Raw genomic sequence first — 57,671 nt, 5'->3', positions numbered from 1 at the left:
GTGGTATCGTCCAAATTGCACTCCAGCACCAAAACCTCATCCACGGTTTGATCCTCCGCCGACTCGTAAAGCGTTGCGCGCAGCAGGTTGGGCCGGCCATTCAGTTTCCTGTGCCCAAAGCTGTAGGCGATTTTTGCAGCCTTGCTTCCGGAGATAGGAGCCGCCGCCGTCCGCCAGCTGGAGATCAGCGCCGCCCCGGTCGGGGTGACCAGCTCGAACGGTTCATCGACATCCTGCACCGGAAATCCTTCCAGAAGACGCAATGTGGCCGGTGCAGGATTCGGATAGGTTCCATGGGCGCATTCGATCGTTCCGTGCCCCTGCGGCAGGCTTCGGATGGACACTTCATCAACGCCCAACTTATGAAGGGCAAGGCAGCAACCGACAATATCGACAATCGAGTCCATCGCGCCAACCTCATGGAAGTGGATCTTTTCAATATCCACGCCGTGGATCGCCGCCTCGGCCTCGCCGATACGCTGAAACACCTTCGCGGCGTTGGTCTTCACCGGTTCCGGCAACGCGCTATCCCCAATCAGTTTCAGGATCGTACTCAAATGGCGGCCATGATGGTGGTCGTGATCATGCCCATGGTCATGATGGTGATGATGGTGGTGCCCATGGAGCTCCACCTTTGCGCGGATGCCGCTCATTCCCTGCTCGACGATTTCATCCGCCACGATCTCGAACGGATCAACCTTCAGCGACTTCAGCTCATCGTTCAGTTCCCCGACCGGAACGCCCAGTCCAACCAGCGCACCAAGGATCATATCCCCGCTCGCCCCGCCAATGCTTTCAAAATGGAGTGTTTTCATAATGCCCGGGAGCATGGCAGGTTTTGAGTTTATCGCCAAGCCTCTAGCAGACCATCAGCAGGCTTGCACGATCCTCGATGATCCGAACCGGCGGGGTATCGGCCCCCGCCCTACACCCGCTCGTGTAGCCGCGATCCTCGATCGCGGACCATCCGCACCGGCGGGGTCTCGGCCCCCGCCCTACATCGTCCTGTGTAGCCGCGATCCCCGATCGCGGAGCATCCGCACCGGCTGGGTCGCGGCCCCCGCCCTACAGGAATCGTGATCGGTGATCGCGGATTATCCAAACCGAACCAGCCCGGCCTCGCGCAGGCTGAGGAAATCGGTCGAGTTGTGGTATTTGCGGTGGCCGATCACGATGTGGTCGAGCACCTTGATGCCCATCACCTCTCCCGCGCCGATCAATTGCTTGGTGATTTTAATATCCTCGGACGACGGCGCCGGATCCCCGGAGGGATGGTTGTGGGCGAGAATGATCGATACGCAGGAGTGTTCCAACGCTTTCTTAAACAGTTCGCGCGGATGGACGAGGCTGCTCGTCAGGGTGCCTTCACTAATCTTTTGAGGTTCGCCGATGAGCCGGTTCTTGGCATCGAGCATCAGCGCCCAAAAGACTTCCTTTTGTAAAACGCGCGCGCGTTCGCGCAGTACGGCGGCAGCCTGCTCGGGCGTAACCACCATCGGGCTCTCGCCAACACTCTCGCGGGTCAGCCGCTGCGCCAGTTCCATCGCCGCCTTGATCATTTGTGCCTTCACCGGTCCGATGCTGTTGATTGCCTGGATATCCTTCACCGACGCCTTGGCCAGCGCCGTCAGCGAGCCAAAGGCCGAAAGCAACCGCTGGGCAACCTCCACCACGTTCATGCCCCGGGTCCCCGTGCGGAGAATCAACGCCAGCAACACGGCATCGGAAACATTTTCCGCCCCGACACGCTCGAACTCCTCGCGCGGACGCAGTTGCGCCGGCATGTCGCAGACACGAAAGTTATCTTCGATTACGGTGTATTTAAGATGTTCGTTTTTATCAGGCATTGGGTTTTCGTGATGCGTGACGATTGAGCCTTGATTCTTTTCTCACGTCTCAACCGTCACTTTCCTGCCTTATTTCCCGGTGGAACCAAACCCCCCGGCTCCGCGCGTGGTTTCGGAGAGTTCCTCCACCATTTCGTAAAAGATCGGGGTGCAGTCGCAGGCGACGACCTGGAAAAGGCGTTGTCCTTTTTCAGCGGTATAGGTAAAATCCTTGATGTTGTCGCACATGGCCATGAGCTCGCCGCGATAGCCGCCGTCGATCAGGCCGAGGGAGTTGGCCATGCGCAGCGGAGTTTTGGAAATGCTCGAACGAGGCATCAGGAAATAGGCGCGGCCATCCTCTGGCTCGCAGGCGATGCCCAGCTTGATCGGTTTGGTTTCGCCGGGTTCAATGGTGATGTCTTCCAAAACATAGAGGTCGAGTCCGGCATCGCCTTCGTGGAAGTGGCCATGGTCGGAATAGATTTCGCGTGCGGTGTCATTAAGCGGTTTGATTTTCAAATGCATGTATACCCTCTGATTTTCATAGTTAACAAATTCGACGCATATTATCTTTGCTTCCGAATTTCATAAACCACTAATCTCCACTAATTCACACTAATCCCATACACAATTAGTGCAGATTAGTGATAATTAGTGGTTTAAGTTATCTGGAGTTTAGCATGTTGAAATTGGCGATATTCGGATCGGGATCGGGCACCAACTGCCAGGCGATTATTGATGCCATCGAAGCGGGAACGCTGGATGCGGAGATCAAGTGCGTGCTGGCCGACAAGAAGGATGCCTACATTCTCGAACGCGCCCGTAAACACAATATTCCGGCGATCTATTTCGACTGCGCCCCGTTCAAGACCAAGCTCGACGGCGAGGCCGAACAGAACGTGCTGAAGATTCTTGAGGAGCACAATGTCGACTTCATTGCCCTCGCCGGCTTTATGCGGATTGTGAAAGACGGCCTGCTCAACGCATTCGCCGGGCGGATGATCAACATCCACCCCTCCCTGCTACCCAGTTTCCCTGGCCTCGACGGCGGAAAGCAGGCCTTCGACTATGGCGTCAAGTTTACCGGCTGCACCGTCCATTTCGTCGATGCCGGCGTGGACACCGGTGCCGTCATCAACCAAAGGATGATCGCCATCGAAAACGACGACACGCTCGAAACGATGATGGAAAAGCTCCACGCCCAGGAGCACATCGCCTACCCCGAAGCCCTCCAGTGGATCGCCGAGGGGCGGATTCAGTTGGATGGGCGACGGATTACGCTGAAATAATCCTATACAACGCGAGCGAGCTTTGTTGCCAGGCTCCTCCCGGTAGCGGATAAAGCGAAGCGAACAACGCCGTTATCGGGAAACGCTCGATAGTAAGGATGGCTTCTAAAATTGAAGTAACGGCTGACATTATCCTTTTCTGTTTGGAATCGATTCTCTGTAAATACTCGATTTATTCCCTTGGATATCTCTGTGGTTGAATATGCCTCGCGCTCATCAGCCACAAGCTCATCGATCAGAAAGAACAACAGAATACGCCCCTCCAAGTTGTGCTCATACTTGGTTATGAATTTCGCTTTCTCCAGGTCCAATGGGGTTAGGCGCAAAGAAAAAACCGTCTCAAACTGTCTGTAGAATGCCTCGAAACGGCCATTGTTTTCCACACGGTATTGGCTTTCACCCTCGACTACCCCCAGCCCCATGTCTGTCTGCAATCCATCGCGCTTTTCAAATTCACTCAGAGAACGGAGGGCATCCTCACGTCCTCGTTTATCGCTTCGTTCATACCGAATGGCCGTATCTGCCTCAAGAAACACAGTCCGAACATCACCGGCACCGCTATACTGTTCCTTGAAAATCCTGATCTCATCAGGCGAACGTAACCCAGTAATAACAACATCCGGAAGATCTGTTCGGTCAATTTCAGATAAAACACCATCCACCACCGTTTCCGGAAATTGTTCCAGTATTCTACAAGCAAAAAGCTCCAGTGGCACCGATGACGTATACCCATGGCGCTGGTGATATGCATGCCGCATGAAATCACTCGCTTCAATGTGGTGGAATCCCATATTCCGGCTTAAATATTCACCAATGGTGGTTTTCCCTGAACATGGATACCCCGACACCAGAAACAGATGGTTTCGGGCGAACGAAAAAAGTGCTTGTTTGCCCCGCCGCACCTTCCGGGCTTTCTTTTTCTGAACCAAGCCTGTTTCTAACAACCACTCAAACATGTTGCCTATGGATTGCTGACGGAAATCGGCAGTTGTGGCCTCGTCAATTGGAAGCATACTGATTGGAACCTGACTGCCATTGGGAACAAACCACTTATTAAACGTCTTGTTATCGAGCCAAGGGAATATGGGGTTGATTTCAAATTCATATTCCTTATCAACAATGCTTCCCGACGATTCGCCCATGAAACGAATAAAGGATTCCCCAACCCCAACCTTCAAGCCCTCTGGCCGGGGTATATGCAGACAGACATCCGAACGAACGGTAACCCTTCGATCATTACCCGCCTGTTTCAGCAAAGCGTCTAATTGATCGAAAGAGGTTTCCTTCATCCAATATTTAACATCCGTACCGGGGAACTCGTTTTCGGAAGAACTCAAGGCATGGATGATGACCGACGTGTCTTCAATGAAGAACAGTGAGTCGTAATAACTGGCTCCCAGAGGCATTTGATCGAACAAAAATGACTCATCGTCCTTTTGGGAATTCATCGGCACACCGGCCATTCGCCGAATGCCGTCTTTAAGGCTCTGGTCAAGCAGTTCTTCACGCCCGTCAATGCGGGGTTCCGAATAGGCCGCACCGTAATAATCCTGCTTCCTGATGTGGACATCCAGATTACGGGCTATGTGCCGGGCATGACTAAGCTTCACCAGATTGGAGGTCAGAAAATAGATGTCAGCCATCCTCAACCTCCCGGCCTGAGTTCCGCACAGAGGTTGAAAGCCATTCGCAGGTGGGCAGCTGCTTGCGTAATGCTTCTATCTTCGTTGGAACATCATCCCCAAGGAAAAAGAGTCCCGGCCCCAAGCTGCTCATGCCAACAGCCAAAGCACCGGCATCATAAATCGCATCTTCGACCTGCTGCAGCCGCTCGCCATAAAGCGTACGCTCCCCTTTTTTCCATGCCGTGCGCTGTAGGGCACGAACGGCACCGCAAAAGCGGCCAAAGTCCCGTTCTTTTACAGAAGCCGTGATCCCATATACCGAATGATACAGGATTTCATGGATGTCGCAGGCCGGAAGCGGACAATGGCTACGGAAAAAATGCTGTTCTTCCAACTGGGTCTTAAGCGGAATCTGCCTGGGAATACAAACACCGATTTCCCATTGGGGCATTGGCATCTGAATCAATGCAAGTGAGGGATCATGCCCGGTTCTCGAATGCGACGGGGCAAAATCCGACCCTTCCGCCGCATGCCCCACATCAAAAACAAACCCGCCATCAAAGTAAGTATTGATCCCAATACCCGATGTGCCTCCTCGCCCTGATGCCACAACAAGTTCTTCACGCGATGCTTCCAAATTGAACAGATGGGACATTCCCTCAAGACAAGCCAAACGAATCGCCGTACTCGAACCAAACCCTCCGTGTGTCGGGGTGGAACCGCCGACATGAATGCGGACACCTTGCGCAATCTTGTTGTTGCTTATGAAGCCGCCAAGCAAGGCCTGCAGTTGCTGGATCTGTATCGTCTCAAACGGAAACTCGCGAACATCTTGAATATCGATTCCCGGCTCGGAAGAAATGGAGAACTGAATATCCAACGAAGGCGCATTCAACGCAAAACCAATCCCCCCATTCACCCGGTATCCAGCATGGCCCATTCCGATCAGGGAAAGGTGTAGACGGGAAGGACATATCACACTAAATGCTGTTTGCATTACCCCATTCACTCTCGAAATATTCTATATAAGGTTTAGCAAAACTACTTTTCTTAAGAGTATGAACAGCCGGAGAATCTTTGCTTACTACATCGGGGAATACCGGACCCAAAAGACAATCATCATCTGATATGAATATGCTATGTGCAGGTGAATGATTGAAGACGCGCATCTCTATTGTTCCAGTTCTTGTCTCTGCTGCTATTTGGGTTATTCGTTCTATAGATTTTGAAGCTCGTACTTTATCTGCTTCGGATAAATAGTTTTCATGTGGAACCAAAAAGCGCACGTTTACACCGCGTTCAAGAGCTTGCAATAAAGCCTGGGAATCTCCTCTGCGAGGATGAGCAAAATCATCAACAAACCTCGACATCGTTATGCCCGCACAATCAATCGAATGATTTGCCTCAGCCACCAGTGACTCGTAAAAACCCTTTCCCTCACGATAAGGAAGGATTCGCTTAATCCTCAACTGCTTAAGCTTTAACAACTCCTTGCTCTTCCGCAAATCAAAGCACAGTTGTAGCAAAAGAATTACGCACCCCGTGAGAAACCCTGACAGCAATGGAGCAGATGTTTCGTCACTCTGACGGTAAAGAATAAATAATATTAGAGCAGTTACTAACACCACCCCCAGAACGACAGATTCCCAATATATATTCAAGAATCCAGATATTAAACTATACGTTTTCTTAAACACCATCATGCTTCCCCTTCTCCATGCACAAACTTATTCGGCGATAAACAATACTTCCCTATTTTTTGAGGCATTTCCGTTCTGATGATTTAATGCATATTTATAGTGGCATGTTTTCGTACTAACCCTCCGCCCATGCCTTTTCAGTTGCTTGCGCAGGAATTCGACGGATGGTATCCCGCCTTTTTTATACGAGATGGCAATTATGCTATCCCGGAACTTCTCAAAGAGCAAATCATAGGATTCATAGATGCTCTCCTTGTCAATCCATCGATTTTTCTGTTCAGGTGCCATCCGGAAATTAATCGTCTCGCGATCAATCAGTGATTCCCATTCCGAAAACCGCGCCAGCCCCTCTAGAAAATGGTAGCAACGGAGATAGTCTGACGTTTCATTGCCTCTCGTGTTAAACAGGTACGGGGGATCAATATATACGAGATCTACATTCACAGGGGCATCCAGAGCGTCAAAACAAGTTGATCGGCACTTCTCCTTGCCAACAAAAACGGCGCTGTTGATTTCCTTAATGTATCGTGTCATCAACTCCTCGAAGGGCCGCTCCCAAGTGGTCTTGTTTCCGAAATTTCGATCCACCTTGGCCAAGCGGATGCTAAGGTTTGCGCGATGAAAAAGATTGAAAGGTCGCTTAACAAGACACGCCTGGAAAAGAGCATAATAGGCGAGCGCTTGTTTATAAGATCCCGCCCTAAGCTTACGGATATTTCCAGCAACGACCTCTAATTCGCAGTTTTCATCCTCCGTGTAATAGATGCCCTTGAAGTTATTGCGGATGAAATCCGTTTCCGGAACCCCGGTAAAAAGATTGTTGATTTCTGCCTCGGGGAAATGGACGTTGTCATTTTCAATCAGGGCTTTTCCTATCAAATGGTTGAACTGTAAATGGTCATTATAGACCACCCTTTTCCCCATTTGCTTAAACATAAAGCTAACACTTCCCGTACCACCAAACAGATCAAGCACACTGCCATACTCCAACCCTGAAAGATGGTTCTGCATCCAAGGAAGCATTTTCCGCTTGCTCCCACGATAACGAGTCGTTGGGAAATCTTTAAGGTCTATGGTTGGAGCAGCGTTATTCATTCGTAATCCCAAGAAAATTCAGGTTCATGTCCTCAAGCTCTATTGCGAGTTCCGGCCTCAGCAGGTTTCGGATGTCTGCGAGGAAGTCGGGGTGGTTGACCTTCTCCTCGAGATTGAGCTGTAGCTGGCGGTTGGTGACGGGGGTGCCGTCGTTCGTCATGATCGTACGGAATGCATCCATGACACGCGGCCAGTCGATGTCGGCCTTTTGATCTGCGTACCAGAGATCGAACAAGTCGCGCCCCTTTCGGCGCTGGTAGAGCGCGCGAACCTTGGTGGCGAGCAGTTCCTCCAGCTCAAACGTGGTTAGCTCCGCCATCCCGGAAAACCACGGTGAGTCCACGTCATAGTCTTTTTTGATGGATCCAAATACAAAGTCGTGTTCCCGGCAGTTAATCTCGACCTTCAACCGCATTCGGATCACCGGTTCCACCTCGGTTTCAAAACGAAAGATGAGTGTTGTATTTCGATCCTTCTGCTTGATATTAGGAGGTTCTAAATAGTTAAGCACTTCACGTAAGCGGTCTATGACAGCTCCGATGGGTTCGGGACGGATCTGAACCAGATCGATGTCCTCCGAATATCGCGGTGCGGGAGAAAAATAGAGCTTGTGTAGTGCCGTTCCGCCACGAAAGGCCAAGGAGTTTGACAGCAGCTTATCGGAATATATATCAACTAGTGCGCGGGAGATGACGAGATCCTGCTCAACCTGTGCATCGCTGATCCAAGGCGCATGCTGTTTCCAATGGGTTATATAGGCGCGGGGAATCAAAGTTCATCCTCCAGATCGGCATTGACGTTTATCTTCCACTTGGAATCAATCGGGCAATTGCCGTTTTTCACTCCAGGAACGAGGGGAATGTGGAAATAATCCCGTTTTTCCAACACACTCATCACCGCCGCTCCCAATTCACCTTCTCCAAGGACCACATCCAGAATAAAACCCAGACGCTGAACGGGAGCGGTATGGATATCTACCCCGATCATCCTTGCAAGCCGCACCCCGTCCATCAGTTCAATGAGTTCTTCAAGCACAGGAACAACAGCCGCAACTCCGCCGCATTGGCGATAATAGATGAGTAGGTCTATTGCGGTCAGCTCCGGAGAAGAGAGCTCGAAATAGCCCGAGGGCGACTTTCTCTTTTCAATGCCCATTGATGGAAGGACCGACTTAACAGGAAAAACCAGATTGAGTCCCTGAACCTGTATGGAACGGATCGATGGCTTTGAAATGATGGTTGCAAAGCTCTGAGGTTGCTGATGCGCAGCACCGTGCAATGCCGAGGCTGATAGAAGGCCAACATAATATGTGCGACCGATATGACGCATTAAGTCATCAATTATCATCTCAGGCGGCAACATGCCCCGACTTTTGTACTCAGGCGGGACAATGACATAGAAACCACCCCGAAGAGGCTGGATCTTTCCCGCCCGTGCCAAGCGATGAAGGGATTGCCGCAACGCATCGTCGCCAACATCGAAACGGGCACTGATTTCGGAGCGCGAAAAACTGTACCGACCGGTGGATAACAGCTCTTCAACAAAATGGTCTATATACGCCTTCATTAGTTTTCGTTTGCAATATGTATTACTTAACAATCTATTTTGCAAACGAATACTAGCCCTGGATCGCCATGAATCCGGTCAACCGTCCGGGGTGCTCCAAACGAGCGGGATGCTCGTTCTACACCACCAGGTGGTCCTCTTCGGGTTCGTGGGTGCGGGCGCGTTTTTCGCTGCTTCACGAGCGCACGAAAATGAAGGAGATGATGCTTCCGCCAGAAACCCACCGAGGTTCATGACAAGCAAAGCCAGTCCAGCCCATCAGGATGGAGAGTCGATGGTGCCCATCAGATGATGTTCATCCGCCGCAGTCCCCCGACCACCAGGCCGAAGACGTCAAAGAGGACAATAACGGAGACGGGGAGAAGCCTAGACCAACAGGTGGTCTTCCTCGGGCTCGTGCTCGCGGCCGAGTTTGGCGCCGCTCCAAGGATAGCGCATGAGGATGAAGGAAATGATCAGGGCGGCGATCAGCCAGCCCAGGCCGATGACGAGAAGCGCGATGGTGGAATAGCCGCCATAGTTTTCGGAAAATTCGCTGTAGAGCGCAAAGCCGATTACCAAAATCAGAATGGCCGGAGTGACGAACTTGACCAGGATTTCCCAGCCTTTGTTCAATTTGACGCCCCCCGCCTGGTCCACATGTTTCCGTGCGATGGCGGCCTTGAGCACCCATCCGACCAACAGGCATTCGAAGATGCCGCCGGTGACGAGGCCATAGTTGTTGACGAAGTGATCGACGATATCGAGGATCCACAAGCCGGCGCGGGTGGTGAAGACCACGCTGCCGAGGCAACCCAGCACACAAACCCACGTGACGGTCTTTTTGCGGTCAAAATCAAATTTATCAATCAGGGAGCAGCAGAAGGCCTCGACCAACGAAATGGCGGAGGAGAGGCCGGCCATGATCAGCACCAGGAAAAAGAGCATGCCGAAGATGGTTTGCCCGGTGGGCAGCTGGTTGATGGCCTCGGGATAGACCACGAACGCGAGGCCGGGGCCGCTCGTGATGGCCTCGGCGAACGGTACGCCCTTGGAGGCGGCCATGAAGCCGATGGTGCCGAAGACGGCGAAGCCCGTCAGGAAAGAATAGAGGCAGTTGAGCACCGACGTGATCAGGGCGTTGCCGACAATGTCGGTCTTTTTGGGCAGATAGCTGGCGTAGGCAATCATGATGCCGAAACCGAGCGAAAGCGTGAAAAAGATTTGCCCGAACGCCTCCACCCAGACCTTGCTGCCGGAGGCGGTGAATGGATTGATCTTGTCCCACCGGGCGGTGAGATAGTGCTCCTTGATGGCGGGCCAGGCCCCTTCCAAACGCAACGCCCAACCGATGAGCACCAGCGTGAGCACCACCAGCAACGGCATGAAGATCATCGAGGCTTTCTCGATGCCATGGTTCACCTCGCGAAAGCAGATGGCCCAGCTAATGACCCACGTCAGGACGGTGCCGGCCAGGATCGGCCAGCGGATGCCGCCGAGCTCGAACGGCGAATCGGACACCTGCAGGAAGGTGTTCATGAAAAAGTCGCCCGTATCCGCGCCCCACGCCTGGTTCACGGAAAAACAGAAATAGTTCATGCACCAGCCGATGACGGCGGCATAGAAGAGGTTGATGCCGAAGAAGGCGATGGTGGGCATCCACCACCCGATCGTTTCCCAGCGGCGGTCGATGCGGGCGAAGGCCAGGGGCGGTGCCGCCTTTTCGCGGTGCCCCAGGGTGTATTCGAGGATCATCAGCGGAATGCCGGCGAGCAGGAGGGCGACCACGTAGGGAACCAGGAAGGCGCCGCCTCCGTTTTCGTAGGCCATGTAGCCGAAACGCCAGATGTTCCCGAGCCCGACCGCCGATCCAATGGCGGCCAGCAGGAAACCGACCTTGCTTCCCCACAGACTCCGCTGAGACATGATGGAATTCCTCCGCTAGTTGCGGTGGCGGAACGTGATGCGTCCCTTTTCCAAATCGTAGGGGGAAATTTCGACGGTCACGCGGTCGCCGACGGCAATACGGATGAAATGCTTGCGCATTTTCCCGGAAATGTGCGCGAGAATTTCGTGCCCGTTTTCCAATTCGACACGGTACATGGTGGCGGGCAGTACTTTTTTAACCACGCCTTCTGCTTCGATTGCTTCTTCTTTCGCCATAAATGCTCCTTCTGAAAATTGACAGGTGGAGCATGCTACACAGTTAAAACGGCTTTGCAACCTTTACCCTTTGCGCTTTTACGAAATCATAGCCCCTTTCGCTTCTCGATCAAAAGTTCGACGACGGATGGATCGGCCAGCGTCGAGATATCGCCCAGCTCCCCGGTTTCCTGGCTGGCGATCTTGCGCAGAATGCGGCGCATGATTTTGCCGGAACGCGTTTTCGGCAGGCCGGGTGTGATCAGGATCTGGTCGGGAACGGCGATGGGGCCAATGTGGGTCCGCACCTCGTTGCGCAGCTCGCCGATCAGCTCGGCATCGGCATCGAAGCCCTCCTTGAGGATGACGTAGGCAAAAATGCCCTGCCCCTTGATCTCGTGGGGGAAGCCAACCACGGCGGCCTCGGCGCAGCCAGGATGGCTGACGAGCGCGCTTTCAACTTCGGCCGTCCCCATGCGGTGCCCGGACACATTGATGACATCGTCCACGCGGCCGGTAATCCAATAGTAGCCATCCTCATCGCGCCGGCAACCATCGCCGGTCAGATAATAGCCGGGGAATGGATCGAGGTAGGTTTGGGCAAAGCGCCGGTGGTCGCCCTGGATGGTGCGCGCCATGGAGGGCCACGGACTCTTGATGGCCAAGAGGCCGGACACCCCGTTGCCCTCGATCTCGTTGCCTTGGTCGTCCAGCAGCACCGGCACGATGCCGAAGAACGGGAAGGTCGCCGACCCCGGCTTGGTGTGCGTGGCCCCGGGCAAGGGCGTGATCATGATGCCGCCGGTTTCCGTCTGCCACCAGGTATCCACAATATTGCAGCGCCCCTCCCCAACCACGTTGTAATACCAGTTCCAGCTCTCGGGGTTGATCGGCTCGCCCACGCTGCCGAGCACGCGCAGGCTGGAGCGGTCGTACCGTTTCACGAATTCGTCGCCGAGGCGGGCGATGGCGCGGATGGCGGTCGGGGCGGTATAGAACTGGGTAATCCTGTGCCGTTCAACCATGTCCCAGTAGCGGCCGGCATCGGGATAGGTTGGAATCGATTCAAACATGACCGTCGTTGCCCCATTCGCCAACGGGCCGTAGACCACATAGCTGTGCCCGGTGATCCACCCAATGTCGGCCACACAGGCAAAAACATCGTCCTCGCGATAGTCGAAAACATAGCGATGGGTCAGCATGGCATAGAGCAGATATCCCGCGCTCGTATGGGAGATGCCCTTCGGCTTTCCGGTTGATCCGGACGTATAGAGCAGGAAGAGGGTATCCTCCGAATCCATGTGCTCGACCGGGCAATAGGGGCGCTCGTTTTTCATGGCTTCGCCGAGGTCGATATCGCGTGGCTCATAGAACGGAACCTTGCTTTCGGTGTGGCGAACCATGAACACATGCTCGACGGTCGGGCAGGCCATCACCGCTTCGTCCACCGGACGCTTCAGGGGAATGGTCTTTTTGCCGCGCCGCCCTTCGTCGGCCGTGATGACCGCCTTGCAGCGCGCATCCTGGATGCGGTCGCGAAGCGCCTCTGCGCTGAAGCCGGCAAAGACCACGCTATGCACCGCCCCGATCCGGGCGCAGGCCAGCATGGCGAAGGCCGCCTCCGGAATCATCGGCATATAGATCGCCACGCGGTCACCTTTACGGATGCCATTGTGACGCAGCACATTGGCCAGCCGGCAAACCTCCCGGTGCAGCTCGCGATAGGTGATTTTCCGCACGTCGCCGGGTTCGTCGCCTTCCCAAAGAATGGCCACCTTGTCGCCGCGGATGGAAAGGTGCCGATCCACGCAGTTGTGGCAGACGTTGAGCTTTCCACCGAGAAACCAAGCCACCATGCCGCTGGCCAGGTCGCAATCGCTCACCTGCGTGAATTGGTGGAACCAATCAATCTGGACTTCGGCCTGGCTTCCCCAGAACGCTTCCGGGTTTTCCAGGCTCTGGGCATACATTTTTTCGTAGCTGCCGTGGGAGGGATAGAAGGAGCCGTCACTTACCCGGGCCGGCGGAGCAAAGAGTTGCGAAACGCTGGATCGATCTGCCATCAATATACCTCCGTGGTTGGAAACGAAGATACATTATTAACATGATCATATTTAAGGTAAATAAAAAATTCGGCTAATAACCGGCCGGTCTAGGCCGATTCGCCGCGGAGCGGAATCCCGCGCTTGAAGAGGTTCATATAGCGCAGGATACGGGCCGACAAATCCTTTTGCTTATTGGCCTTGGCCACCTTCAACGCCTTTTTCGCCCACTCGCTGGCTTCGCCAAAATGCTGCAACTCGGCATACGACGCCGCAATGAGCATCAGGGTCAAGGCATCGTTCTGCCCGGTGAGGTCGAGCAACTTCTGGGCATATTCCAAGGATTCATGCCCATTGCGTTCGTCCGGATTCTCATCCGTGGCGAGGATCAGGACCAGCTCGCGCAGGGCGGCCGTATCGCGGGGATTGATGTGCAGCTTTTTGCGGGCCTTTTCGCTTTTGGAGACGTTTTCGGACTCTTCCTGATGCATGTCGATATCGTCGAGGGCCGAACGCGACAGATCGAGTGCGATCTTTTCCTCTTGAAACTTTTTCTGGAGGAACGGTTTGTCGATGGCGTTGCTGTAGGCTTCCTCCGGACTGATAATCCCTCGCTTCACGAGACTCAGCAGGTCGTCGGCAAACGTGCACATGCCGACGTTTTTGCCGGTCTGCATAATGGATGGGATCTGGTGGGTCTTTCCTTCGCGGATGTTGGCCGCGACGGCCGGGGTGACCACGAGGATTTCGCAGGAGGCGATCCGCCCCCCGCCAATCCGCTTGCAGAGGGTCTGGGCAATGACCCCCTGGAGGGAATCGGCCAGCATGGTGCGAATCTGGTTTTGGCGGTCGGCGGGAAACTTATCGATGATTCGATCAACCGTTGTTGCGGCGGTGTTGGTATGCAAGGTGCCAAACACCAAGTGTCCGGTTTCGGCGGTTTCGATGGCAATTTCCATGGTTTCGAGGTCGCGCAGCTCCCCCACCAGAACAATGTCGGGGTCTTCGCGGAGCGCGGCACGAAGGGCATTGGAAAAACTCTTCGTATGCACGTGGACTTCGCGTTGGTTGACCAGGCAACCGAGGGAGCGGTGCTTGAATTCCACCGGATCCTCAACGGTGATCAGGTGCATGCGGCGTGTGCGGTTGATCAAATCAACCATGGCCGCGAGCGTAGTGGACTTGCCACTGCCCGTCGGGCCCGTAACGATGACGAGGCCTTTGTTCAGGAAGCAGAAGGAGCGGACGCCTTCTGGAATGTTCAACTCCTCAAACGTGGGAACGCGCGACGGAATCTGGCGCATCACGCTGCCGATCCCTTCGTGATCCATGAAAATATTCACGCGGAAACGGGCGGTTCCGGGGAGCTCGTAGGCAAAGTCGGTATCCCACACCTCCTCCAACTCCTGGATATTGCGCTCGGGTGCAAATTCGTAGAGCAGCTCGCGCAGCTCTTCATCGGTGAACTTTTCGGTTCCGCGCTGGAATTGCATTTCACCATCAATGCGGTAGCAGGGCTGGTGGTTCGTTGAAAGATGGATATCGCTGGCGCCCTTTTCGAGCATTTCTTCAAGATACTGATCGATTCTTTTCATCTGGGACCCCTACTAAACAGATCATATCTTAAGCAACTTCGGTGCCAGAGCCTGAAGTAAACGGGAAAAAGAAGCTATCCTTGCTTGCCGATCTCGCGTTGGATGGTGCGGCTCAGCTCGCGCCAGTCGATGGGCTTGGCCATGTAGGCGGCATGACCGAGGTTCTTGAGGTCTTCGCCATCCACCTTTTCCATGTAGCCACTGCAGAGGATGGCAGGAATGTCCTGCCGAACGTCCAGCACCTTCTTGATCAGCTCATGGCCATTGGCCTCTGGCATGCTGTAGTCGGTTACCAGGGCATCGAACCCATTGGGATTCTGCATGAACGTCTCGAACCCGCGCTTGCCGTTGGTGGCCGTGACGACCGAATAGCCGAAGGATTCGAGAATCTCGCGCCCCATCGAGAGCACGGCTTCGTCGTCGTCGACAAACAAAATGTGGCCATAGCCCTCGGGCGTGGAAAGATCCAAGGCTTGCTTTTCCTGTTCGACCGTTTCCAAAAGCAGCGGGAAGTAAAGCGTGAACGTGGTGCCCACCCCCTCTTCGCTATCGACCGTGATGGTGCCACGGTGCTTCCGGACAATGCCGTGGACGATCGAAAGACCGAACCCCGTCCCCTCACCCTTTTTCTTGGTGGTGAAGTAGGGTTCGAAGATCCGTTCGAGCACCTCGGGGGGCATGCCGCAACCGGTATCCTTCACCATGATGCACGCATAGAACCCAGGATCAAGATCAATGGCCTGGTCGTCGGCCCTGCGGCCATGCAGCTCAACCTGCTTGAGTTTCACGCTCAGGGTACCCTGGCCTTCCTTGCCCAGCGCATGCGCAGCATTGGTGCAGAGGTTGATCATCACCTGTTGCAATTGCGTCGGATCGCCGTGGATGGCGCCGCATTTGGGATCGATATCCAACTTGAGCGCAATGCTCTTCTTCATGGTGGTCTGCACCATGCTGAGCGAATCCTCGATGATCGACTGGAGTTCGAGCGAAGTGAACTCCTGTTCCTCCTGGCGGCTGAAGGTCAGGATCTGGCGCACCAGCTTGGTTGCCCGGTCGCCGGCCTTCACGATTTCCTTGAGATAGCCATAGACCTTGCCGTCTTCCTCGACCGAGTTCATGCAGAGTGCAACATAGCCAAGGATGGCGGTGAGGATATTGTTGAAGTCGTGCGACACACCACCGGCGAGTTCACCGATGGCGTTCATTTTCTGCTGCTGGCGCAGGTGTTTTTCGATTTCGCGCTCCTGGGTGATGTCGCGGCTGATCGCGACATAGTTGACCACTTTCCCTGAATCGTTTCGAATCGGATAGATCACCGCCTCCTCGACATAGAGGTTTCCATCCTTTTTCCTGTTGGTTAGCTCGCCCCCCCAGGTGTTTCCGGAGGAAATGGTTTCCCAAAGCTTCTCGAAAAAGGCGTCGTCGTGCTTTCCGCTTTTCAAGATGTCGAGATGCTGGCCCAAGACTTCGTCAAGACGATAGCCCGTTGTAGTTTCGAACGCCGCATTGGCATAAAGGATGGTGCCGTCAACCCCCGTGATCATGATCGATTCGGTGGACTGCTCGACCGCGACGGCGAGGCGGCGCATCTCCTGCTCCATTTCGATGCGCTTGGTGAGGTCGCGGCAGATTCCGATCATGCCGGTGGATCCGGCGGAGGATTCCAGATAGGGAATCTTGATGGTGCTGTGGTAGACGTCGTGCCCCTCGGCGCTGTTCACCCAACCTTCGGTTTCGAAAATTTCGCCATTGGCCAGGACGCGCAGGTCTTCCATATGCGACTGCTGCGCCTGGGCCGGCGGCAGAACATCGGATGCCGTACGGGCAAAAATATCGTCGAAATCGGTACCGACGAAGCGCGCGTAGGCGGCGTTGCAACCGAGGTAGAGGCCGCGGCTGTCCTTCATGTAGATCGGGTCGGGAATGGAATCAATCAAGCAGTGCATCAAGGCTTGCTGCTCGACCAAGCGGCGCCCAACCTGGATGCGGGCCAGCAATTCGCCACTGTCGAACGGCTTCTTGATGAAATCGTCGGCCCCCGCCGAGAACCCTTCGAGCACGTCCTCCTTGTCGCTCTTGGCGGTGAGCAGAATCACGTAGATGGGAATCGCCGAATCGATTTCGCGGATCTTGCGGCACACCTCGATGCCGCTGAGGCCGGGCATCATCCAGTCGATCAGCGCAAGCTTGGGCGGATCGTCCTGCTGGAGCACCTCCCAGGCCACGTCGCCGTTTTCGGCGGCAATCACATCGTAGCCCGCCTTCGTGAGTGTTTTTTTTAGCAGGGTACGGGAGAACGCGTTGTCTTCGGCAATCAGAATTTTCATCTACAGGTCTCCATGCATGGCCGAACCCCTCTTGAGCAAGGCGTAAATCCAGCTACATGGACGCAGATAGTTGCAAATCGCCGACAGCGGTTCAATTGTTTTCACCTTTTTACATGACCAAAGAAAAACGCACCGGCAAAACGTATTGCCGATGCGCAAAAGTATACAGCCGAATACCGGTCCGACTACATGTGGACGGTATCGTCGATCACTTCCTTCACTTCCGGAACGCGTTCCTTAAGGAGGGTCTCGATTCCGTTCTTCATGGTCATGCGTGCGCCGGGGCACCCTTTGCAACCGCCTTCAAGCTCCACGAACACCACGCCGTTTTCAACCTTGGTTACCAGTGCGCCACCGCCGTGCGATGCAAGGGCAGGTGCAACTTCCTCTGCCATGATGACATTGACTGCGTCCATAATTTCCTGATCTGTCATGATTGATTCCTTTCTTGGATGAAATTGACTTCAAGTTGCTTAATCCCTACTACTTTCCTCCGACTTTAACAAGACAGGGGTTCGACTTTCATGATCGACTACATTTCCAACATGCTCAAGGGCGCGCTGATGGGCGCGGCCAACGTGATTCCGGGCGTCTCCGGCGGTACCATGGCCCTGCTGACCGGTATCTTTGAAAAACTCATAAACACCATTAAATCCTTCGACACGAAAGCCATCAAGCTCGGATGCACCTTCAAGTTCAAGGAGTTGTTCGAGCATATCGACATCAAGTTCCTCTCCGCCATCGGCATCGGTGTGGTGGCCAGCATCCTCAGCGTGGCCAGGCTGCTGGAATACCTGTTTGAAAGCCACGCCCTCTATGTGTGGTCGTTCTTTTTCGGTCTCATCCTCGCCTCCGTCTACTTCGTTGGCCTCAGGATCGGCAAGCGCAGCGGGTCCGTGGTTGCCCTGTTCATTCTCGGCACCGCCGTGGCTGCGGCCCTCGCCTTCCTGGAACCGGCCGAACAGAATGCCTCCATCCCCTACCTGCTCATCTGCGGCGCAGTGGCCATGTGCAGCATGATCCTGCCCGGCCTCTCCGGCTCGTATGTCCTGCTGCTGATGGGCAACTACCAACTGGTGATGATCGACGCGATCAACAATTTCGACTTCAAGGTCCTGATCCCCGTTGGCATTGGCGCCGTCGGCGGTCTCGTCGTCTTCGCCCGCCTGCTCTCCTGGATCTTCAAGAAGTTCCACGACCAAACCATTGCGCTGCTCACCGGCTTCATCTTCGGTTCCCTGGCCATTCTCTGGCCCTGGAAAACACCGGATATCAAAACCTTCCAGGATGGGGATGCCATCAAGGAAAAAGTGGTCGGCTATTTCTATCAGCTTCCCGAACTCAATGCCGAAACCGGCATCGCCATCGCCATCATGCTCGCCGGCATCGTTATCATTGCCCTCGTCGAAACCATGGCCGGCAAGCTCAAGACCACCTAAGCGCCAAGCCAGAATCCAGAAGGAGTAGCGGCACTTTTTGAATGACGACTCAAGACGCTTTGAGTTGCCTCTGCCGCATAGAAACACCCGAAAACAGAAGGAAGACAAGATGAACGTTGTTGGATTCAATGGAAGCCCCCATGAAAACGGGAATACGGCACTCGCAATGAAACTCGTTTTCGGCGAACTGGAAAAAGCCGGCATCGAGACCGAGCTGATCCACGTCGGCAAGGAAAAGCTGCGCGGATGCATGTCCTGCCACGCGTGTTTGAAAAGCCAGGACGGAACCTGTGTTTTCGACGACGACCCGGTGAATGGGTGGATCCAGAAGATGGCCGAAGCCGATGGCATTCTGCTCGGATCCCCGGTTCATTTCTCCGGTGTTGGCGGCACGATGAAATCGTTCCTCGACCGGGCCTTCTATGTTGCGGGTGTTAATGGAAACCTATTCCGCCACAAGGTAGGCGCCTCCGTTGCCGCAGTCCGGCGCTCGGGCGGACTTCCCACGGTTGATGCCATGAATAAATTCATCAACTACGCCGAAATGATCATGCCCGCCTCCAACTACTGGAACGTCGCCCACGGATTGAGGGGCGGAGAAGTCGAACAGGATGAAGAGGGCGTGCAGATCATGGAGGTTCTGGGGAAAAACATGGCTTGGATCATGAAGCTGATGGAATACGGAAAAGAGCACATTCCTGCGCCCGAGCCGGTGGCCAAAGCCTGGACCCATTTTATCCGCTAGGGCTAATCCGGAACAGGAAAGCAATGACCTTCAAACAAACGAAAACCAAAATCGGCATGCTCGCGGCACTCCTGATCAACGTGATGGCGATCGGCGCCGAGACGTCCAACGAGGGATGGATACAGCTATTCAACGGCACGGACATCGATGATTGGATCGTGAAACTGAACCATCACGAGATGGGCGATAATTTTGGGGATACGTTTCGCGTCGAGGACGGCCTTCTCAAGGTGCGATACGACAAATACGAAGAATTTGGCGAGCGCTTCGGGCATCTCTACTACAAGCAGCCATTCTCCAACTACCATCTGGTGGTCGAGTACCGCTTTGTCGGGAAACTGCATGAGGGAGCTCCCCAATATGCCGACCTCAACAGTGGAGTGATGCTGCATGCCCAAAACCCGAAAACAATCCTGAAAGACCAGAACTGGCCCATCGCCGTCGAATTGCAGTTCCTTGCCGGGCAACCGAACAACAAACCGAGGGCAACCGGCAATGTCTGCACACCGGGAACCCATATCGTCTACAAGGGTGCACTGACCGAAAAGCACGTTGTTCAGTCGACGGCCGAAACCTATCCCCCCGGGGAATGGGTACGTGCCGAAGCGATTGTTGACGGTAGCAACCGCATTGTCCACATCATCAACGGGAAGAAGGTGCTCGAGTATTCGCAACCCCAAATCGGCGGAGGCGTCATTGCCGGCTATGATCCGGATCTGTTTGTGCTAGGCAAGCTGTTGACGGAAGGATTCATCGGCCTTCAGGCCGAGGGCCAGCCGATCGACTTCCGCAAGGTGGAACTGAAGTTGCTCCAACCAGACCGGCGGGATAAGCCCTTGCCAACCACTACCGATCAATAAAAGACCCCGAGCCGTCACTACTTCCGTGAGTTGCAAATGGACGTTCTCCACATCGTCCGGACGTGCGATAAAAGTCTAATTAGAATTCACGGCCGTCAATTCTAATTAGACGGTAGCGGGATCGATTCGCTCTTTTATGGAGTAAATCGGGTGTTTTGCGTTTTAATCCGCCAGCGGCCTGACCCAGATGTTCCGATAGCGAACGGGGTTTCCGTGATCCTGCAGCGAAATCGGAAGCGCGTCGGCGTGCGCCTGGTAATCGGAGGCCGAATGCGCCCCTTTCCAGCCCGTGCCGCCCGACAGGAATACATGATCCTGAACCAGCACCCCGTTATGCAAAACGGTAAAGGTCGCTTTCCGGAGCACGTTTCCGGATCCATCGAAGATCGGACGGTGGAAAACAATGTCGTAGGTCTGCCACTCGCCGGGCTTGCGCGAGGCATTCACCAAAGGCTTTTTCCGCCCATACAGCGCCGCCGCCTGCCCATCCGGATAGGTTTTGTTATCGTAGCAATCCAGCACCTGCACCTCGTAGGTTCCCATCAGGAAAACCCCGCTGTTGCCGCGCCCCTGCCCACTGCCCTTGACCGTTGACGGCGAAGCCCATTCGACATGCAGCTGGCAGGAGCCAAATTTTTCCTTGGTTTGGATATACCCGGCTTTTTTCACCGACTCCAAGGCGCCGTCAACGAACACCCATTTGGTCTTGTTCCCCTTGGTGTCCGTCCAATTTTCCAGCGACTCCGGAGTTCCGTCAAATAAAACGATGGCGTCCGACGGCGCCGTGCCGACCTTTTCCCCGCAGCTCGCCGTGCCGGGAACCACAATCGGCGGTTGGGGTTGTTTGGCCTCATCGGTTTCATGCACCATCACACCGTCGATGGTCATGAACTCGACCGTCTTCCCCTTTTCCCCGGGCTCAGTCCATTTCTTGATGACCGGCTCACTGAGTGGCGTCCCCGGTTCGGCAACGCAAACGGCAGACCAAACACATAACGTGATTATAGCGGCGATCTTCCCATGCTTCATTCGGTATTCTCCTGGTTAGAAATTATCCAACCAGCCTATACGACCACCGGGAAAATACAAACATCCATCTATTACTGGACGGACATAAAGTGGATGCCCTTCAGGCTGGAGGTTTTGAAGTCGCCTTCCAGGCAAGAGACGGTAACCTTGTATTTCCCAGGCTTCGGAAAGTTCATCCATCCGATCGGGAATTTCTGGTAGTTGTGCGAAGAATTCTGCTGGTTCTGGATATGCTCGCCCCCCACGACATCCACGCCCCAGACCAGGCGCCCCTCGCCGGCATAGGTCAGGCTAACGTTGTAGTCGCCCGGCTTGAGCACATTGATTTCGAACATCGCCTTTCCATCCGCAGTCCAGTTGTGGGCATGCATCACCGCTTTCCACTCCCCGAATTTTTCCATCCAGCGTTTATGGGAAAGATCAGCGCCCTCCACAGTGCTGAATTCGGCAAGGACTTCCGTTTCCATTTCCGGATCGAGACCGAAGGTCGGATCCACTTCCGGCGCACCGGCCAGATCCACTTCGAGGACCGACACCAGCTTTTCCGGAGCAACCGGCGGAAGTTCGAAAATCGTCCAGCCATTAGCGGATGAAAATTTAACCGTCTCCCCTTCATTGCCCTTCAGTAGCTTGGCGGAAGTGATTGGGGTTTTGAGGCCCGGCAGGTGGAGCTTGCCGGAGGCCGGCCAGTCGAAGACGGAAAGGTAAAGCTTGTTGCCCTTGACGGTGACATCGCCCCACGGAAGCGCGTGCTCCCACGGCGATGCTTCCGTGGCATACACCACCTGCGGGTAGGAACGGATCCATTCGCCGGATTCGCGCAGGGCGCGGGCGGCGCGCTCCGGCACGGAACCGTCGCCCCGGGGGCCGATATTGAGCATGTAGGTTCCGCCGCGGCCGACGCAGGCGATGAGGCGGCGCAGGATTTCCTTGGGGGTTTTCCAATATTCGTCGTACCAGGCATAGGCCCACGAATCGTTGGTGGTGTCGACCGCTTCCCACATGCCCTTCACGTTCTTGTGCGGCACTTCCATGTCGCCGAGCGACTGGTAGTCGCCCAAGCCATGTCCGGCACGGCCGGAAACGAGCGCGTTGGGCTGGTTCTTGCGAACCACATCGACGAGCTGCTGCACATATTCCTTGGGCATCTTGCCGGGCGTATCGAACCAGACCAGCTCGATCGGCCCATAGTTGCTGGTGATCTCCTCGACCTGCGGCAAGCATTTTTTCACGAAGTAGTCATCGAACGTCGCCGATTTCCCATCCGCATCGACCTTCGGGCCACCATTGCCGCCCGGGAAGGTCCAGTCCTGGTTGTGGGAATAGTAGAAGCCGAAGCCGAGGCCTTCCGCCCGGCAGGCGGCGGCGAGTTCGTGCATCGGGTCCTTTGCCCACGGCGTGGTTTTGGTGATGTTGAAATCGCAGGCCTTGGAATCGTACATCGCGAAGCCGTCGTGGTGCTTGCTGGTGATGATGATGTATTTCATCCCGGCATCCTTCGCCAGCTTGGCAATGAACTTGGCATCGAACTGCTGCGGGTTGAAGGTTCCCGCCAGCTTCCTGTATTCGGCCACGGGGATGCCGGCCATACGCGGATTCATGATCCACTCGCCAATGCCGTAGTAGGTTTTATCCCCCACCTGGTTGCCGAGCTGGGAATAGAGGCCCCAATGGATGAACATGGCATAGTTGCCATCGTTGAAAAGCTGCCCCCGTTCGGCATTTTCGGCACGGAGCTTGACGGTGCTTTCTCCCCACATTTCATTCATGCCCTGCTCGGCGGCGATACCTTGCAGCAGCAAGGCTCCCATAATTGCCACGATTACTTTGCTTTTCATATTCAACCTCATCGAGTTACCCATTGTTTCCTAAATCATCCTTTAAAGGCAGTACGCCCGGTCTCATTCAACCTATCATGAGCCAGGCGCCTGCCCATCCCGTATATGGGGGATGCGCCTAACTTTCTTTCTTGTGGTGGATGCTGAAGGTGCGCCAGCCGTAGAGGGCGATCACGACGAAGCAGATCAAAGGCAGCGCGAACGACGCGCGCACGCTGGCGAGCTCCATGAACCCGAGGTCGATCGCCGGCAGGTCGATGATGCGCCCTTGCAGCGGCGTCATGATGCAGCCGCCGCCGATGGCGAGGATCAGCCCGGCGGAGCCGAGCTTGGCGTCGTCGCCGAGGCCGTCGAGCGCGATGCCGTAGATGGTCGGGAACATCAGCGACATGCAGGCGCTGACGCCGATCAGGCAGTAGAGCCCGGCGTAGCCTTCCACGAAGATCGTGCCGGTGGTCAGCAGGATCGCGCCGGAGGCGAGGATGGTGAGCAGCGCGCCGGAGCTGATGTAGTGCATCAGGAAGGTGCAGACGAAGCGGCTGGAGACGAAGATGACCATCGCGAGGATGTTGCAGTTCTGCGCGGTGGCCTTGGAGAGGCCGAGCTCCATCGAGCCGTATTGCACGATGAACGTCCAGCACATGATCTGCGCGCCGACGTAGAAGGTCTGCGCAACGACGCCTTCGATGTAGGTGGCGTTCTTGAAGAGGCGCTTGACGGTGCCGCCGACGTCCATGCCGCCCTGGTCGTCCTCGTGTTCGCCCTGGGTCTTGGCCGGCAGTTTCCAGGCGAAGAGCGCCACGACGAGGATCAGGAAGCCGCCCATCAGCGCATACGGCGTGGAGACGATGCCGAGGTCGGCCTTCTGGATGGTGGAGAGGCCGGTGCCGGCGGCGGCGAAATAGTCCTTGAGCCCGTCGGTCGGGATGCCTTCGAGCGCACCCTGGGCGGCGGCGAGCTCCTGGCGGACCTGGGCGACGAGGGCGGTGGCCTTGGCGGCGTCCACCGTGGCGGCGGGGCCGAACATGGCGGCGAGCCCGGCGGCGGGCGCAACGGCCTCGGCGAAGTGCTGGTCGATGTTTTCCCACTCGCCGGCCTGGGCCAGCAGCGGCTGCTCCCGGTTCAGCGCGAGCGTCAGCTCCAGCCCGCGGTCGCCGACGAATAGATCGTTGCGCTGGGCTTCGGCCGGGGTCGGCTGGGGCTTGCCCTTGATCTGCAGCACGACGGCCACGGCATCGGCGGCGGCCTTGAACTTGTTGCCCTTGGGCTGGGCGGCGAGGGCGGCGGCGACCTCGTCGGCCTGCGCGGCGTTGGCGTTGTCGAGCAGGAAGGTGCCGTCTTTCAACGACGCCGAGAGTTCCCCGGCCTTCTTGTAGAGCTTCTTGCTGTCCTGCCAGTCGGCGGTGGCGACCACCGCGGCCAGGGCGTCGGCGGTGCCGATCTGTCCGGCAAGTTCCTGCAGGTGGACGGGCGTGCCTTCCTTGGCCAGCGTCTCCATCTGGCGGCGGGCGGTCTCGCTGGTGCCGTCGAGGCTGGCGAGGATGAACATGCTGGCCACGAACATGCCGACGATCGAGCCCATCGGGTTGAACGCCTGGGCGAGGTTGAGCCGGCGTGTGGCGGTGGCTTCGTCGCCCATCGAAAGGATGTAGGGGTTGGCGGTGGTTTCCAGGAAGGAGAGGCCGCTGGTCATGATCAGGTAGGAGAGCAGGAACAGCGGGTACGACATCGCCAGGCCGCTGGGAATGAACATCAGGCAGGCGAACGAGTAGAGCGCCAGGCCGAGCACAACGCCCTTCTTATAGGAAAACTTCTTGATGAACAGCGCCGCCGGGATCGCCATGAGCGCATAGCCGCCGTAGAACGCCGCCTGCACCAGCGAGCTCTCGAAGTTGGAGAGCAGCAGGATGTTCTTGAACGCCGCCACCATCGGGTTCGTGATGTCGTTGGCGAACCCCCACAGCGGGAACAGGATCGTTACCAAAACAAACGTCAACAGCAGTTCCGGCGGAACCACCGGTGTTTTCTTCCCTGAATTATCCATCTCTTCTCCTTATGTATCTATCTGATTACTATGCTTCCTAAAACGGCCCATTATGCCCCGTCCGAATAAAAGCGCCATCCCTTAAATATACTATGCCAACAAAAAACTCAGGGGATGGCCTTGAAATCCGAGCTGGCCGTCAGCGGCCCGCTTTTGACGTTGATGAACCATGCCGTTGTTCCGGATGGCAAGGGGGCGGAAGCCATCCACGAATTCCCGGATTGCTTCAGCGTTGCCGGGGATTCCACCCAGTTGCGGGAGCCGGTTACCCCGGCATCGGACGTCGAAACCAACATGGCGCAATCCAAGGCCTTGGTGGAGGCAAACGCAACCATGGCCGAGCCATCCTTGACCCGGGCGTTGGTTGGTCGGCACCACGGAGCCCCCGATTCAACGACGTCCCGGGCAAAGGCATAGCTGTCCGGTGGATTCCATCCGGCGCCATGGCCATGCTTCATGCCCGGAATCAGCGATACCATATAATCTCCGGCCATGGCCTCATAACACGAGGCCTGCTTATCGAGCGGGAAATGCTGATCGCCGGGCCACGAAAACCAAAGGGCGGGCATTGTTGCTTTTTCGAGGCGAAGGATCGGATCCCACACCTGCTTGTAGAGCTCATTGTTTCCCAGCGCCCGACCATACTGGTTTTCAGCCGCCGACAGGTTTCCACACCCATAGGTGGGAATGGCGAAGGCGAAGCGACTGTCGATCCCCATCACCGTACTGGTGATCACCCCGCCCCACGAAATGCCCATCACCCCCACCCGGTCCGGATCCACGTCCGGCAACGAGCGCAGCAGCGAATTGGCGAGGACCGTATCGGCCACGGCGTGATACATCCACTGGTCTTTCAGCGGCTCGGCCGAGTCGCCATAAATACCGGAACGCCGCGGCCCCGGCCAGCGATGCTGTTTCCATGACTTGCCCCGGTCCGTCGCATCCGGATCCTTCACATCGATCTGCCCCTCCACCGCAATCGAGATGGCGGCAAAGCCTTGGTCGTTCCATTTCTTCACCCAATCCTTGAACGCCGTTCCACCGCCGCCGTGCACCAGCACGATTCCCGGAACCTTGCCGTCGCGCTTTTCCGGAAGCCCCAACCAGGCGAAAACCTTGGTGGGTTGCCCCTTCCAATCGAGCGCATCGAAAAAGACCGCCTTCAAGTTTTCCGAAACCTCGAAGCCCTCGGCCGCCTGCATTGCAGGAGCTTTCACAAGTTTTCCCAGCGCCAGCACATCGCCGCATTCTTCTTGGAAATCCCCAGAAGGAGCAGCCTGCGAAATGTTTATGGCCAAAAAAATGCACAAGAGGCAGAAGGCGCCAGGAAGCTTCCATCGTAGTGCATTTTTACGGCGCCCCCCTTCCGCGGATGTATTGCGAATCATTTAGGGTTCCTGAGCCTGGAAACACAGTCGGCTGGCGGTTCGGTGGGCAGCGTCTTTTTCCACGCCTTGATTTGAAGGGTGAGTTTTTCGACGGTTTCCGGATGCTCCTTCGAGACATCGGAGGCTTCCGCCCAATCTTCTTCCAGGTTGTAAAGCTCCGCCTTCCCGAGTTTTTCATTGTAGAGCAGCTTCCACTTGCCCTCGCAGATCCCCTGGTGCGGCCACACTTCGGGATGGTTCCGCGCCGGCGCCCATTCCCAGAAGATCGGCTTGCTACGTTCAAAACCTTTCCCCTTCAGGGCGGAGACCATGCTCTGGCCATCGGGTTCATAGCCGTTGGGCAGCTTCTCCCCGGCCAGCTCCATGAAGGTGGGCAGCAGATCAACGGCGGTAAGCACGGAATCGCGGTCGGTTTTTCCGACCGGCACCACGCCGGGCCAGCGCGCGATGAAGGGCACGCGGATACCACCGGCATAGAGCGACCGCTTTTGTCCCTTCAGTTCGCCTTTTTCGCCAACGGAATAATACGAACCGAGGCCCGGCCCCGTGGAGGTATCGTCGGTCTGCTTTTTCGAGCCCGTCCATTCCGGGCCATTGTCGGAGGAAAAGACGACCAGCGTATTTTCATCCAGCCCGAGCTCCTTCAAGGTGTCGAGCACGAGCCCGACCCCGGCATCGCCCTCGGCCACCACGGCCGCATAGACCTGCTTTTGCTCGTCCAGACTTTCGAACTGGCTCAGGTATTTCTCCAGCGGATAGTGCGGCGTATGGGTTTCGTGCAGCCAGAGGTTGATGAAGAACGGCTGGTCCTTGTGGCGTTTGATGAAGTCGACCGCACGCGGGCAGGTTGCAACGGTCGGCATTTGCTCCGGGGCTTCGTTCGGAAGGTTGAACGCACCAAACTCATCGTAGCCATATTCCGGCGGCATCGGCCCGTCGGGAATATGGTCGTTGCAAAGGTGCCACTTGCCGAAGTGGGCGGTGGCGTAGCCCGCCTCCTTGAGCATACGCGGCAGCATCGGTGCCTTCGGATCCAGCCAGTCGGGCATGCCTGCCCTAACGTGATGCTCCGTGGAGGCAAAATGCTGATGCACCGAATGCCGCGCGGGAAACTGCCCCGTCATCACCGCCGTCCGGCTCGGCGAGCAGACGGGATGATTGACCGTGAAGTTTTGGAAGTCGATGCCTTCGCTGGCCATCCGGTCCAGCCGCGGCGTCTTGCAGAACGTACTGCCATGGATCCCCAGATCGCCATAGCCCCAGTCATCCGCGAAGATAAAGATCAGGTTCGGTTTCTCTGGCTTGGCAACAGCACCGATGGCCACAACCAGACCCAAGAGACACCAGACGTTCGACCTTAGACCGGTGCGAAGCCACATTAATTTTTCAACCATTGGATTTTCCCTTCCCGTGTTTCGAGATCAACCACCACGATGGCATGCTTGAATTCCCGTTTAAACTTCCATCCTTTGCGGATCGCATCCCCCTTCGGAGCACCGAGCTGGCGGCGGTATTCCGGATAGTCAACCAACTGACCATCATCAATGCCGTACCCCCAGCCATAACAAAAATAACTGTTTTCCCGAGCGCCGATCAAGTAGAGAGCCAACGGATATTCCAGCTTCCGCCGGGCAATCGTCTCCTTCTCGTCCGCGCTCTTTTTCATGAACTCCGCATTCAACCAATTGATGTCGTGGTCCGGCCAACCTTTGTAAAGCACGATCTTCCCGGCCTTCGCCGCTTCATCCGCCATCTGCCAGTAGAGCAGGATATCCTCCTTGCTCTTCGAGGAGAGTCCATCGAAGTGCTCGATCTGGGCGCCGTCGCCATAGGGCAAGAACTCCGTACCGGCCGCCGCCCCGCCATCCGCCTTCGCCGCGTGGGCGCGGAAGCCGTTGTAGATAAGCATTTTTCCGGAGCCCATCTTCGCCTTGGTTCGTTTCATCAAATCGATGGCCGCCGCATCCAGCTCGTCCTCCCGACCCATCCCCCACCCCTTGCGGAGCCAAAGCGGACGCTTGGATTGCGAAATGGCATCCATGAAGAGACCGTCGAAACCGAATTCATTCACCGCGCCACTGACGGTGTCCACCCACCAATCGCGCACCTTGGGATTGAGCAGGTTATACTGGGCCACCTGGAAATTGGGTCGATCCACTTTATACAACGGCTCGCCCGTCCCCATATCCCGCAAGATCCAGTCCTGGGGGTGGGTGGAGGCAAAGTCGCGGTTATAGGACGCGAACGGCCAAGCAATCAGCGTGTTCCAATACATCAGCACCTTGGCATCCGGGTTGGCCTTCTTGAGCCGTCGCGCATCCTCTGCGGCAATCCGTTCCGGATGCGCCTGGTCGGTTCGTGTTCCATGCGCCTTTTCCAGGCAGATGAAGTCCGACATGCCCGCCGCCGTTTCAATCTGCCCATCGGTCATGCGGGTGGAGCTTCCGAAATGGAGGTACACCGGCACCGTGTCCCACGAAAAGACCGGGTAGCCCGTGGCCGCAATGCCCGCCTGGCAAATCAGGGAAACCAAAACACATGGATATGCATATTTTTTCATGGAAGCAATCTACATGCATGACGTTGAATTCCCATCGTGCGTTTACAGGATGGTTGCGGTACCTTATGGCTCAATGCTTTCATGGAGGTTCATTATGACGATAAACATCAAGCCGCTACTCTGCCTGGCATGCCTGGCCATCGCGTTCAATGCTGCCGCAAAGGAACGGTGGTTGTTCCTGGGCGACAGCATCACCCAGGGCGGGCACTACACCGACCATATCGAAACCTGGCTCCTGCTCAACCAGGCCGACGCCCCCGAGGTCATCAACCTCGGCCTAAGCAGCGAAACGGTTTCCGGACTCTCGGAACCGGACCATCCCTTCCCCCGCCCCGATCTGCACACCCGGCTCGACCGCGTGCTGGAGCGGACAAACCCCGATGTGGTGATCGCCTGCTACGGCATGAATTGCGCCATCTACCACCCGTTCTCCAACGAGCGCCTTGCGGCCTACCAAACCGGCATCAACAAACTCGTTGCCGATGCGCAGGCGATCGGCGCAAAGGTGATCCTGCTCACCCCGCCGCCCTTTGCCGGACGGATCAAGCCCAAGGCACCGCCCGGCGAAGGCGAAAGCTTTGGCTTCAAACACCCGGCCTCCGACTACAACGAGGTGCTGGCGAAGTATGGCGAATGGATCATGACGCTCAACGGCAAGAACGGCGTCCGCGCCTTCTCCATCCGCCCGCCCATCGAAAAGTTCATGGAAAAGTGCTACCCCAGGGAACCCATCCATCCCAACACCTACGGCCATGAGCTGATGGCCGAGGCCTTCCTGCAAGCGTTGGGCTACCAGACCGGCTCCGACCTGCTCGAGACCGGCTCCAGCCCGCATGCCACCGACCCGCAATGGAACACGGTCATCGGCCTCGTTAAGGAGCAGCGACTCGCCTACGACCGCGCCCTGCTCAACGACATTGGCCATGGCAACCCCGGCGTAATGAAAAAGAAAACCCTCCCCCTTCCCGAAGCCGAAGCGAAGGCGAAGGCCCTGGATGCGGAAATCCAGAAGGCGATTAATGCGGCCATGCGGGAATAGTCCGCCCTCCGCATTGCGAAGGAATCCCGATCCGCCTACCGCCCCTTCCAGTTGTTAATCTTCAGATAGTATCCGGCGGTTGGATCCTTATCGTGGCAGGCCAGGAAGAGATATTCAGGTTGACCATCCTTCCACAGGATACTGGGGCGTTCGCTACGCGCCAGTGGTGCGCCAAAATAGATTTCGTTGGTCAAATAGCCGACCTCCGGGATTCCCCAGTCGATTCCATCCTTGGAGGTATAGATGAGACCGGGGCGTAATCCGCCCGACTTCCTGTGGTTCACCGGCAGCGGATTGCCCTCGAGCATATCCTTCACGCCCCGGCGATCCTCCACGATCATGTAGTACATTCCGTTGTAATAAAACGCGTAGGGATCTTCGATGTCCAGTTGCTGGTCGGCATAGCTGATCACCGGGTTTCCTTCATGGTTCTTGTACGGGCCTTCAAGGGTGTCGCTGACCGCCATCGAGATTTCCCGCAACCGATGCTTGGTCGTCATCGATTTGTAATAGATGCGGAACGTGCCATCGGGTGCCGCAACAAACGTCGGGTTCGAAGCATGGTTGATCGTGGCGCCGTTCATTTCGCCGGAAGCCGGAATGATCGGGTTCAATGGGCTTTCCTTCCAGGGACCATCCAACGATGTGGCCGTGGCAATCCCGACCTCCTGCATGGAACCATTCTCATCGTTATGCTTGTTATACAGGTAAACCAAGACGTAGGTATCGCCCACCTTTGAAATCTGCGGGTTATGGTAACCGATGTCATCGCTCGAAAACAGATCGCCCACCAGCGTATAGGGGCCCTCAACCGAATCGGCGGTCCAATGGACGATCTTGCTGTTTTCCACCCATCGGCCGGAATTGGGAATAACGGAATTAAAGATGTGCAGCTTTCCGGCCTCGTCGTACATCGGCGCCATCCCCCACGTCCAGGACTCCTCGTCCGACGGCAAGATAAACGCGCCCGGCACAAGCGACTTCGAGAACGACGACTCCTCAATGGCCTGCGCCGTTCCAGAGGACAGCCCCACCAGAAGAGCGGGGAACACCATCAACATCAATTTTGTTTTCTTCATAAACCTACCTTTGATTTCCAATACACGCTTGCCCATCCAACCCATACCCTTTCCAGGAAGAACGACTATAAATGATCGACCAAAAAACGGACGGTTCGATCAATGATTTGATTCCGCGAGGGATCGATCTCCGCATCCACCATTCGCCAGTTATGTCCGGCGTTCTTTACGATCAGGATCTCAACGGGCGCCCCCACGGCTTTCGCCTTTTCCTGCATATGGTAGGCGTGCTTGACCGGAATGGTGGTGTCCTTGTCGCCCTGGATCATGAGGAGCGGCGGACTCTCCTTCGTCAAATAGTTGACCGGGCCCATCTCCCGATATAGTGCGAGCTTGTCTTCCGGCTTGGTGTCCGGCTTGAGAATGCGCGGGCCGAAGCGGTCGCGGAAGTTTTCGCGGTCGTCGTGGTTGAACAAGTCGGTCTTCTCGAAATCGCACGGGCCGTACCAGGAGACGCCCGCCACGGTTTTGTAGGGATATTTCGCCAGCTCCGGATCGCCCTTCAGGCTATCGGGCGGCGACAGCAGCACCATTTGCGAAAGGTGCCCTCCGGCGGAGTCGCCAAAGGTGTAGATGCGCATCGGATCGATGCCCAGTTCCTTGCGGTACGCCGAGATGAAGCAAAGCGCGTCCTTGGCATCAATCACGCAGTCGCGCATTGCGGTTTCCCCGTCCTTCTTGACCAGGCGATATCCAACGGAGACCACGCAAAAGCCCTTCTTAAGGAGAGCGCCATGAACCACATTGAACGAAGCGTTCCCGGCCCCGTGCCGACTCCCTGCGGCCCAACCGCCCCCGTGGGTATAGATGACAACCGGCTTGCCGTTGCTTTCATCCACATCCGGATAATAGAAGTCCAGATAGACATCCTCCGTCTCGGTGCGCTTGAAACGGACGTTGCGCAGTTGCTTGCCGGGGCTGTCGACATACGTCAGCCCAAGCCCCGCCAGCTCCTCCCTGTCCAGTTTCCCGTCCTTGTTTTTGTCGAGCTTTCCGTTGCGACTCCAGGTCTTCCCGTCCTCCGCTTTCTCGAACGTGCCGTTGCCGTCCTTGTCGTATCTCGACAGGAAGCGGTTGATGGCATCCTTCTGGTTCCCCTCGTTCGATTCCTTCAGCGGTTCGAGGCCATGGGCCCTTCCGCACCAGCCCAGCGACGCGGCGGCGACCAACAGGATTAGGTTTAACTTTTTCATATCCCTCATGACACACATTCCTATTTACGTTCCTTCAAGGCATTGCCCTTGCTATTTTTTCTTTTTCGGTGCCTTCGGAAAGTCAGCGGCGGCAATGGAGGACATTGGATCGTCCTGGGCATCCATCTCCTTTTCCAGTTCGATGGATAGCTGTTTCAGCTTGGTGGCATATTCGGGACTGGCGGCCAGGTCATTCATTTCCTGCGGATCCTTATCCAGATGATAGAGGCGCTTGATTCCAATATTGGGGTAGGCAATCAGTTTCCAGCCCTCCTTGATGACCATGCGCTGGTTTCCCATGTATGCCCCGTAGATGGCATCATAGTGTTTCGAGGTTTTCCCCTTCACCAGCGGAAGCAGGCTTTGGAAGTCGATGCCCTCCGTTCCGGCATCCGCCAGGTCGAGCGCGGTGGGCATGACGTCCTGCAGGTAGATCGGCGCATCGATTCGCGAACCCGCCTTCACCCCCGGCCCCACCATCAGGAACGGCGGGCGCATGCTGTGCTCATACATGTTTTGCTTGCCGATGAAACCATGGTGCCCAACGGCCAGGCCGTGATCGGCCGAGAAGAAAATGTAGGTATTTTCGGCCTGCCCCGTTTTTTCCAAGGCTTCCAGGATTTTCCCGATCTGGTCATCCATGTGCGTGATCAAGGCGAAATATTCCTGACGGTTCACCTTTACCGCATATTCCGTGCGCGGATAGGGAGCCAGCTTTTCATCCCTCAACCCTTTGCCGCAGGCCTCCTCCGCATAGGGATATTCCGGCAACATGTTTTCCGGCACCTTGATGCGGTCGAGCGGATAGCGGTCGATGTATTCCTTCGGCGCCTGCCGCGGATCGTGGGGCGCGTTGAAGGCGAGGTACATGAAGAAGGGCTGGTCGTCCTTCGCGGCCTGTTCCAGAAATTCAACGCTGTCGTCAGCGAGCACTTCGCTCCAGTGTTTACCGCCCTTCCAATAGCCGTTGTGCGTGGTGTCCCACGGTTTCCAGCCTTGTTCATAATCGGCCTCGTCCTTGGGGCGGTTGTAGCCGGAAGGCACCTGGTTCGGCATGCCGGGCCGCACATTTTTCGCCACGTCGAAGATCTTGGGAGCACTCGTGGGCACATGCCACTTGCCGGACATGTATGTTCGATATCCCGCCTTGCCCATCCGTTGCGACCACATGCCGCCATCTCCGACGCACTGTCCAAGGTCGGCGTTTTGCGAGCGCCAAACAAAGAGCCCCGTGTTCAGCATCTTTCGACTGGCAACACAAACCGCGCCGCCCCAGGCGCCCATGTTGTAGGCATGGGTGAAGCTGGCTCCGCCTTCCACCAGGGTGTCGAGATGCGGGGTATCGATATCCAGCAACCCATGCGCCCCGATGGTTTCGTAGCTCATATCATCTGCAAAGATGAAAAGGATATTGGGCTTCTTTGTTTCGGCCAGGGTTGCCGCACCGGCCATGCCTAGTCCGGCGACCACTAAAACCACGATCTTGTATTTCTTCATTTTATTCCTTACTTTTGCCTAACCCAACGGCCCCGCGATTGCACCGCCCCCTACTCTTCAATCGTTGCTTCCACCACGAAGCCGTTATCGTCCGTCTTAATTCCGGAAAAATTGATTTCCAGCGCCTGGTCGGTCTGCGTCCATTCCAGCGTTGCATCGCTGCCCAGCAAGCGCAGGGCGGTGACCTTGCCAACCGAGGCGTTGAGCGATCCAACCCGAACGGTGCCGGGGGCCGGGGCAAGCGACATGGCATAAACCTTGTTGCTTTTGGCGCTGAACCAGAATTCGCCGGGAACCGATTCGGCTCCTTTTTCGGGATTCACGTTTTCATTGAAGCGGATCCAGCGGGTCGTCCCGAATATGGCGTCGGCATTGGTTTTCACCCACGCGCCCATTTCCACAAAGTGCTCCACGCACGGCCCGGGCACCGTGCCCTTTCCATCGGGACCGATATTCAGGAGATAGTTCCCGCCCTTGGAAATGATGTCCACAAAGTTTCGGAGCAGTTGGTTGGTGCTTTTCCAATGGTGGTCGTGCGCCTTGAAGCCCCACGAATGGTTCGCGGTTCCGCAGGTTTCAAAATATTTGGCCACCAACTCACCGGCCTTGGGCGTTGTGTTGTCGCCCGCATCCATGTAGTCGCCATACTCATAGCCGACGCGACGGTTCACCACAATATTCGGATTCAGGTCATAGATCATCCGGTAGAACCGCAGCGCCTGCGCTTCCGTAATCAGCCCCTCGCCATCGAACCAGATCAGACGAAGGTCCGGCATCAGCTTGATCAGCTCGGCAATCTGCGGATAGGCCTTGCCTTCCAGATAATCGTTGTATCCATTCGGGCTCGGGTCCCACATGTTTTTCCCGTTCGGGCGGGTCGGGACGTTATATTCATCCCGTACTTTTTTCACATGGGCATAATTGGCGTCGCACCCCTCCATCCAGTCGTGGCCGTGGGAATAGTAGACCCCGAAATCAATCCCCTGCGCCCGGCAGGCCTCATACAGCTCCTTGATCAGATCTCCGTCGTACGGCGTGGCATCCGCGATGTCCCAATCGGAGCTGGCCGAATCGAACAACGCGAATCCATCATGATGCTTCGCGGTGATCACCACATATTTCATGCCGGTGTCGCTGGCCAGCCTGGCAATGTTTACGGCGAAGGATTCGTCGGGATTAAACTGTTGGGCAAACGCACGGTATTCCTCGCGCGGAATATTGAAGGTATACATCAGCCACTCCGCCACCCGCGGCCCCTTGATCCCCGAATCTTCAATCCTGGTCCCCTTCCAGCTCCCGGCGGCCTGGGAATAGACGCCCCAGTGGATAAACATGCCGAAGCGCGCGTTTTTGTACCACTCCATCGCCGCCTGCTTTTCCGGCGACTGGTGCATCTTGATCCACTCGTCGTAATGCTTCCCGGAACCGACCATGATGCGGCTCCTCCAGTAAACGCTTGGGATCAGCCGAACCTTCAACGGCTTGGCCCCGCACTCGACGCTTACCGCATGGGTTCCGGCCTCGGCAAGTTCGACCGCCTCGGTAAAGGTGGAAACAATTCCGTCCTCGATCCAATAGTCGCGCTTCAGCTCCCCGCCCACCGGCTCGCCATCGACCCTGGCCAATGCCGAAAGCGTCTTGCCGGCCACTGCGGGCTCATGCACCAACTGCACGACATAGGCTCCGGGTTCCTTCAGCTGAAAATCAACGGTAATTGACCCATCCACAGCCTTTGCCGCTGCCAAATCGATGACGACGCAACTATCCTCCCGCTGCACCGCCGCGTTTCCCGAACTCAACAGCCCGCATAGACCGACTGCCAAAACAAGCTTCACCTGATTAGTACACATCATTCAAATCCTTCACGTTCACCGGGTTTCCGTACGACACCAAAGCACACCATGGAACACCAAATACCGACCACCGACCATCCCTATTTTGCGGGATGCGCGAACCGTGGCGCTCCAGTCAGTCGGAAATCCTGAACCCGATGACCGGCGAATCCGGCAGCTTCGTGGGTAGCTTGATGATCAATCCATCGGCAGAACGCTTCCACTGGATGGGCTCCTTGCTTCCAAGCATCTTGATTTTTTCGATAGAGCCCTCGTAGATCCCGTCCTTCCTCAGCGTCTTGATCACGATATCCTCGGTCGGCACGGCCAGCACAAAGGCATAGAGCGAGCCCCCCTTGGTGGTGAAGCGGATATCCTGCGGGCACCACGGCTTCAAGTTTTCGCTGCCGCGCCCGTCCTTGATAACCAACGGGCCTTCGCCGAAAACCTTCCAGGGTCTGGAACCGTAGATGCCCTCGCCATTGAACTTCATCAGCTTGCGGAAGGCATTCAGGTATTCCATCTGATACTCCGGAATCGAGCCGTCGCCTTTTAGCGCAATGTTCAGCATGATCACGCCGTTTTTGCTGACCGAGTCGATCGCGTTCCCCACCATCACGGGAATACTCATGCGGTTTCGCGCACCGTCGCGGTAGAACCAGGTGCCCGAGAGGTCGGTCGCCCACATCCACGGCTCCGGCTCGATCTCGGCGGCGCTGCCGCGTTCCATGTTGTAGGTGAAGGCCTTCTTGTTCTCGTTCGGGTTTTTGAAAGAGAGCACGCAGTCCTGCTTACCGCCGTTCTGCGCCTGATCCTTCTTCACAAACTCCGTAAACAGCTTAAGCCCCAGCCCGTTTCCATCCTTGATGGTTGGATACGGCGAATCGTTGTTGAACATGTCCGGATCATATTTCTCGATGATTTCCCAACAGCGGTCGTACCAGTGCTGGTTCCAGGCATCGGAAGCGTGATAATTCTTCGGCGGATACTCCATATTGAACAGTTTTGCTTCCAGCGTTCCCTCGGTCTGGCACTTGCGCGCGGAGTTAAAAAAGCGCGGAGACCAATACAGGTGCGTCGAGACGCCGAACTTCAAACCTTCCTTCTGCGCGGCCGCTTTCCATTCCTTCAACGTATCGCGCCGGGGCCCCATGTCCACCGAGTTCCAGGGATGGGACGAAGCATACATGTCGAAGTTATCATGGTGGCAGGCGACCGGCATAATAAACTTTGCACCGACATCCTTGACCTCCCTGACCAACGCATCGGGATCCCACTTTTCGGCTTTGAAGCGCGGAATCAGATCCTCATAGCCAAACTCGGAATAGTGGCCGTAGTGGTTGTTGTGCCAGTCGGTCAGCTTCTGCACCGCCTCCGGGTGCTTCGCGGCACTCAGTTGCCCCTCGGTTCCATACATCCACGCGCCATAGTGCGAACCATCATGCGGCCGGCCGTCGTCGATCGAAGAAGGGATGCCCCAGTGGAACCAGACGCCGAGCTTACCATCCACAAACCAGTCCGGCACCCGATAGTTCGCCGCCAGCGATTCCCACGTCGGTTCAATCTGCGCCCCACACGAAGTCCCCATCCAAAATATCATCGCCGCGTACGCAACGCGTTTAAGCTTCATGTTCTTCATTTCCATATCCTACCCACTTATGTTCCAACGGAACGTACCAGTTCTCGTTTTAGAATGGTAGCGTGCCTGCAAATCCCGTCCATCACGTGTTTAGGGGATACCCCCCATCCCCACAACATCCACACCTTGTACCCCTCAGCGTAGCATCAACAGAAACGCCGCGTGTCGCCTAAACAGAGGATAGGAGAGTCCTGCCAGATATAAAATGGGTACACATTCATCCCATAGGTGGTGCTGACGGAGAGTAAAACCCCGTTTTTGTTAAGGTTTCTGATGTCCGATTCATTTAGTCAATTCCGATTTTTTGTTGAAGGTTAACCATGGTTCCGCGCTTTGTGCATATGGCTGTCCCACAGCTCTTAGACAAACCCCGGCAGATACGCCTGTTCCGGCGCACCCCGTATGCGGCCGGGCGGTTTGGCTGTCCCATAGGAATCCAGCAAGGCGGGCAGGTTCCACCGGCGCCAAAGCACCGCGCGCACAACAGTGAACTGCCGCTTGAAGCTGTGCTCCCATCCGTGCATGAACGCGAGGCAGCGCATCAGCAGGTGGACCAGCAGCCCCATCCAGATCTGCCAGCGCACGGCGTTGGCGCTGTAGCCCAGGAAGTCGGAGAGTTGGAGCGTCTGCTTGATCTCCTTGAAGAACACCTCGATGTCCCAGCGGCAACGGTAGAGTTCGGCGACCGTCCACGCGCTCCACTCCAGGTGATTGGTGATGAAGGCGATTTCGACATCCTTGCCGTTAATCTCGACCAGCGCCACGACCCGGCGCAACTCGCACGGATAGGCTTTCTTCGATGCTTCGACCACCATCTCGATGACCTCGTCGCGCAGGATGCGCTTGTGCCCGGTGGTTTCGAGGGTGCGCACCACCTTGTACTGCATGTTGTCCTTCGCCCGGCCAACCCACCAGACACCGCGCACCGTCAGCTCGAAAAGATGCTTGAACTTGTTGTAGGCCTTGTCGAACACGGCGATTTCACCGGGTTTGAGCTCGGCGCACAGGCTTTGGGTCATCGTGCTGTCATGGTGCTTCGCCGTGTCGATGATGGCGCACCGGGGCAGGAAGCTTTGCAGGTCGAGGCGCAGGTGGCACTTGGCCGCAGCCTTGCGGCGGCGATGCTTCGCCCAGTCCATGCAGTTGGCGACGAGCTGGATCGTGGTCGAGTCCAGCGCATGGATCGTCTTGCTGAAGCGCCGGAGGTATCCGCGCCGAACCTTGCCCTTCGCGAAGCCCGGGACTGTATCCATCAGATGCTTCATCATGCACCAGTAGAGCTCTTCGGCCATGTCCGCGTTGCGGATCTTGTTCGCGTGGCTCAGGTTGTTACGCGACGGAGGAACCGCGCCGCGGATGGTAGAGAGCGCCGCCGCGTTCATCTGGAGCGCGTCGCACACATCGTTGAGTCCGAGTGCATGGGAGAAGTGGGCGTACAGCAAAGAAACCACATGGCTCCACGGCGTGTACGTCCGGCTTTGAATGTCCACGCCATGCTTCTGCGCAAGGCTCGACACCATGTGTCCGGGAATCAGATTGCACAATTGTTTCAAGGTTGTATACCTATGTCCGGCTGGCTTGTGTTTATGTTGTTTTTTCATACCCTCCGAGTGGAGGATTTCAACGGCACATGCCAGCCTTTTTTTTCAATATCTATGGGATGACAATGAAATGGGTAAGCAAAGGCGCACGCCGCGGTTCATGCACATGCACACGAGGGAGTTCCAATGAAGCCATCCATTCTAATCGTCCTGTCCATTCCCGCCCTGGTACTGGCAGCCCCAAAACCCACGCTGGTTGAATACTCCGTCCGAACGCCGATCCAGCGGCGCAATCTCAAACTCGCGGTTTCCGGGCAGCACTATTACATCGCCACCAACGGCAACGACGCGAATCCGGGGACGAAAGCCGAACCCTTCCGCACCATCCAGCGGCGGTCAGACCTTGTGAGCTGAAGGCCGGAACCAGCGCAATGGAATCAAGAGCAGGCCTCCATTGAAAGGTGATGTCGATTTGGTGGGGCGCTGCACGTTCCGCGGCCAACGGATCTGTGATCCCCGAGTGGTAGCCCAATCGGTCAGACAGGTATTTAGGGTTGTGCTGCGGCAACCCTGAAATGATCTCCAAAAGTTGATCCCGCTCGGCCTCCAGCTGTCCGATACGCAGCCACGGCCGGCGAGACCAATTATCAGCAACGACAGGTCGCAGCTCGGAAGGGAAACGTGGATCCACCGATTCAACTGCAGCAAAACCGGCCCCGGCCAGAGCCAATCCCATGAAAAACAACCCGCTCCGCTTACACCTCTTCAGGCGATTCGAACAGGTACGATGCGCGGGCGTTTTAAAAGGCCGATTCATTCAAAACATGTAGTAAAGGAAGAACGGACTGTCAAGGCCGCCAGTGAGTTTAAGGATCACCGTTTACAAGATCCTGCAGCTCCTCCATGCGGTTCAAATAAATACCGCGCGGCGTAGTGTCATACTTTTTACACAGCGCGGCAGCATATCCCGTGGCGATTCCCATCTGCCCGGTTGTATTCATCACCCGCGGGCCGCCGAGACCGATATGGGATCAGCTGAAGCAGCGCCCCGCCATCATCTAAATGCTGTTGGGACCGCTGCCCGTCGACACAGCGGGACCAGGCATGCCCGCACCAGGCGTTCCCGTTTTGTCCGCAGCGCCAAGCTCTTCGGCGATCAGGGCGGCAACCTGTTTCGCAAGCGCCTCTGAACCGATAGGCTTGAAATGACAGTTCCTTGGAAGCTGCCACTCGTTGAGGTTAGGTTCGCAGAGAGCATGCAGATCATTCACTCGAACCTTGTTCGCTTCCATGATTTCCAACGCGGCGGCGTTGTAGCGCACCGGGGCTTCCGGTGTGCGCAAGGGATTGAGCGTTCCCTGAACGATGGGGGTCGTTGTGGCAAAAACCAAGCGGGCACCGGTGGCTTTGAGCTTCTCGACGATGGTCTCCATGTTTTTTACATACTCTTCAAGCGTCGCCTGAGTGGGGTCGTCGGGATCGTTCGACTTGTCGTTCGACCCAGCCGTTTTGACGTGCTTGAGATCGTGCAGCCCCCAATTAAAATGAATGACGTCCCACCGCTGCCCCGCCAGCCATGTGTCCAGGTTCGCAACGCCAAATCCCGTCCCGTTGCAATTTAACCGGCGGTTCCCTCGCATTGGACGAAACACATTGGCCTTGCCCTGCAAAAGTTCGCGCACCTGCAGGGTGTAGCCGATCGAAATCGAGTCGCCAAGAATCAGAACGTTGGGCAGGTTGGGATCCGGCGTAAACGACCACACTGCATTTTTATCCGTTTCTGCATGGGAACCCTTTTCGGGAGCGGCCTCCTGCGAAACGATAGTAGGCTTCGGCGAACTCGCCGCAGTGGTGCTCGAATGCGCTACGTGTGCCGCACCCATCAACGCGAGGATGCTCAAAAGGAAGGATCTGCGATGTCTGCCATTTTTCATCATTCAAGCCTCATATCGTGTCTTGTATACTCTCAAAAACCTGTTTCACCGCAGGGATGCCAGCGTCCGTTCTTTACGGTGCGAGTTCAACCGAGATTCTGTAGAAGCCGGCTGGATTGGCCGTGCGCCCCGCATCGATGAAGGCTCCGCCAGGGGCGTTGCTGTGGATCAGCGAGAACCCGTCCACCAAATTGCTCGACCAATAGACGTTGTAGACACGGCCGCTGGCGGCATCCCATTCCAGGCGTTCACCATCGGTGAGACCACTGATTAAAAAAGCATCCGCAACCTCCGGATTGAGCCCGGCGATATATTCTTCGTAGTTCGTATACCGATCCCCGTCCGGATTGGCACTTTCTGTGGCGTTCGTGCCGCTCAGGCTGTACCCGCTCATCCAGGCTTCAAAACCATCCAATGCAATAACGGTTCCATTAAGCGTCACATTATCGAGCCCGAATCCGCCAAAACCGCCGACGGTATTGTCCATTACAATCCATACCGTCAGGTTTGATCCTGTTCCTGCAACCGACATGGTGTACGTTTGAAATTCATCGGTTAAATGAAGTGCAGCCACGCCATTGGTTGTAACAGATGCACTCCGATTACGGTCAATCACCGTTCCATTATCGAATGTTTCATTCCAATTAACACCGGATGTACCCACATCAAAAACGGTTTGCGTTGCACCGCCATCGATCGAGCAGGAAACCGACGTATTCTTATCGGCCATATCGCCGGAACAGGCCCAGTCCATTTCAAGCGTCAACTCTTCCGCCCCGGAAATATCAAACGTATAAACCAGCGTTCGCGAAGCACCCGCCCGATACATGCCGAAGATGTTGTCCGTTTTGTTGGTGCCGAGGAAACCCAATGTATCCCCCGAGTTTAGGGCCACCGCGCCGCCGGCCTCCACAGAGGTATCAATCACCTCGTCGGTCGCAACGGTTTCGCGGTTCACGATCTGCCAGAGCGTGTTGTCGCTGTTATTCGCACCGGTAATCGTCCGGCTCTCATACCGGGTGTCACCATCAAAGTCATCCCGGCCGATCAACTGCACCTCTCTGGGCTGGGCTGTTATGATAAGTCGAACTTCATCCAGATCTGTATCCTGAACCACGGAGGCGGTGAACGCGTTTTCTTCAAAGCCGGTCATGGAAATATTATTCGGATCGGCCAATGTTTGAATGTTCGAGGCAGAAAATAACACCGAGGTACTGGAACCTCCCATGTAGGCCGATCCATCCACGATAATCGTGGCTTCAGCCAGGTGCATATAGGAGCTCATCTCAATCGGGCTGACGCCGCTCTCATCAAGCACAAACCGGAAGGTGCCTTGGGAACCCGTGGCATTCTGCTGGTTTAAAATCGCCATGGAAATGGAGGCATCATCACCGATCACCCGAACTTCACACGGTCCGCCCTTACCGAACTGGCAGTGCCCGGTTCCGAAATTAACGGCACCTCCGCTGATTTCAATCAGCTCCAGACTTGAAATCGTACTGCCGCCCACGCTCAGACTTCCGGATTCCACGATCAGGTTGCCCGCTCCGTTCAGCGAAAGCCCGGCAACGGTCGCTAAACTGTGAACCCCATTTATCAGAAGGCTTCCGTCATCAATCGTAAGCTGATTCACCTCGGAATCGGCATCCAATGAAACCACGGCATTACTGCGAATGAGTACATCATCGATGACGAACGGCGTTTGCGAAGCCCAGTTGGTGGTGACTTCATAAATAATGGTCAGCGCATCCCGTGTGGTGACCGCATAGGGCAGTTCAACCTGCTCCCGACTGCCGTCCATATTTTCCCGGACAAACACCAGCGTACCCGTCGCCGATTGACCTTCCGTCAGACCCGCCACGCTGTTATCAAACTGAAGCTCCAGCAGCTCCGGTTCACGGAGCTGCCACGGAAAGTCGACCGTGTAGGTCAATGCCCCGGGGTGCGACTCGTTGGTTGCCACAATATCTACAATTTCCAGCGTGGAAGGGGCGAAAAAACCAATCTCTATCGTCCCCGTGGACAGCGTATCGCCCAAAGGGTGCAAATGCGAAAACCCACCTGAAGGGAGTTCAAACTCAATGATTTCCTGATAATCAGAACCGGCCACCACGTCCTCACCCCGATAGCCGGAAACGTTTGCCGCGGCCGTGGTTTTGATATACCACCCGGTCGTGCCTTCGGGCAGTTGCGCCATGATGGTCCAGATGCCCGCCGGACTTTCCACCATGGAAGTCACATTGGTTTCGGTCCAGTCCAAGGAGGTCGTCGCGCCCGTTTCGGTTGCAAACAGCAGCGTTGCCGTTTTCAGAGATCGCGTAGTTGCAAAAACCGCTTCGACATCCGAACCGGTCAGGCTGAGACTCTGCTGCACACACCATCCAGTACCATCACTGATGATACTGTCTGCAAAATCATAACTTTCCGGACGGAACCAGGCGGAACCGTGCGAATGATTCATTCCGGGCACCAGAGAAACCATGCGCTCCCCGGCAGCGGCCATATAGCTGGCTCCCTGACTGTCCAGCGGGAAATGATAATCCCCCGGCCAGGAATACCAGAGCACCGGCATGGTTGCCTGATCCAACCGAAGGAAGGGATCCCATACGGTCTTATACGTTTCATTATCAATAAGGGCTCCTCCCCAATGGCTCATTGCATCATACAAATGACCGCATCCATAGGTTGGAATCGCAAATGCAAAGCGGTCATCCAGCCCAATCGTTGTGCTGGTGATCACCCCGCCCCAGGAGACACCCATGATTCCGATTTTATCCGCATCTACTTCAGGCAGTGAACGTATCAGCGAGTTGGCGACAATGGCAGATGCGGTTGCGTGATACATAAAGTGATCCCCGATCGGCTTCGCCATATCGTCATAGATGCCGGTGCGTTGCGGCCCGCCCCAGGGTTGCACAAACTTTTCGCCTGTAGCCGGATCGACCATCCGCCCTTCGTTATCCATGGCAATCGCGGCATACCCCCGATCGTTCCAGTGCTGAACCCAGTCAGAAAACGCCGTACCGCCACCCCCATGAACCAGCACAACCGCAGGCACTGGATTCTCCGCACTGGCGCCGGCCGGCATTCCGATATACGCCCAAACCCGTGTCGTTTTACCGGTATACTCCACGCTCTCATACATCATCGACTGGATCGAACCGACGCAGTTAACATTTGTGACCACACCGTTGGTGGTATACACGGACGGCGCATTCGTCAGATCGCCCAGTGCCACAACGGCATCCCAATCTGGGTCTGCATAGACTCCAATGGCCAAGGCGGCACAAAAAGCAGCCACTACTGATTTTTTCTTCATTCTAATTTTTTCCTAATCAAAGTTACAGCTCACGTTCCACCGTGATTTTATAGAAGGCCTGAACATCCCGATCCGTGGTTGTATCGACAAATGAGCCCTCCACAAGATTGCTCCCGATCAACGTAAATCCGTGCACCAAGTTGCTCGACCAATAGACATTGTAAACGCGCCCGCTGACGGCGTTCCAATCCATGGAATTGGTTTCGCCGGTAAGGAAGCCGGTCAGAGCAAATTCATCAGCAATCTCCGGGTTCAGACCGGCGATATATTCTTCGTAGTTCGTATACCGATCTCCGTCCGGATTGGCACTTTCTGTGGCGTTCGTTCCACTCAGATCATAATTGGCAATCCAGAGTTCAAAATCAATGGGATCAAGAGCCGCGCCATAGAGTTTCAGATTATCCAGTCCGAATCCTCCGAAGCCGCCGACCGTAGAATCCATCACGATGGTTACGGTCAGAAGTGATCCGGCTCCATCAATCGACGTGGCGTAGGTCTGGAACTCATCGGTTAAATGGTTCGCTGAAACAGCATTGGTTAAAACGTTTGCGCGACGGTTCCGATCCAGCACCGTTCCATTGTCCAATGTTTCGTTCCAGTTTACACCGGATGTGCCCACATCAAAAACGGTTTGCGTAGCCCCCCCATCAATCGAATACGAAACCGATGTATTTTTGTCGGCAATGTCGCCGGAACACGCCCAGTCCATCTCCAGCTTCAGATCATAATATCCGGAAACATCAAACGTATAGACCAGCGTTCGCGAAGCGCCCGATCGATACATGCCGAAGACGTTGTCCGTCTTATTTGTGCCGAGAAACCCTAATGTATCCCCTGCGTTCAGCGCCACAACGCCACCGGCCTCCACTGAGGTATCGATCACCTCGTCGGTCGCGACCGTTGCCCGGCTCACAATGTTCCACAGGTTATTATCGCCATTAATTCCGCCGTTGATCGTTCGACTCTCATACTCGTTGACCCCATCAAAATTATCCGAGCCAATCATCTTAGACAGACCACGTTCTGGATCCCAATCCAATACCGCCTCCAGTGTTTCCACATTCACCCACACATCCACATGCTCATAGGATCGGGTATAGACATAGCCGTCTTTGACGGGATCGCCTAACGGTTTACCCAATGGACGGTTCAGCTCTTCGATAAAACTTGAATCCCACTTCCAATCATCATCGAGGGCGTTCACAGTGTTTTGATAACTGAAATAAGCATTCTCTTCTGCCGCGATCAAAAATATCGCCAGTGCCACATCTACCGCTGCCGCAAAAGCCTCCTGATCCGTGAAGAGTTCCCCGTCATCATTTTCGACCTCTGTAAAGCCAATGGGGCCGGACTGCAGCATGATAATTTTACCGAGCGAAAGGGCTTCCCGCATCAGCTGAATCGTTACACAGGTTGCATCCGCAACGGTTTGTGCCGGATTGCTGGAAGCATCAGGAAGCCGCCAGCGCTCAAGATAGGAACCCTGCATAATGCTCATCATTTCCCGGTCGCCGTTCTTATTCTCATTCCGGAGCGTATTTCCGGTCAGCAACTTATTCGCCGGCATCTGTTGGCGGAGGGTATAGAGCATCTCCACATAATCAGATGCAAAGTTTCCTTCGCCGTCAATCAGAGGCGCTCCACCGCCCCCGACCTTATCGAGAAAAATGCCGTCCACATTCGCCATCCCGTCCGGGTCGTCAAATATACTCAACGCCGCATCCAGCCACCATTCCCTCAACTCAGGAATACTGGCATTATACATCCTGTAAATATTCCGAATCAACGTGTAGTTGGTGGTCCCGTCGTCACCGATCGTATATTGGCTCCAGGCATCGGAATCATAGCCGGCGTCCGATTCGTATCCACCGTAATGCACAACGGTATTCCGGTAGAACAGGGTTCTGATGTTTGGATTCAGCGCCTTGAGCCGTGTTGACACATTCACGATGCCATCCTCGATATAGGTAAAGCCCTGCTTATTCGCTTTCTCAAGCATCACAATCTGGTAGTGGTCGGCGACCGATTCGACCTTATATTCCTCCAGCGCGGTCGTACTTCTAAGGGCCAGCCAGCGCGGCACCGTATCCCAGGAAAACTCCGGGTAGCTGGCAAAATTCGTTTGAGCCGGATAGGGATCGATATACTGCGGACCGGTGGGATCTTCCGAATAATCCGAGACATCCCAAACCACCGAATTGGATGGATTCGACACCGTGAACTTAAAGCCGACCTTAGAAACCGCCCACTCCCGGCTTCCCAGATAAAAACTGCCCGCGCCGGTTACGACAAAAGGATCCATTCCGGAAAATGCATAGCTTGCGGTTGGAGCCGAAAAAATTGAAGCATTGAGATTGGTTCCTTCCCCACGAATCAACGCGTGATCGCGCCCTCCGTTCGACTCCATCGCCACCATAGAAATGGCCCCATTGAATTCAGCCATAAAACCCGGAACTGAAACCGAAAAATTCTCCACCGTAAAGCGGAGGCTTTCGCCGGCATCCACATCAAAATCACCCCCCACGCCCCACGTGTTGTTAATCGCCGTCACATCCGTTGATGATCCAAGCAGCGTCATGGAAGATTCTCCGGCATTGGTGCTGTAGGAGTAGGTGGATCCGGAAAAACCTTCAACCCGCAAATCGAACGAAAATGTGTCATTCGTCGCATCGCCATTAAAATCATCCCCTGTCCAGGTGATGGAGTACACCAGATCATCGCCATCGCTGACCCGGGAACAGGAAAGTCCAGTTTGGTTCAGGTTGGTGATCACATGACCGTTATTCATCAAAAGATCGTCTGCCACCTCCTCAGGCGATCCCGCTCCGGCTTTCTGCACAAACCAGAAGGTTCCAATCTGGTTCGATGCACCTGCTCCGACCGCCATTAACATGCAGGCCATCCATCCAAAAGCGATTTTTTTCATTGTTCCCTCCATTTAAAAAAAATAACCATGCCACAACGGCATGGCTATAAACTTTTAAGAACCCCAACGGGGCCCGCGCGTTAGATCTGCAATAAGCGCCGGATAAACAAGATTCCGCCGCCAAAGGCTGCGATCAAACCGAGCGTGGCCGGTTCCGGGATGACCGTGCCGTTCAGAACCAAATTATCCAGTCCTATGCCGCCATAACCGCCGACCGTGTCATTCATAATGAAGGTCAGGGTCAGCACCGATCCGGATCCATCGAGTACGGGATTGTAGGTTTGAAACTCATCGGTCAGGCTCGTTGCAGATACACCGTTCACCAATACTGTTCCCCTGCGGTTTCGGTCAAGGACGGTTCCATTATCCATGGTCTCGTTCCAGTTAGCGCCCGAGGTGCCGATATCGAAAACCGTGGTGGCAGCGGCCCCATCGATGGAGTAACTCATTGAGGTGTTTTTATCGGCAATATCACCTGAAATGGCCCAATCCATCGCCACATTCAAGTTGGTGTAGTTCGAGATATTGAACGTGTAGACCAGCGTTTTGGCCGCACCAGCGCGGTACATCCCGAAAACGTTGTCCGTTTTGTTCGTTCCCAAAAAGCCCAGCGTATCTGACGCATTGTAAGCAATGTTCCCCCCGGCCGCCACGGAGGTATCAATCATCGCCGCATTGTTTACGTTTGCACGGCTGACAATGTTAAAAGTGATGTTTGCAGAGTTATTACCTCCAGTAATTGTCCGGTTCACATAGGTTCCCGCATCATCAAAATTGTCCGAACCAATCACATCTGCATGGACAGATCCTATTGCCAGCAAAGCAACGAGCATTGCATATCTCATTTTCGTCATTTCATTTCTCCTTTTCAAAAACAGAGCCATGCCTGCGCAAAGGCGCAGGCATGGTTGGCCTCGGCTCTATCCCGCGGCTATTTCTCGACCTTCAGCGAAATAAACTTCGCATCGGTGGTCATCTCGGTGCGGTTGGTCTGCGTCCGGAAGCCATCAACTTCATCCGACTGGCCGACAAACGAAACGTCGTTGGTGTCCGCCGGGGTGCCGACCAGGTTGTCCGTTGCCCCCAGGGAGAAGGTCAAGGCGGCATCATCCACCCGCTGGTCGTAGACGTGGTAGAACCAGTCCGTTCCACCGTCATCCATGATGTAGGCGGCTGGAGCGACTGCTGCCGCATCATCGACGTTCGGGTCTCCGCCAAGGGCATATTCCATCAGGTTGTCGAGTCCGTCCGGTTCAACGTCGGCTCCAGGCAACGCATCGTCGCCCTCCAGGCCATAGCCGGCCGCCCAGGTGTCATATCCCACCACAGGTGCAGGAGGCCCGGAGAGCGTTCCGATCAACTCAAGGTTATCCATGCCCATGCCGCCAAAACCGCCGACACTCGACTCCATAACGATAATCAGCGTGAGGTTGGAGCCCGTTCCGGCGATGGCCGGGTTATAGGTCTGGAATTCATCCGTCAGGCTGTTGGTGACCACGCCATTCACAGAAACACCGAAACCGCTGGCTCGCGATAAAACGGTGCCGTTATCCATGGTTTCATCCCAGCCGGAGCCGGAAAACCCGAGGTCGAGAATCGTATTCGTGGCTCCCCCATCGATGGAGTAGGACATGGAGACATCTTTGCTGCCGTTATAGGCGCCCGATGTCGCCCAATCCACCAGCAGGTTGAGATCTTCATAATCCGTGATATCGAAGGTGTAGGTCAACGACCTTGCTGATGTTCCGGCACGATACATCCCAAAAATATTGTCCGTCTTGTTGGTACCAAGGAACCCAAGCGTATCGGTTGCGTTCGTATCCACGACTCCGCCTGCTTCCACGGACGTATCAATCATTCCCGGATACTCGATATTATCACGGCTGACAATCGCCCAGGTCACTCCGGGAGCCGAGTTTATTCCTGCGACAATCGAACGGCTGGCATAGATTCCCGCATCGTCAAAGTTATCTCTTCCGATGGCCAGGGTGTCGCCCGGCTTGGGAGCCACATCGCCGTAGAGCTTCAGGTTATCCAGGCCATAAGTCTGGAAATTAACCTGCGAAGCCATGCTTACGGTTACGGTCAACACCGATCCTGTGCCGGAGATGGTGGGCGTATAGGTCTTGAACACCTCGGAAAGCGTGCCTGCGCCGACTCCATTCACCGTGATCGTACCGCTGTTGGCATTGGTTACCGAGCGGCCATCATCCATGATCTGGATCCAGTCCACCCCTGATGAGCCCACTGCCAGGTTGGTCACGGCCGCACCTCCGTCGAAGGAATACGCCATTTTAATATTGGGGGTACTTCCACTACCTGACATCGCCCAATCTGTCGCCAGATTTAAGTTGTTGTATCCGGCAACATTGAAGGTATAGGTCAGGGTTCGCGTCCCGCTCAGTCCGGCGCGAAGCATCGCGAAAACCTTGTCCGTTTTATTCGTTCCCAGAAAACCGTACACATCCATTGCGTTCGTGGCTATAACCCCGCCGGCTTCCACACTTGTGTCAATGACAACTGCAGCGGCAACGGTATCGCGGTTTACGGAGCTCCAAACCAGGTTGGCACTGTTTTCCGAAGAAGAATTTACCTTGGTCAAATAGGCCGTTGTTCCGTCAAAATCATCCTGGCCGAGCAGCACGGTTTCACCTGCGCCATATGGAACGAGGTCGATGTACATGCTGTCGGCATCGTAACCGACCGACCAGCTCTGGAACCTGCCCTCTCCGGAAACCGTGATGTTGCTCGTGGCAAACTGCGTATCGTTGGTGCCGAACGTCACCAGGTCAATCTGTGTTTCGTCGCCCGTATAGGCGGAAACATCGACGATTAAGACGGAGTTGCTCGGATCGACGATCAATGCGTCTTTAACATCAATGGTTCCGACCCCGTCGGTATCCAGGATGAATTCCAGGGTGGCCGTGGTCAACATCGTGAGGTCTTCATCCGAGCCATTGCCCACGGTGACCGACGCATCGCTGCCGGCAATGGAAAATTTTCCGGACTGTCCGACCGTTAAATCGTTAAGCAGCACCAGCGCTCCGGTTCCTGAAATTGCATACAACCCGCCATTTGCCGCCACCGTACCGAGTGTCACTTGACTGGCACTCACCGTGCCGGCATCCTGCTTAATAAACGTTCCGAAACCGGACGTTCCACCGTTTATTCCAATATCGATGTTGCGGAGGGAGTCCATATCGGCGCTAATGGTTAGCTTTCCATTATTCCGCATCATGATATCCACTTTGTTGGATGAAGTAACCGCCGAACTAACCGTCCCGATGTCGGCACTAGAGAAAAAATCGCCTCGATCGGCTACGCCATTCGTATTATTGCCGGGAACATAGTCAGTCGCCCAGTTATCAACATTATCCCATTCCGTGTCGATACCGCCACCGACCCAATTAATGGCCGTTCCCTGCGCGCCGACCGCCGCCAGCATGCAAACCGCGAATAGTTTTGTGATGTTCCTCTTCATCATATTCCTCCGTTTCCGTTGATTTCTCCCGTGGGGCCGGCCATCGCCTTCCCCGATTCACTATCCAATATACCCCCCCTTGCAAATTTGTCTATCGCACGTATGCGGGATGCCCACCGCAGCCCCCGCATTGCATTATTTCCTGAGATTGGAAGAAGAGGTTTGTAGTTCCGCCTTTAGGCGGCCTGTTAAACCGTGATACAATGTAAACATGTGCAGAATATTCACCATTTGCATCGCAGCCCTGCTGGCCGGAATCCTTCCGGGCAGGGCCACCCCGCTTGCAACACGCTCCCTGAGCCAGCTCGAACAGCGGCTCGTGGAGATCGATGCCGAGCTCGGGCAGCTGGCCCACTACAGCCTGCGCAGCGGCATCGGCTCCATTGGCTTCCGCTCCATCCCGCACGAAACCGCCAACCAGACCGAGTGGATTGAAATCCAACTGGACCAGGAAACCCCGCTCGACGAAATCGTGCTAGTGCCTACCATACGGCGCGATACACAGGAAGGATTCCAGGCGGACGGCTTTCCCGATGAATTTCGCATTCTAGCCGGAACCGCCGACCATCTCTCCGGAACCGTGCTTGGGGAATACCGCTCCGCCGACGGCATCCTGCCTCGCGAGGCTCCCTTGGTCATTCCTGCCAAGGGCATCCTGGCATCATGGATCCGGATCGAAGCGACCCGCCTCTCCCAACGCGCTTTTGACGGAAAACATGTGTTCCAGCTCTCGGAAGTCCTGCTCTTCAGCGGCGGGGAAAACATGGCACTGCGCCAACCGGTCAAGGTTTCCTCCAACCACCCGGAACGAGCCGACAGCGCATGGAATGTCCGCTATCTTGTCGATGGACATACGCCCTATCTGATGGATGCCGCCCAAGGCCTCCAAAGCGTCGCCTATGCCAGCCCGTCCGGCAAACAGCCGGTACTGGCGCTCGATCTGGGGGAATCCGTTCCCCTCTCCCGCATCCACCTGCACGCACTGGAGCAGAGCGACACCGTTCCCCAGGCCTTTGCCGGCGACCTGGGCATTCCCAAAAACCTGCGCATCGAGGGCGCCAACCAGCCCGACTTTTCGGACGCAATCCCTCTGCTCGAAACCCGGCAGGAAAGCGTCAACGACACGGGGCCGATCATGATGTGGCGCATCCCCGAAACCCCCTGCCGCCATATCCGGATTTTCGATGCAACCCCCAACACCCTGGATCCTGCATCCAACACCTCCCGCATCGGCTTTGCCGAAATCGAGCTTTTTTCCAAGGGCCGGAACGTGGCGCTGGGCAAAACCGTCAAGAACGACCTGCCACCCAGAGGCCGGGCGCTTTCCGCGCTAACGGATGGCCGCAACTTCTATGGCAACATCCTGCCCGTCCGAGACTGGCTGAACGAACTGGCCCGGCGGCATGCCCTTGAAACCGAGCGCCCGCTCGTGGTTGAGCAGTTGAATCTCCGGTATGCGCGGCAAAAAGCCACCTTGCATCGGATGAGCTGGTTGGCCGCCCTGCTCGTCGCCGCCGTCGCCTTCACCATCCTCATCGACCGCATGCTCCGGCTCCACCAGATCGCCCGTATCCGCGAGCGCTTCGCCGCCGACCTGCACGACGAACTCGGCGCCAACCTCCACGCCATCGGCCTCCTCGGCGACCTGGCCAAGGATGCCGTGCATTCGCCCGACGAGCTCATTGAAACCGTCGATGAAATCCGCGCGCTCACCGAACGCAGCGGCGCCGCCGCGCGCCATTGCGCCGACATGCAGCAGGCCGACATCTTCGGCAAACTGCCCGACGACATGCGGCGCACCGCCCGCCGCATCATGGCCGATGTTGAATACACGATTTCCATCGAAGGCGAAGCGATGCTGGAAAAGCTTAAGCCGCGCACCAAGGCCGACCTTTTCCTGTTCTACAAGGAAAGCCTCGTCAACATCAGCCGCCATTCCGGCGCCACAAAAGTTGCCATTGAACTGAACGCGAACCGGGAGGCAATCCATTTAACCATCACCGACAACGGGCTTGGCCTTGAGGGGGATATCCCCTCGTCATTGAAACGCCGCGCCCGCCTGTTGGGTGGCCATGTAACCACATCAACATCGGAATCGGGCGGCACCTGCATTGCCCTAAAACTAAAACCGATAAAATTCAGGTTCAGGAATTGAAAATCAACCACAAAGGCACCAAGTACACGAAGAACCTCCAAGAAGAGCTTTGAGAGCCTTCGTGTCCTTCGAGTCTTCGTGTTAAAAAATCACCACTCCTGAAGGAAGAAGGATTATGAACCGCAAAATAAAAATCATGCTGGTCGAGGATAATCCCGAATACCGCCGCGTGATCGAAATCGCACTCAAACGGGACGATGGGCTGGAACTGGTTAACCAATCCGGCACCGCCGAACGCGCGTTGCGCAGCCTCCAGGACATGTCGACCCGCAACGTGCCCGACCTGATCTTGCTCGATCTTAACCTTCCGGGCATGTCTGGCCTCGAAGCGCTGCCCCACTTTGCGAAGGCCGTTCCCGACTCCAGCATCATCGTGCTGACCCAGTCGGACAACGAAGCCGACGTCCTGAAAGCCATATCGCTCGGCGCCAAGGGCTACCTGCTCAAATCGGCCACCGTGCAACAGATCAAGGACGGCATCAAAACCGTGGTGGAAGGAGGCTCTTCGCTCTCCCCGGCCGTGGCGTGTTTCATCCTAAACAAGCTGAAGACCAAACTTTCGCAGAACCAAAAGGGCGATCTGCTCTCTGAGCGTGAACTCGAAACACTCAAGCTGCTCGGCGACGGGCTTCAGAAAAAGGAGATCGCCGACCAGCTCGGCATCAGCACGTTCACCGTGGCCACCCACATCCGGCACATCTATGAAAAGCTCGAAGTCCCCAACGCCCCCGCCGCCGTCAACCGCGCCCACCGCCTCGGCCTCTTCCCGAAAGACGACTGACAAGCAACTAACCAGAAGAGACTCTCACTTCAGAGAGTCCGGTGCGGTCTACTCACAACCAAGGGGATTTACAGGACGATTGATAACTGGACTATCGTTTAAACCATGACCTTCAACTGCCAAATCGTCCTGACATCAATGGTTCTGTGAAATAAAACGAATCAGTTTAATGCGGTATACGGCACCGGCGCGCCTATTGGGCCAGCTCCACGACCAACTCCTGGCAGCGCTTGCGATGGGCGTTGAGCACGTTGGCATATTCGGGATTCGCCGCGAGGTTCCGCAGCTCGTGCGGATCGTCCTTCAGATTGAAGAGCTCCTCATGGATCGGCTCTTCGCCGTTGATCGACGCATCGGGCAAATATTGTTTCCGGTCGTTCTCCTTCGAGAAATAACGGATATATTTCCATTCGGTTCCGCGCACGGCTTCCATGCGCGGATAGCCCTGGTCGGTGAAGAGGTTTTCGCAGAATACCTCCTTGCGCCACTCGGTTTTCTGGCCGGCCATCAGCGGCACCATGCTCCGCCCCTGGTAGGTGTCGGGCACCGGCAGACGGCACAGCTCCAGGATGGTGGCCGGAACATCCTGCCCCACCACCAGCTCGCTGACGGTTTTCCCGCGAAGGGTTCCGGGAAAATGCGGGGAATAAAAAACCAGCGGGATACGGATCGACTCCTCATATAGGAAGGTTTTGCCGCCGAGCCCGTGTTCGCCCAGCAGCAACCCGTGGTCCGAGGCCAAAACCAGGATCGTGTTATCGGCCACGCCCAAGGCCTCCAGGTCGGCGCGGAGTTTCCCGACGAAGCTGTCGATGGCCGTCACCGCGCGCGACATGCGGGTTTTCTTCTCGACGAGGTTCTTCTCATTCAGGTTCTGGTAGTAGCCCATCAACTCGTCCTGCCTGAAGACCTCCTTCGGAAGCGAGACGGGATTGGGATAGTTGATCGGCAGCGGCTGTTGATCCCGCACCTCGTTGTAGAGCTCCCGATACATGTCGGGATCCGTCTCCTTCTTCCCCATCCCCCCGATGCTGGCTTCGTGCGGCAGGTTGAAGTTGATCGAAAGGCAGAACGGGCGGGCGGGGTCGCGCAGGTGGAGAAAGTCCTTCATCGAAGCATCCGCATTCTCGAAAAAATAGTCCTTCCCCTTGCCGGAACGCATGAAAACCTCGGTGGCCTCATAGAGGCCTTCCACCTGGCTGGAGTTCTTGAGGTTCTGGAACTCCTTCTTGCTATGCAGGTCGAAGCCCAGATGGCCGGAGCGCATGTAGCAGAAATCGATGTTCTCCATCATGTAGCGGTTTTTTTCTTTATTCTCGCCCACCGTCACATGGTTCTTGCCGATGTAGCCGGTGAAGTAGCCGGCGGCTTTCAGGCGCATGAGCCAGCTGTTATCAAACACCTCATACGCCATGGCATTTTTGGATGTATAATAAAATCCCAGCCGGTTCTTGCGCTCCCACTGCCCCGTCATGAAATTCGCCCGGCTCGGCCCGCAGATCGGGCTGGTGATGAAGGCATTTTCGAAAAAGACCCCCTCCTTCGCGAGCTGGTCGATATGCGGCGTCTTCGTGACGGGATGGCCTGTCATGCCCAGCGAATCGAACCGCTGGTCGTCGGTCTTGATGAAGATCACGTTGGGCTTCGCCCGTTCCGCAAACGCGGAACCCACCAGGGCCAAGAGGCCAGCCGCCAAAACCGTTTCCTTCAAATGAGCCGTCACGTTCCGCCTCCAAATCATTTCGTCTTCCATAGCTTGATCGTTTCCACATCATTCTTCGAGGGAACGCCCTTCGTGCTTCGCCCCTGCTGCACGTCCGCTTCCAACTGCTTCAGCAACCGCTCCACCACTTCCGGATGGCTTGCGTATAGATTCGTCGTCTCGCCGGGATCCTTTTCCAAATCGTAGAGCTGCATCTTTGGTGCATCGGCCGGGGCATTTTTTTCGTTCGGGGCCGTCCAGCCACCGGACGCCTTGGCCAGGCACAGTTTCCATTTCCCCTGGCGATAGGCGAAATGTCCGCTGATCGAATGGTGGATCACCCCGGCGCGGGAGGACACGACCGGCTTCCCGGACAAGGCGGGGAGGAAACTAACACTGTCCTCCGCACCACCTTCGGGCAGCGGGGTTTCGGTCAGGGCGCCCAGCGTCGCAAAAAAATCGGTCAGGCAGATCAGCTGGTCGCTCGTCGAGCCCGGGGCCACCTTGCCCGGCCAGCGCACAATGAACGGAACGCGGTGGCCGCCATCCCAGATATCCGCCTTGGATCCGCGCAGGTGCGCACTGGCATAGTGCCCGGCCTTTTCCAGCGCGTTGAAGTTGGCCGCCTTGGAGCAGCCATTGTCGCTGCTGAAAATCACAAGCGTGTTTTCGCTCAAGCCGTTTCGTTCCAGCGCATCCAGAATGGAACCGAAGGCCGCATCGGTCTGCATCACGAAATCGGCATAGGCATTGATCCCGCTTTTGCCCTGCCATTCCGCAGTCGGAAGAATCGGGGTGTGCGGCGAGCCGAACGGGACATAGAGAAAGAAGGGTTGGTCTTTGGTTTTGGCGCGTTCATCGAGATAGGCCACCGCTACCCGCTCCAAACGCGGCAGCATGTTGATCTCGTCGTCGTGCTCGATCACGGTGTCGTTTTCGATCACCCCCTTCATGTCGCCCGCATGGTGGAACCCGTGGTAAAAATCAAAGCCACGGCTCACCGGGCCATCCGGAATTTTGCTTCCGACCGGAGCCAGCGATTTTTTCTTTGCGCGTTTGATCTCGTCCCCCGTTTCCGCGTCGGTATACAGGAAATCAAGATGCCATTTGCCAACGATCGCCGTGTGGTATCCCTGTGCCTTCAGGAAGCTCGCCACCGTTGGCCGATCCTCGGCAATCAGGCACGGATCAAACCCCTGGACCACCCCGCTTTGGAGGTGGGTGCGCCAGCTGTAGCGCCCCGTCATCAGCCCGTAGCGCGTTGGGGAGCACACCGAAGAACCGGAATGCGCATCGGTGAACACCATGCCTTCCGCTGCGAACCGGTCGATACCCGGTGTAAGGATTTTCCCGCGTTCCGGGTTCAGGCACTGCACATCGCCATAGCCCAGATCGTCGCACAGCACAAAAACAACATTGGGTTGGCCGGCCGTGGCGGCAAACGAAGAGAGCAGTAGCGCGGCGCCTGCCAAGGCAACTTTTGAAGCGAAGGTCATAATTGGAACTCCTATTTCTTATAATAATGTTGATGGCCCGGAAGCCGGCCCGTTTTTTCGCTCAGCCCAAATAGATTATGGCCCGAAGCATCGACCGCAATAGGTTGGATGTTCAGATCCGTTTTTTCCAGCGAAACCGGAGTGAATATAACTCGCTCCCCCTGCTGGAGCGCGATCTGAAACAGGCCGTCGCCAAGCACCCGCACCTGCTGCTTCTTCGCCGGCTGGCCATCGATGTATATCTTCGGCTTCGGAATGTCGGTTTGAACAAGGCATGGCGAACCCGCCAGGCTTTCAACGGCAACAAACTGCGTCGCGCCGGCGTTCTTTTTGGCGCTGACCAGGAACGCGCCCTGGGTCCGGAAATCCTTGAAGGCAACATCGCCCCACCGCTGCGGCGCGGCCGGGAACACGCGGATCTTCCCGCCCCAGCTCTGCAGCAGCATATCGTGGATGCAGGTGGCGAACGAGAGCGGGCTTTCGATCACCGGATTGCCCTCGGCATACATCGTGGTCGGGGAAACCCGGTCGTGCTTAATCAGGAAATCCAGATAGTGGTAGGCTTGGTCCGAATCGCCCAGCCAGGCATACATGGAGGCCGCCCCCGTGGCCGTATAGCCGGTAACCGACATGGCCGTATCCTTCTTTTCCCGGTTAAACGTCACGTCCAGCCAATGATCCAGCGTCGTCCGCATCAGCTTCGCCCCCTCCTCCGTGTCCGGCGTCAGGACGGCCAGCGGATAAAACGGCAAGAGGTGCGAATAGTGCCGGTGCGGCTTCTCGAACGGAATATCCTTCCCGATGCGCAGCCCATCCTCATCGATCTGGAATTCAACCAGGTTGTCGAGCATCTCCTTCCATTCGGAGGCCAGCGGATCGTTCAGCCGATGCTCGTCGTTGAGGTCGAGCAAGGTTTGGAGGCTCCAGCGCATCAGGCCGATCGTGAAGTTGATGTCCTGCCCGCG

42 protein-coding genes and 1 pseudogene (2 of these 43 cut by a window edge) are annotated in these 57,671 nt (G+C 56.0%); 8 read left to right on the top strand and 35 right to left on the bottom strand.

All coding sequences use genetic code 11. From position 1 onward, the window contains the following. The 3 genes from larC to E9954_RS04005 all read right to left on the bottom strand — a co-directional run. Positions 1-815: the 5' portion of a nickel pincer cofactor biosynthesis protein LarC gene (larC, locus tag E9954_RS04015; RefSeq protein ID WP_168441944.1), read on the bottom strand. The gene continues 388 nt to the left of window position 1, outside the view; the window shows 815 of its 1,203 coding nt (coding positions 1-815); it begins with the start codon at positions 813-815; its stop codon lies off the left edge, out of view. Between the two features lie 279 nt (positions 816-1,094). Beyond that, positions 1,095-1,847: a RadC family protein gene (gene radC, locus E9954_RS04010; protein ID WP_136077940.1), complete on the bottom strand. Its 753-nt coding sequence runs from the start codon at positions 1,845-1,847 to the stop codon at positions 1,095-1,097. Positions 1,848-1,916: 69 nt separating this feature from the next. After that, the gene (locus tag E9954_RS04005; RefSeq protein WP_136077939.1) at positions 1,917-2,354 is read right to left on the bottom strand and encodes a dCTP deaminase/dUTPase family protein; all 438 of its coding nucleotides are present in this window, start codon (positions 2,352-2,354) and stop codon (positions 1,917-1,919) included. 155 nt (positions 2,355-2,509) lie between these two features. On the opposite strand from E9954_RS04005, the gene purN reads away from it, so the two are divergent. Then, positions 2,510-3,118 carry a phosphoribosylglycinamide formyltransferase gene (purN, locus tag E9954_RS04000; protein WP_222847045.1) on the top strand — a complete coding sequence of 203 codons (609 nt, stop codon included), beginning with the start codon at positions 2,510-2,512 and terminating at the stop codon, positions 3,116-3,118. Between the two features lie 2 nt (positions 3,119-3,120). Here the strand turns inward: purN and E9954_RS03995 are convergent, their stop codons facing one another. The 12 genes from E9954_RS03995 to E9954_RS03940 all read right to left on the bottom strand — a co-directional run bounded on the left by E9954_RS03995 (position 3,121) and on the right by E9954_RS03940 (position 17,623). Further along, the gene (locus E9954_RS03995) at positions 3,121-4,761 is read right to left on the bottom strand and encodes a non-canonical purine NTP pyrophosphatase (protein WP_136077938.1); all 1,641 of its coding nucleotides are present in this window, start codon (positions 4,759-4,761) and stop codon (positions 3,121-3,123) included. Then, a complete protein-coding gene (locus E9954_RS03990; RefSeq protein ID WP_136077937.1) occupies positions 4,754-5,740 on the bottom strand; it encodes a beta-ribofuranosylaminobenzene 5'-phosphate synthase family protein in 987 nt (328 codons plus the stop codon). Before E9954_RS03990 ends, E9954_RS03995 begins: the two co-directional genes overlap by 8 nt. Further along, positions 5,724-6,446, bottom strand: a complete 723-nt coding sequence (locus E9954_RS03985) for a phospholipase D-like domain-containing protein (protein ID WP_136077936.1) — start codon at positions 6,444-6,446, stop codon at positions 5,724-5,726. The genes E9954_RS03990 and E9954_RS03985 overlap by 17 nt, the downstream gene beginning before the upstream one ends. 24 nt (positions 6,447-6,470) lie before the next feature. Further along, positions 6,471-7,538, bottom strand: coding sequence for a DNA adenine methylase (locus tag E9954_RS03980; protein ID WP_136077935.1), 1,068 nt, complete (start codon positions 7,536-7,538; stop codon positions 6,471-6,473). Next, positions 7,531-8,310 carry a nucleotidyl transferase AbiEii/AbiGii toxin family protein gene (locus tag E9954_RS03975; protein ID WP_136077934.1) on the bottom strand — a complete coding sequence of 260 codons (780 nt, stop codon included), beginning with the start codon at positions 8,308-8,310 and terminating at the stop codon, positions 7,531-7,533. The genes E9954_RS03980 and E9954_RS03975 overlap by 8 nt, the downstream gene beginning before the upstream one ends. Then, positions 8,307-9,104, bottom strand: a complete 798-nt coding sequence (locus E9954_RS03970) for a type IV toxin-antitoxin system AbiEi family antitoxin domain-containing protein (protein ID WP_136077933.1) — start codon at positions 9,102-9,104, stop codon at positions 8,307-8,309. Before E9954_RS03970 ends, E9954_RS03975 begins: the two co-directional genes overlap by 4 nt. A 366-nt stretch (positions 9,105-9,470) precedes the next feature. Further along, positions 9,471-11,009 (bottom strand): sodium-dependent transporter, encoded by a 1,539-nt coding sequence (locus tag E9954_RS03965; protein WP_222847044.1) that lies wholly within the window; start codon positions 11,007-11,009, stop codon positions 9,471-9,473. A 15-nt stretch (positions 11,010-11,024) separates the two neighbouring features. Then, a complete protein-coding gene (gene infA, locus E9954_RS03960; RefSeq protein WP_136077931.1) occupies positions 11,025-11,246 on the bottom strand; it encodes a translation initiation factor IF-1 in 222 nt (73 codons plus the stop codon). An 86-nt stretch (positions 11,247-11,332) separates the two neighbouring features. Further along, entirely contained in the window at positions 11,333-13,288 is a 1,956-nt protein-coding gene (acs, locus tag E9954_RS03955) for an acetate--CoA ligase (protein ID WP_136077930.1), read from the bottom strand. Between the two features lie 89 nt (positions 13,289-13,377). Continuing rightward, a complete protein-coding gene (locus tag E9954_RS03950) occupies positions 13,378-14,862 on the bottom strand; it encodes a type IV pilus twitching motility protein PilT (protein ID WP_136077929.1) in 1,485 nt (494 codons plus the stop codon). Between the two features lie 74 nt (positions 14,863-14,936). After that, a complete protein-coding gene (locus tag E9954_RS03945) occupies positions 14,937-17,189 on the bottom strand; it encodes a response regulator (RefSeq protein WP_136077928.1) in 2,253 nt (750 codons plus the stop codon). A 185-nt stretch (positions 17,190-17,374) separates the two neighbouring features. Then, positions 17,375-17,623, bottom strand: a complete 249-nt coding sequence (locus E9954_RS03940; protein ID WP_136077927.1) for a NifU family protein — start codon at positions 17,621-17,623, stop codon at positions 17,375-17,377. A 90-nt stretch (positions 17,624-17,713) separates the two neighbouring features. Here E9954_RS03940 and E9954_RS03935 point away from each other — a divergent pair, with 90 nt between their 5' ends. The 3 genes from E9954_RS03935 to E9954_RS03925 all read left to right on the top strand — a co-directional run bounded on the left by E9954_RS03935 (position 17,714) and on the right by E9954_RS03925 (position 20,233). Further along, positions 17,714-18,628 (top strand): DUF368 domain-containing protein, encoded by a 915-nt coding sequence (locus tag E9954_RS03935; RefSeq protein ID WP_136077926.1) that lies wholly within the window; start codon positions 17,714-17,716, stop codon positions 18,626-18,628. Between the two features lie 109 nt (positions 18,629-18,737). Beyond that, positions 18,738-19,373 (top strand): flavodoxin family protein, encoded by a 636-nt coding sequence (locus tag E9954_RS03930; RefSeq protein ID WP_136077925.1) that lies wholly within the window; start codon positions 18,738-18,740, stop codon positions 19,371-19,373. 23 nt (positions 19,374-19,396) lie between these two features. Then, positions 19,397-20,233, top strand: a complete 837-nt coding sequence (locus tag E9954_RS03925; RefSeq protein WP_136077924.1) for a 3-keto-disaccharide hydrolase — start codon at positions 19,397-19,399, stop codon at positions 20,231-20,233. Between the two features lie 162 nt (positions 20,234-20,395). Here E9954_RS03925 and E9954_RS03920 read toward each other — a convergent pair whose 3' ends face one another. The 6 genes and pseudogenes from E9954_RS03920 to E9954_RS03895 all read right to left on the bottom strand — a co-directional run bounded on the left by E9954_RS03920 (position 20,396) and on the right by E9954_RS03895 (position 29,092). After that, entirely contained in the window at positions 20,396-21,262 is an 867-nt protein-coding gene (locus E9954_RS03920) for a 3-keto-disaccharide hydrolase (RefSeq protein ID WP_136077923.1), read from the bottom strand. A gap of 71 nt (positions 21,263-21,333) precedes the next feature. Then, on the bottom strand, positions 21,334-23,073 hold the full coding sequence (locus tag E9954_RS03915) for an alpha-L-fucosidase (protein ID WP_407947753.1): 1,740 nt from the start codon (positions 23,071-23,073) through the stop codon (positions 21,334-21,336). Between the two features lie 1,555 nt (positions 23,074-24,628). Further along, positions 24,629-25,144: pseudogene (locus tag E9954_RS33620) on the bottom strand (MFS transporter); the annotation flags it as partial. A gap of 107 nt (positions 25,145-25,251) precedes the next feature. Next, positions 25,252-26,361 carry an alpha/beta hydrolase family protein gene (locus E9954_RS03905; RefSeq protein ID WP_222847042.1) on the bottom strand — a complete coding sequence of 370 codons (1,110 nt, stop codon included), beginning with the start codon at positions 26,359-26,361 and terminating at the stop codon, positions 25,252-25,254. Positions 26,362-26,528: 167 nt separating this feature from the next. Beyond that, positions 26,529-27,926, bottom strand: coding sequence for a sulfatase family protein (locus E9954_RS03900; RefSeq protein ID WP_222847041.1), 1,398 nt, complete (start codon positions 27,924-27,926; stop codon positions 26,529-26,531). After that, positions 27,911-29,092, bottom strand: a complete 1,182-nt coding sequence (locus tag E9954_RS03895) for a putative glycoside hydrolase (protein ID WP_136077921.1) — start codon at positions 29,090-29,092, stop codon at positions 27,911-27,913. The genes E9954_RS03900 and E9954_RS03895 overlap by 16 nt, the downstream gene beginning before the upstream one ends. A gap of 94 nt (positions 29,093-29,186) precedes the next feature. On the opposite strand from E9954_RS03895, the gene E9954_RS03890 reads away from it, so the two are divergent. Then, positions 29,187-30,131 (top strand): SGNH/GDSL hydrolase family protein, encoded by a 945-nt coding sequence (locus E9954_RS03890; RefSeq protein WP_168441942.1) that lies wholly within the window; start codon positions 29,187-29,189, stop codon positions 30,129-30,131. Between the two features lie 35 nt (positions 30,132-30,166). Here E9954_RS03890 and E9954_RS03885 read toward each other — a convergent pair whose 3' ends face one another. The 6 genes from E9954_RS03885 to E9954_RS03860 form a co-directional block, all read right to left on the bottom strand. Beyond that, the gene (locus tag E9954_RS03885) at positions 30,167-31,210 is read right to left on the bottom strand and encodes a glycoside hydrolase family protein (protein WP_136077919.1); all 1,044 of its coding nucleotides are present in this window, start codon (positions 31,208-31,210) and stop codon (positions 30,167-30,169) included. 65 nt (positions 31,211-31,275) lie between these two features. Next, on the bottom strand, positions 31,276-32,403 hold the full coding sequence (locus tag E9954_RS03880; RefSeq protein WP_136077918.1) for an alpha/beta hydrolase: 1,128 nt from the start codon (positions 32,401-32,403) through the stop codon (positions 31,276-31,278). A 51-nt stretch (positions 32,404-32,454) separates the two neighbouring features. Further along, a complete protein-coding gene (locus E9954_RS03875; protein WP_222847040.1) occupies positions 32,455-33,900 on the bottom strand; it encodes a sulfatase-like hydrolase/transferase in 1,446 nt (481 codons plus the stop codon). A 50-nt stretch (positions 33,901-33,950) separates the two neighbouring features. Then, complete coding sequence (locus E9954_RS03870) at positions 33,951-35,753, bottom strand: alpha-L-fucosidase (protein WP_136077917.1); 1,803 nt, start codon at positions 35,751-35,753, stop codon at positions 33,951-33,953. A gap of 115 nt (positions 35,754-35,868) precedes the next feature. After that, a complete protein-coding gene (locus tag E9954_RS03865; RefSeq protein WP_222847039.1) occupies positions 35,869-37,371 on the bottom strand; it encodes an alpha-L-fucosidase in 1,503 nt (500 codons plus the stop codon). A gap of 359 nt (positions 37,372-37,730) precedes the next feature. Further along, the gene (locus E9954_RS03860; RefSeq protein WP_136077916.1) at positions 37,731-38,972 is read right to left on the bottom strand and encodes an IS4 family transposase; all 1,242 of its coding nucleotides are present in this window, start codon (positions 38,970-38,972) and stop codon (positions 37,731-37,733) included. Between the two features lie 126 nt (positions 38,973-39,098). Here E9954_RS03860 and E9954_RS03855 point away from each other — a divergent pair, with 126 nt between their 5' ends. Next, positions 39,099-39,326 (top strand): hypothetical protein, encoded by a 228-nt coding sequence (locus E9954_RS03855; protein ID WP_136077915.1) that lies wholly within the window; start codon positions 39,099-39,101, stop codon positions 39,324-39,326. Positions 39,327-39,970: 644 nt separating this feature from the next. Here E9954_RS03855 and E9954_RS03845 read toward each other — a convergent pair. From E9954_RS03845 to E9954_RS03825, 5 genes are all read right to left on the bottom strand, one after another. Next, the gene (locus tag E9954_RS03845; RefSeq protein ID WP_222847038.1) at positions 39,971-40,849 is read right to left on the bottom strand and encodes an SGNH/GDSL hydrolase family protein; all 879 of its coding nucleotides are present in this window, start codon (positions 40,847-40,849) and stop codon (positions 39,971-39,973) included. A gap of 70 nt (positions 40,850-40,919) precedes the next feature. Next, a complete protein-coding gene (locus E9954_RS03840) occupies positions 40,920-44,165 on the bottom strand; it encodes an alpha/beta hydrolase family protein (protein ID WP_136077914.1) in 3,246 nt (1,081 codons plus the stop codon). A gap of 22 nt (positions 44,166-44,187) precedes the next feature. Beyond that, positions 44,188-47,091, bottom strand: coding sequence for a putative glycoside hydrolase (locus tag E9954_RS03835; RefSeq protein WP_168441941.1), 2,904 nt, complete (start codon positions 47,089-47,091; stop codon positions 44,188-44,190). Between the two features lie 80 nt (positions 47,092-47,171). Beyond that, complete coding sequence (locus E9954_RS03830) at positions 47,172-47,924, bottom strand: Rossmann-fold NAD(P)-binding domain-containing protein (RefSeq protein WP_136077912.1); 753 nt, start codon at positions 47,922-47,924, stop codon at positions 47,172-47,174. A 98-nt stretch (positions 47,925-48,022) separates the two neighbouring features. Then, positions 48,023-50,575, bottom strand: a complete 2,553-nt coding sequence (locus E9954_RS03825; RefSeq protein WP_136077911.1) for a hypothetical protein — start codon at positions 50,573-50,575, stop codon at positions 48,023-48,025. A gap of 208 nt (positions 50,576-50,783) precedes the next feature. On the opposite strand from E9954_RS03825, the gene E9954_RS03820 reads away from it, so the two are divergent. Further along, on the top strand, positions 50,784-52,727 hold the full coding sequence (locus E9954_RS03820; protein WP_136077910.1) for a sensor histidine kinase: 1,944 nt from the start codon (positions 50,784-50,786) through the stop codon (positions 52,725-52,727). Positions 52,728-52,842: 115 nt separating this feature from the next. Beyond that, positions 52,843-53,508 carry a response regulator gene (locus E9954_RS03815; protein WP_136077909.1) on the top strand — a complete coding sequence of 222 codons (666 nt, stop codon included), beginning with the start codon at positions 52,843-52,845 and terminating at the stop codon, positions 53,506-53,508. 193 nt (positions 53,509-53,701) lie between these two features. Here the strand turns inward: E9954_RS03815 and E9954_RS03810 are convergent, their stop codons facing one another. The 3 genes in view from E9954_RS03810 to E9954_RS03800 are tightly spaced (at most 11 nt apart) and all read right to left on the bottom strand, a layout consistent with a single transcriptional unit that may run on beyond the window. Next, complete coding sequence (locus E9954_RS03810; RefSeq protein ID WP_222847037.1) at positions 53,702-55,249, bottom strand: sulfatase-like hydrolase/transferase; 1,548 nt, start codon at positions 55,247-55,249, stop codon at positions 53,702-53,704. Next, positions 55,246-56,706, bottom strand: a complete 1,461-nt coding sequence (locus E9954_RS03805; RefSeq protein ID WP_136077907.1) for a sulfatase family protein — start codon at positions 56,704-56,706, stop codon at positions 55,246-55,248. Before E9954_RS03805 ends, E9954_RS03810 begins: the two co-directional genes overlap by 4 nt. Positions 56,707-56,717: 11 nt before the next feature. Next, on the bottom strand, positions 56,718-57,671 hold the 3' end of the coding sequence (locus tag E9954_RS03800) for a glycosyl hydrolase family 95 catalytic domain-containing protein (RefSeq protein ID WP_187357945.1). 1,404 nt of this gene lie beyond the right edge of the window; only the last 954 of its 2,358 coding nucleotides appear in the window; its start codon lies off the right edge, out of view; the stop codon is at positions 56,718-56,720.

This window comes from Pontiella desulfatans (assembly GCF_900890425.1).
In the GTDB taxonomy this organism is placed as follows: domain Bacteria; phylum Verrucomicrobiota; class Kiritimatiellia; order Kiritimatiellales; family Pontiellaceae; genus Pontiella; species Pontiella desulfatans.
Note: the sequence above shows the minus strand (reverse complement) of the source record. Positions and strands in the feature narration are given on the sequence as shown.

Bases quoted from the DNA above. Each gene is read 5' to 3' on its own strand.
- radC (WP_136077940.1), bottom strand. From the start codon at position 1,847: ATGCCTGATAAAAACGAACATCTTAAATACACCGTAATCGAAGATAAC.
- E9954_RS04005 (WP_136077939.1), bottom strand. From the start codon at position 2,354: ATGCATTTGAAAATCAAACCGCTTAATGACACCGCACGCGAAATCTAT.
- purN (WP_222847045.1), top strand. From the start codon at position 2,510: ATGTTGAAATTGGCGATATTCGGATCGGGATCGGGCACCAACTGCCAG.
- E9954_RS03995 (WP_136077938.1), bottom strand. From the start codon at position 4,761: ATGGCTGACATCTATTTTCTGACCTCCAATCTGGTGAAGCTTAGTCAT.
- E9954_RS03990 (WP_136077937.1), bottom strand. From the start codon at position 5,740: ATGCAAACAGCATTTAGTGTGATATGTCCTTCCCGTCTACACCTTTCC.
- E9954_RS03985 (WP_136077936.1), bottom strand. From the start codon at position 6,446: ATGATGGTGTTTAAGAAAACGTATAGTTTAATATCTGGATTCTTGAAT.
- E9954_RS03980 (WP_136077935.1), bottom strand. From the start codon at position 7,538: ATGAATAACGCTGCTCCAACCATAGACCTTAAAGATTTCCCAACGACT.
- E9954_RS03970 (WP_136077933.1), bottom strand. From the start codon at position 9,104: ATGAAGGCGTATATAGACCATTTTGTTGAAGAGCTGTTATCCACCGGT.
- E9954_RS03965 (WP_222847044.1), bottom strand. From the start codon at position 11,009: ATGTCTCAGCGGAGTCTGTGGGGAAGCAAGGTCGGTTTCCTGCTGGCC.
- infA (WP_136077931.1), bottom strand. From the start codon at position 11,246: ATGGCGAAAGAAGAAGCAATCGAAGCAGAAGGCGTGGTTAAAAAAGTA.
- acs (WP_136077930.1), bottom strand. From the start codon at position 13,288: ATGGCAGATCGATCCAGCGTTTCGCAACTCTTTGCTCCGCCGGCCCGG.
- E9954_RS03950 (WP_136077929.1), bottom strand. From the start codon at position 14,862: ATGAAAAGAATCGATCAGTATCTTGAAGAAATGCTCGAAAAGGGCGCC.
- E9954_RS03945 (WP_136077928.1), bottom strand. From the start codon at position 17,189: ATGAAAATTCTGATTGCCGAAGACAACGCGTTCTCCCGTACCCTGCTA.
- E9954_RS03940 (WP_136077927.1), bottom strand. From the start codon at position 17,623: ATGACAGATCAGGAAATTATGGACGCAGTCAATGTCATCATGGCAGAG.
- E9954_RS03935 (WP_136077926.1), top strand. From the start codon at position 17,714: ATGATCGACTACATTTCCAACATGCTCAAGGGCGCGCTGATGGGCGCG.
- E9954_RS03930 (WP_136077925.1), top strand. From the start codon at position 18,738: ATGAACGTTGTTGGATTCAATGGAAGCCCCCATGAAAACGGGAATACG.
- E9954_RS03925 (WP_136077924.1), top strand. From the start codon at position 19,397: ATGACCTTCAAACAAACGAAAACCAAAATCGGCATGCTCGCGGCACTC.
- E9954_RS03920 (WP_136077923.1), bottom strand. From the start codon at position 21,262: ATGAAGCATGGGAAGATCGCCGCTATAATCACGTTATGTGTTTGGTCT.
- E9954_RS03915 (WP_407947753.1), bottom strand. From the start codon at position 23,073: ATGGGAGCCTTGCTGCTGCAAGGTATCGCCGCCGAGCAGGGCATGAAT.
- E9954_RS03900 (WP_222847041.1), bottom strand. From the start codon at position 27,926: ATGGTTGAAAAATTAATGTGGCTTCGCACCGGTCTAAGGTCGAACGTC.
- E9954_RS03895 (WP_136077921.1), bottom strand. From the start codon at position 29,092: ATGAAAAAATATGCATATCCATGTGTTTTGGTTTCCCTGATTTGCCAG.
- E9954_RS03890 (WP_168441942.1), top strand. From the start codon at position 29,187: ATGACGATAAACATCAAGCCGCTACTCTGCCTGGCATGCCTGGCCATC.
- E9954_RS03885 (WP_136077919.1), bottom strand. From the start codon at position 31,210: ATGAAGAAAACAAAATTGATGTTGATGGTGTTCCCCGCTCTTCTGGTG.
- E9954_RS03880 (WP_136077918.1), bottom strand. From the start codon at position 32,403: ATGAAAAAGTTAAACCTAATCCTGTTGGTCGCCGCCGCGTCGCTGGGC.
- E9954_RS03875 (WP_222847040.1), bottom strand. From the start codon at position 33,900: ATGAAGAAATACAAGATCGTGGTTTTAGTGGTCGCCGGACTAGGCATG.
- E9954_RS03870 (WP_136077917.1), bottom strand. From the start codon at position 35,753: ATGATGTGTACTAATCAGGTGAAGCTTGTTTTGGCAGTCGGTCTATGC.
- E9954_RS03865 (WP_222847039.1), bottom strand. From the start codon at position 37,371: ATGAAGAACATGAAGCTTAAACGCGTTGCGTACGCGGCGATGATATTT.
- E9954_RS03860 (WP_136077916.1), bottom strand. From the start codon at position 38,972: ATGAAAAAACAACATAAACACAAGCCAGCCGGACATAGGTATACAACC.
- E9954_RS03855 (WP_136077915.1), top strand. From the start codon at position 39,099: ATGAAGCCATCCATTCTAATCGTCCTGTCCATTCCCGCCCTGGTACTG.
- E9954_RS03845 (WP_222847038.1), bottom strand. From the start codon at position 40,849: ATGATGAAAAATGGCAGACATCGCAGATCCTTCCTTTTGAGCATCCTC.
- E9954_RS03840 (WP_136077914.1), bottom strand. From the start codon at position 44,165: ATGAAGAAAAAATCAGTAGTGGCTGCTTTTTGTGCCGCCTTGGCCATT.
- E9954_RS03835 (WP_168441941.1), bottom strand. From the start codon at position 47,091: ATGAAAAAAATCGCTTTTGGATGGATGGCCTGCATGTTAATGGCGGTC.
- E9954_RS03830 (WP_136077912.1), bottom strand. From the start codon at position 47,924: ATGCTCGTTGCTTTGCTGGCAATAGGATCTGTCCATGCAGATGTGATT.
- E9954_RS03825 (WP_136077911.1), bottom strand. From the start codon at position 50,575: ATGATGAAGAGGAACATCACAAAACTATTCGCGGTTTGCATGCTGGCG.
- E9954_RS03820 (WP_136077910.1), top strand. From the start codon at position 50,784: ATGTGCAGAATATTCACCATTTGCATCGCAGCCCTGCTGGCCGGAATC.
- E9954_RS03815 (WP_136077909.1), top strand. From the start codon at position 52,843: ATGAACCGCAAAATAAAAATCATGCTGGTCGAGGATAATCCCGAATAC.
- E9954_RS03810 (WP_222847037.1), bottom strand. From the start codon at position 55,249: ATGATTTGGAGGCGGAACGTGACGGCTCATTTGAAGGAAACGGTTTTG.
- E9954_RS03805 (WP_136077907.1), bottom strand. From the start codon at position 56,706: ATGACCTTCGCTTCAAAAGTTGCCTTGGCAGGCGCCGCGCTACTGCTC.